The sequence below is a fragment of the Nostoc sp. genome (assembly GCF_036919895.1).
Taxonomy (GTDB): domain Bacteria; phylum Cyanobacteriota; class Cyanobacteriia; order Cyanobacteriales; family Nostocaceae; genus Nostoc.
The window spans coordinates 1-42,299 of sequence record NZ_JBALBW010000053.1 but is presented as its reverse complement, the minus strand read 5'-3'; the positions used below and the strand labels follow the sequence as shown (position 1 = coordinate 42,299).

Annotated in this window: 40 protein-coding genes and 2 pseudogenes; 27 read left to right on the top strand and 15 right to left on the bottom strand. The window is 42.5% G+C overall.

The features are described 5' to 3' along the window. Positions 1-188: 188 nt before the first annotated feature. Entirely contained in the window at positions 189-3,455 is a 3,267-nt protein-coding gene (carB, locus tag V7K55_RS09745) for a carbamoyl-phosphate synthase large subunit (RefSeq protein ID WP_334830599.1), read from the bottom strand. 532 nt (positions 3,456-3,987) lie between these two features. Then, positions 3,988-4,542, bottom strand: coding sequence for a Dps family protein (locus V7K55_RS09740; protein WP_292866553.1), 555 nt, complete (start codon positions 4,540-4,542; stop codon positions 3,988-3,990). A 443-nt stretch (positions 4,543-4,985) separates the two neighbouring features. Here V7K55_RS09740 and V7K55_RS09735 point away from each other — a divergent pair, with 443 nt between their 5' ends. The 4 genes from V7K55_RS09735 to V7K55_RS09720 all read left to right on the top strand — a co-directional run bounded on the left by V7K55_RS09735 (position 4,986) and on the right by V7K55_RS09720 (position 9,271). Beyond that, complete coding sequence (locus V7K55_RS09735) at positions 4,986-5,231, top strand: Asr1405/Asl0597 family protein (protein ID WP_334830597.1); 246 nt, start codon at positions 4,986-4,988, stop codon at positions 5,229-5,231. A 77-nt stretch (positions 5,232-5,308) separates the two neighbouring features. Beyond that, a complete protein-coding gene (locus V7K55_RS09730; RefSeq protein WP_334830595.1) occupies positions 5,309-5,977 on the top strand; it encodes a (2Fe-2S) ferredoxin domain-containing protein in 669 nt (222 codons plus the stop codon). Positions 5,978-6,268: 291 nt separating this feature from the next. Then, positions 6,269-6,691 carry a hypothetical protein gene (locus V7K55_RS09725; RefSeq protein ID WP_334830593.1) on the top strand — a complete coding sequence of 141 codons (423 nt, stop codon included), beginning with the start codon at positions 6,269-6,271 and terminating at the stop codon, positions 6,689-6,691. Between the two features lie 894 nt (positions 6,692-7,585). Beyond that, the gene (locus V7K55_RS09720) at positions 7,586-9,271 is read left to right on the top strand and encodes a calcium-binding protein (RefSeq protein WP_334830591.1); all 1,686 of its coding nucleotides are present in this window, start codon (positions 7,586-7,588) and stop codon (positions 9,269-9,271) included. A 206-nt stretch (positions 9,272-9,477) separates the two neighbouring features. Here the strand turns inward: V7K55_RS09720 and V7K55_RS09715 are convergent, their stop codons facing one another. Further along, positions 9,478-10,800, bottom strand: coding sequence for a Rid family detoxifying hydrolase (locus tag V7K55_RS09715; protein WP_334830589.1), 1,323 nt, complete (start codon positions 10,798-10,800; stop codon positions 9,478-9,480). A 204-nt stretch (positions 10,801-11,004) separates the two neighbouring features. Between V7K55_RS09715 and V7K55_RS09710 the strand changes: the two genes are divergently transcribed. Then, positions 11,005-11,313: a hypothetical protein gene (locus V7K55_RS09710; protein ID WP_334830587.1), complete on the top strand. Its 309-nt coding sequence runs from the start codon at positions 11,005-11,007 to the stop codon at positions 11,311-11,313. Positions 11,314-11,315: 2 nt separating this feature from the next. Further along, positions 11,316-11,759, top strand: a complete 444-nt coding sequence (locus tag V7K55_RS09705) for a type II toxin-antitoxin system VapC family toxin (protein ID WP_334830585.1) — start codon at positions 11,316-11,318, stop codon at positions 11,757-11,759. Positions 11,760-11,855: 96 nt separating this feature from the next. Here V7K55_RS09705 and V7K55_RS09700 read toward each other — a convergent pair whose 3' ends face one another. Then, entirely contained in the window at positions 11,856-12,287 is a 432-nt protein-coding gene (locus V7K55_RS09700; protein WP_334830583.1) for an NUDIX hydrolase, read from the bottom strand. Between the two features lie 192 nt (positions 12,288-12,479). Between V7K55_RS09700 and malQ the strand changes: the two genes are divergently transcribed. Beyond that, entirely contained in the window at positions 12,480-13,988 is a 1,509-nt protein-coding gene (gene malQ / locus V7K55_RS09695; protein WP_334830581.1) for a 4-alpha-glucanotransferase, read from the top strand. Between the two features lie 203 nt (positions 13,989-14,191). Here malQ and V7K55_RS09690 read toward each other — a convergent pair whose 3' ends face one another. Next, a complete protein-coding gene (locus V7K55_RS09690; protein WP_334830608.1) occupies positions 14,192-15,004 on the bottom strand; it encodes a helix-turn-helix domain-containing protein in 813 nt (270 codons plus the stop codon). Next, entirely contained in the window at positions 14,979-15,791 is an 813-nt protein-coding gene (locus V7K55_RS09685) for a pseudouridine synthase (RefSeq protein WP_334830579.1), read from the bottom strand. Before V7K55_RS09685 ends, V7K55_RS09690 begins: the two co-directional genes overlap by 26 nt. Before the next feature lie 134 nt (positions 15,792-15,925). Here V7K55_RS09685 and V7K55_RS09680 point away from each other — a divergent pair, with 134 nt between their 5' ends. Continuing rightward, the gene (locus V7K55_RS09680) at positions 15,926-16,642 is read left to right on the top strand and encodes an LmeA family phospholipid-binding protein (RefSeq protein WP_334830577.1); all 717 of its coding nucleotides are present in this window, start codon (positions 15,926-15,928) and stop codon (positions 16,640-16,642) included. 85 nt (positions 16,643-16,727) lie between these two features. Here V7K55_RS09680 and V7K55_RS09675 read toward each other — a convergent pair whose 3' ends face one another. Both V7K55_RS09675 and cbiT read right to left on the bottom strand, forming a co-directional pair. Further along, complete coding sequence (locus tag V7K55_RS09675; protein ID WP_334830606.1) at positions 16,728-17,609, bottom strand: phosphatidate cytidylyltransferase; 882 nt, start codon at positions 17,607-17,609, stop codon at positions 16,728-16,730. Between the two features lie 138 nt (positions 17,610-17,747). Beyond that, complete coding sequence (cbiT, locus tag V7K55_RS09670; protein WP_104898802.1) at positions 17,748-18,350, bottom strand: precorrin-6Y C5,15-methyltransferase subunit CbiT; 603 nt, start codon at positions 18,348-18,350, stop codon at positions 17,748-17,750. Positions 18,351-18,445: 95 nt separating this feature from the next. Here cbiT and V7K55_RS09665 point away from each other — a divergent pair, with 95 nt between their 5' ends. From V7K55_RS09665 to V7K55_RS09650, 4 genes and pseudogenes are all read left to right on the top strand, one after another. Next, a complete protein-coding gene (locus V7K55_RS09665) occupies positions 18,446-19,849 on the top strand; it encodes a serine/threonine protein kinase (protein WP_334830575.1) in 1,404 nt (467 codons plus the stop codon). 291 nt (positions 19,850-20,140) lie between these two features. Continuing rightward, positions 20,141-20,516: pseudogene (locus V7K55_RS09660) on the top strand (transposase); the annotation flags it as partial. 261 nt (positions 20,517-20,777) lie between these two features. After that, entirely contained in the window at positions 20,778-20,960 is a 183-nt protein-coding gene (locus tag V7K55_RS09655) for a hypothetical protein (RefSeq protein WP_334830573.1), read from the top strand. An 82-nt stretch (positions 20,961-21,042) separates the two neighbouring features. Beyond that, positions 21,043-21,588, top strand: a complete 546-nt coding sequence (locus V7K55_RS09650) for a shikimate kinase (protein WP_334830571.1) — start codon at positions 21,043-21,045, stop codon at positions 21,586-21,588. Positions 21,589-21,599: 11 nt separating this feature from the next. On the opposite strand, the gene V7K55_RS09645 is transcribed toward V7K55_RS09650, so the two are convergent. Next, complete coding sequence (locus tag V7K55_RS09645; protein WP_334830569.1) at positions 21,600-22,202, bottom strand: Uma2 family endonuclease; 603 nt, start codon at positions 22,200-22,202, stop codon at positions 21,600-21,602. Positions 22,203-22,377: 175 nt separating this feature from the next. On the opposite strand from V7K55_RS09645, the gene argB reads away from it, so the two are divergent. Then, positions 22,378-23,274 carry an acetylglutamate kinase gene (argB, locus tag V7K55_RS09640; RefSeq protein WP_334830603.1) on the top strand — a complete coding sequence of 299 codons (897 nt, stop codon included), beginning with the start codon at positions 22,378-22,380 and terminating at the stop codon, positions 23,272-23,274. 48 nt (positions 23,275-23,322) lie between these two features. On the opposite strand, the gene V7K55_RS09635 is transcribed toward argB, so the two are convergent. Continuing rightward, on the bottom strand, positions 23,323-23,745 hold the full coding sequence (locus tag V7K55_RS09635; RefSeq protein ID WP_334830567.1) for a hypothetical protein: 423 nt from the start codon (positions 23,743-23,745) through the stop codon (positions 23,323-23,325). Positions 23,746-23,915: 170 nt separating this feature from the next. Here V7K55_RS09635 and V7K55_RS09630 point away from each other — a divergent pair, with 170 nt between their 5' ends. The 3 genes from V7K55_RS09630 to tatA all read left to right on the top strand — a co-directional run bounded on the left by V7K55_RS09630 (position 23,916) and on the right by tatA (position 26,297). Beyond that, positions 23,916-24,458, top strand: coding sequence for a hypothetical protein (locus V7K55_RS09630; RefSeq protein WP_334830565.1), 543 nt, complete (start codon positions 23,916-23,918; stop codon positions 24,456-24,458). Between the two features lie 26 nt (positions 24,459-24,484). After that, positions 24,485-25,372: a DUF3153 domain-containing protein gene (locus V7K55_RS09625; RefSeq protein WP_334830563.1), complete on the top strand. Its 888-nt coding sequence runs from the start codon at positions 24,485-24,487 to the stop codon at positions 25,370-25,372. A 754-nt stretch (positions 25,373-26,126) separates the two neighbouring features. Then, on the top strand, positions 26,127-26,297 hold the full coding sequence (tatA, locus tag V7K55_RS09620) for a twin-arginine translocase TatA/TatE family subunit (protein ID WP_334830601.1): 171 nt from the start codon (positions 26,127-26,129) through the stop codon (positions 26,295-26,297). 60 nt (positions 26,298-26,357) lie between these two features. Here the strand turns inward: tatA and cphA are convergent, their stop codons facing one another. Beyond that, entirely contained in the window at positions 26,358-29,063 is a 2,706-nt protein-coding gene (cphA, locus tag V7K55_RS09615; RefSeq protein ID WP_334830561.1) for a cyanophycin synthetase, read from the bottom strand. A 406-nt stretch (positions 29,064-29,469) separates the two neighbouring features. Further along, on the bottom strand, positions 29,470-30,333 hold the full coding sequence (locus tag V7K55_RS09610) for a cyanophycinase (protein WP_334830559.1): 864 nt from the start codon (positions 30,331-30,333) through the stop codon (positions 29,470-29,472). 538 nt (positions 30,334-30,871) lie between these two features. Here V7K55_RS09610 and trmD point away from each other — a divergent pair. The 6 genes from trmD to argH all read left to right on the top strand — a co-directional run bounded on the left by trmD (position 30,872) and on the right by argH (position 36,575). Next, on the top strand, positions 30,872-31,570 hold the full coding sequence (gene trmD, locus V7K55_RS09605) for a tRNA (guanosine(37)-N1)-methyltransferase TrmD (RefSeq protein ID WP_334830557.1): 699 nt from the start codon (positions 30,872-30,874) through the stop codon (positions 31,568-31,570). A gap of 20 nt (positions 31,571-31,590) precedes the next feature. Next, entirely contained in the window at positions 31,591-32,076 is a 486-nt protein-coding gene (gene ispF / locus V7K55_RS09600) for a 2-C-methyl-D-erythritol 2,4-cyclodiphosphate synthase (RefSeq protein WP_334830555.1), read from the top strand. 63 nt (positions 32,077-32,139) lie between these two features. Next, positions 32,140-33,933, top strand: a complete 1,794-nt coding sequence (locus V7K55_RS09595; protein ID WP_334830553.1) for an ABC transporter substrate-binding protein — start codon at positions 32,140-32,142, stop codon at positions 33,931-33,933. 79 nt (positions 33,934-34,012) lie between these two features. After that, positions 34,013-34,801 carry a nickel pincer cofactor biosynthesis protein LarB gene (gene larB / locus V7K55_RS09590; protein ID WP_334830551.1) on the top strand — a complete coding sequence of 263 codons (789 nt, stop codon included), beginning with the start codon at positions 34,013-34,015 and terminating at the stop codon, positions 34,799-34,801. Positions 34,802-34,907: 106 nt separating this feature from the next. Further along, positions 34,908-35,114 (top strand): hypothetical protein, encoded by a 207-nt coding sequence (locus tag V7K55_RS09585; RefSeq protein ID WP_334830549.1) that lies wholly within the window; start codon positions 34,908-34,910, stop codon positions 35,112-35,114. Positions 35,115-35,189: 75 nt separating this feature from the next. Further along, positions 35,190-36,575 carry an argininosuccinate lyase gene (gene argH, locus V7K55_RS09580; RefSeq protein ID WP_334830547.1) on the top strand — a complete coding sequence of 462 codons (1,386 nt, stop codon included), beginning with the start codon at positions 35,190-35,192 and terminating at the stop codon, positions 36,573-36,575. Positions 36,576-36,719: 144 nt separating this feature from the next. On the opposite strand, the gene V7K55_RS09575 is transcribed toward argH, so the two are convergent. Then, positions 36,720-36,887, bottom strand: a complete 168-nt coding sequence (locus V7K55_RS09575) for a hypothetical protein (RefSeq protein ID WP_012412073.1) — start codon at positions 36,885-36,887, stop codon at positions 36,720-36,722. Positions 36,888-37,148: 261 nt separating this feature from the next. Beyond that, the gene (locus V7K55_RS09570; protein ID WP_334830545.1) at positions 37,149-37,574 is read right to left on the bottom strand and encodes a PEP-CTERM sorting domain-containing protein; all 426 of its coding nucleotides are present in this window, start codon (positions 37,572-37,574) and stop codon (positions 37,149-37,151) included. A 37-nt stretch (positions 37,575-37,611) separates the two neighbouring features. Here V7K55_RS09570 and V7K55_RS09565 point away from each other — a divergent pair, with 37 nt between their 5' ends. From V7K55_RS09565 to V7K55_RS09555, 3 genes are all read left to right on the top strand, one after another. Next, positions 37,612-37,734, top strand: a complete 123-nt coding sequence (locus tag V7K55_RS09565) for a hypothetical protein (RefSeq protein ID WP_334830543.1) — start codon at positions 37,612-37,614, stop codon at positions 37,732-37,734. Positions 37,735-38,064: 330 nt separating this feature from the next. Beyond that, the gene (locus tag V7K55_RS09560; protein ID WP_334830541.1) at positions 38,065-38,559 is read left to right on the top strand and encodes an NUDIX hydrolase; all 495 of its coding nucleotides are present in this window, start codon (positions 38,065-38,067) and stop codon (positions 38,557-38,559) included. 26 nt (positions 38,560-38,585) lie between these two features. After that, complete coding sequence (locus V7K55_RS09555; RefSeq protein WP_334830539.1) at positions 38,586-39,404, top strand: alpha/beta fold hydrolase; 819 nt, start codon at positions 38,586-38,588, stop codon at positions 39,402-39,404. A gap of 79 nt (positions 39,405-39,483) precedes the next feature. On the opposite strand, the gene V7K55_RS09550 is transcribed toward V7K55_RS09555, so the two are convergent. Continuing rightward, on the bottom strand, positions 39,484-40,299 hold the full coding sequence (locus tag V7K55_RS09550; RefSeq protein ID WP_334830537.1) for a pantothenate kinase: 816 nt from the start codon (positions 40,297-40,299) through the stop codon (positions 39,484-39,486). A 109-nt stretch (positions 40,300-40,408) separates the two neighbouring features. On the opposite strand from V7K55_RS09550, the gene V7K55_RS09545 reads away from it, so the two are divergent. Further along, entirely contained in the window at positions 40,409-42,133 is a 1,725-nt protein-coding gene (locus tag V7K55_RS09545) for a diflavin flavoprotein (RefSeq protein WP_334830535.1), read from the top strand. Further along, positions 42,117-42,299 (top strand): annotated as a pseudogene (locus tag V7K55_RS09540) (hypothetical protein); the annotation flags it as partial. The gene V7K55_RS09545 and the pseudogene V7K55_RS09540, both read left to right, overlap by 17 nt.

Genomic DNA, 42,299 nt, shown 5'->3' with positions numbered 1-42,299 from the left:
TTTGTTAAGATATCTCTAATGAGAACTATAGTCATTCTCTTATAACAATTGCTTAATTTTCTGGGGATTGGGGATTGGGGATTGGGGATTGGGGATTGGGGATTGGGTTATTAATTAGTTATTCTTTCTCTCCCTGCTCTCCCTACTCCCTGCTCTCCCTGCTCCCCCTGCTCCCTGCTCCCTACTCCCTACTCCCTCATAATCGGGCAGTACTCTTGAATGGTTTTTACTTCCAAGGTTGTATTTTGTAAAGAACGGATAGCGGCAACGGTAGCTTTTGCGCCGGCAATAGTGGTTATAATGGGGATTTTGTAAGCTAAGGCTGTGCGACGGATTAACCTAGCATCAGTCTGGGCTTCTTCCCCGGAAGGTGTGTTGATAATAAGTTGGATTTTTTTGTTTTTGATTGCATCTAGGACGTGGGGACGGCCTTCATGAAGTTTAAGCACTAATTCAATATTTAACCCCTGCTCTAGAAGAACTTGGCGTGTACCAAGGGTAGCCATCACTGTAAAGCCCAAATCGATAAATTCCTTCACCACAGCGCCGGCGGCAGCTTTATCGCGATCGCTCATTGATACAAATACAGTTCCAGTCAGTGGTAAACGCTCCCCAGCACCCAGTTCCGCTTTGGCAAAGGCTCGGCCAAAGTCGGTGTCTATCCCCATCACCTCACCAGTGGATCTCATTTCTGGGCCTAATATTGTATCAGTTCCTGGGAATTTATTAAAGGGTAATACTGCTTCTTTTACTGCAATATGTGTGGGAATAACTTCCTCGGTAAAATGTAGCTCCTCTAAGGTTTTACCCGACATAATTAAGGATGCTAATTTCGCTAACTGTACGCCCGTTGCTTTAGATACAAAGGGAACTGTACGGGAAGCGCGGGGGTTTGCTTCCAAAATGTAAACTTGGGGAGAATAAGTACTTGCACCGACAACGGCAAATTGAATATTCATCAATCCTACGACTGAAAGCGCTTGTGCTAACTCCACCGTCCAAGTGCGAATTTGATTGAGAACTGCTGGTGATAGGGAAATAGAAGGTAAAGAACAAGCAGAATCTCCTGAGTGAATCCCGGCTTGCTCAATGTGTTCCATAATACCACCAATTACGACTCGTCCAGTATGATCGGCGATCGCATCGACATCGACTTCAATGGCATTTTCCAAAAACTTATCAATCAAAATCGGATGTTCTGGTTCTATGAGTACTGCAAAGCTCATGTAGCGTTCCAACTCAGTATCGGAATAGACGATTTCCATCGCCCGCCCCCCTAATACATAGCTAGGACGCACCACTACCGGATAGCCAATGCGTTTGGCGACAATCAGCGCATCTTCGTAACTCCGCGCAATTCCATTGGGCGGTTGGGCAATATTCAACTGTTGGAGAATCTTTTCAAATCGTTCCCGGTTTTCCGCCATGTCGATGGAATCTGGCGATGTTCCCCAAATTTTAGTCAGCAGTCCTGATGTGTCATTGTTAAGAAACTCTTGTAAAGGAATAGCCAACTTTAGCGGAGTTTGTCCGCCGAACTGGATTATTACCCCAACTGGATTTTCAGTTTCGATGATGTTAAGGACATCTTCTTTTGTTAAAGGCTCAAAGTAAAGGCGATCGCTGGTATCGTAGTCTGTCGAAACTGTCTCTGGGTTGGAGTTGACCATAATCGTCTCATACCCTGCGTCTTTTAAGGCATAAGCGGCGTGACAACAACAATAATCAAACTCAATTCCCTGGCCAATGCGGTTAGGGCCACCACCCAAAATCAACACTTTGGGCTTAGTTGCGGGCATTACCTCTGTTTCTTCTTCGTAGGTAGAGTAATAGTAGGGGGTAAAGGCTTCAAACTCAGCAGCGCAGGTATCCACAGTTTTGTAAACTGGGATAATTCCTAGTGACTTGCGGTAAGCGCGAACTTCGTCTTCGGTGGTTTTGGTCGCATAAGCAATTTGGCGATCGCTATATCCATCCCGCTTAACATCATACATTTGCTCTTTTGTCAATTGCTGCAAAGGTGTCCGCTTTAGGAATTTCTCCACATCTAGGAGTTGCTGCAATTTGTCCAAGAACCATCGATCAATACCAGTAAGTTCGTAGATTTCCTCAATGGTCATGCCTTGCTGCAAAGCGTGACGGACAGCAAAAATGCGATCGGGGTTAGGTGTTCGCAGTTGGGCGCGGATTTGTTCGCCACTGGGTAATTTCTCGGCTTTGTCGCAACCCCAACCAGCGCGTCCGGTTTCGAGCGATCGCAGTGCCTTTTGGAAGGATTCGTTGAAAGTCCGTCCAATTGCCATTGCTTCCCCGACTGACTTCATTTGAGTTGTCAGCACTGGGTCGGAACCGGGGAACTTTTCAAAGGCAAAGCGGGGAATTTTCGTCACCACATAGTCAATTGTCGGCTCAAAGGACGCGGGAGTTTTCTTGGTGATGTCATTTTGAATTTCATTCAGGGTGTAGCCCACAGCTAGCTTTGCAGCAATTTTGGCGATGGGAAAACCTGTAGCTTTGGAAGACAAAGCCGAACTGCGGGAAACGCGGGGATTCATCTCAATTACGACGACATCGCCATTAACCGGATTAACAGCAAATTGAATATTAGAACCGCCAGTTTCCACACCTATCTCGCGGATGATTTTAATTGCCATATCCCGCAGCCTTTGATATTCTTTATCAGTAAGGGTTTGCGCGGGAGCGACGGTAATAGAGTCCCCGGTGTGAATGCCCATAGGGTCAAGATTTTCGATGGAGCAGATAATCACCACGTTATCTGCCAAGTCACGCATCACTTCAAGTTCATATTCTTTCCAGCCGAGTAAGGACTGGTCAATGAGAATTTGCGAAACAGGACTAGCATCTATACCTACCTGTGCCATTTCTTCAAATTCTTCTTGGTTGTAAGCAATACCGCCGCCACTTCCACCCATTGTGAAAGCTGGACGAATAATTAGGGGATAAGTACCAATTTGACGAGCAACAGCTTTGGCTTCTTCCAAAGATTCGGCTGTGTCGCTGGGACAGACGGCTATCCCAATCCTGGCCATTGCTTCACCAAAAAGTTTTCGATCTTCGGCTTTTTCGATGGCTGGGAGTTTAGCGCCGATTAACTCAACACCATACTTTTCCAATACGCCATTTTTGGCTAAAGCAACGGCGAGGTTGAGGGCGGTTTGTCCTCCCATCGTTGGTAGTAAAGCATCGGGGCGTTCTTTCTCAATGACTTTTTCGACCAATTCTGGAGTTAACGGCTCAATGTAAGTGCGATCGGCCGTTTCCGGGTCGGTCATAATCGTTGCAGGATTGGAGTTGACCAAAACCACTTCATAGCCTTCTTCTCGCAGCGCTTTGCAGGCTTGAGTGCCAGAGTAGTCAAACTCACAGGCTTGTCCAATCACAATTGGGCCAGAGCCTAACAATAGAATCTTCTGGAGGTCATCACGGCGGGGCATAGTCGTTGCCTTGGAGTATGAGAATACAAATCCTGATTATTTTAAGGGTCTTTACACCCTGTCGTGCTTTTTATTATTAAGTTTTCTAGGTTTGATGACAGAAAGGGGATTAGGGACTGAGGATTGGGGATTAGGTACTGGGGACTGTGGGAGAGTGTTTAAGTAAGCATTTCCCCAATTCCCAATAAATATTTTGTATTTCCAATTTTATTTAATTGTGATGCTCAAATTTTTAAAGCTTTTGCGAATATTTATTATTTAATTTGATGAAACTTTGCAACAAATTGTGATTTTTTGTGGGATATATCTGTCTGCTTATTCAGGATAAATAAATTTCTTAGATAAAAATATTTATTAACTAGCTAATTGCCAATTATTATCAACATTAAATATTATGAGAATATGTTTACTTAGATTAAAAATGGCAGAGAAATAAGGATACCATTCTCTGCCATTTTTTATAATATTTTAAGACTTCGTGCGGCCAACTTTTGCTTTTAGTCTAGGTAGACAAATCTAGATTAGGAGAGTTTTAGCTTTGAGCAGCTTGGACAAACCCTAAAGTTAAGCTGTCTTTAGCGAGGAAGTGAGACAAATGATAAGCGCGTTCTTCAGTTTTCAACAAAATCTTTTCGTACAGATAGCGTGTACCCCGATCGCCTAAACTCTCTGCCTGAGCAGCTTGACGACGAATTACGCCAATGATTGCTTGTTCGGCAGCTAGGTCATTCTCCACCATTTGGCGAGAGGAATATACGCCTTCAGATTCTTGCTCAAAACAGGTTAATTCTGCTAATTTGCTAAAGGTCGCTACTGGCACACCACCTAGTCCATCCAAACGTTCTCCAATTTCATGAACGTGGTCTTGTACTTGGTTGTAGCTTTCGTTAAAAAACTCATGCAGAGAGTAAAATTCTGAGCCTTCAACTACAAAATGATGTTTTTGGTACTGCAAGTACAGTGCTTGAAAACTAGCTAATATAACGTTGAACCCTTCTGTAACTGGAGCAGTAACGCTGTGATCCAGCAACACTGGATTGTCATATACATGACCAAAATTCCGTAACAAAGTTTGCGTTTCTGACATTGTGTTCCTCCCTTTTTAACAGTTATGGATTTTAACTGCTTATTCTCAACATATTAACATTTTAATAATAAGATCAAGCCAATCCGCTATCACAATATTTTGTATTCTTGCTTACTAAAATTCTCAAGTTTATTGTTTGCTGGATGGTGGCACGCTCATCAAGTTGTATCTACGTACCCAGAAACGTTGATATAAAAATTTAACTATCGATATAGCCTGAAAGGTGAGTGGGGAAGAAATAGGGCAACCGAGAGCAGAGGATCTTTTCCCATAGCCAATGCCCCATTCCCCATCTACATTTTATTTTTTTTCAAAAATTAATGAGAATTGTTTGCACTTAAGGTATGCTGGTTTTAAGAGGTTACACTCCTAAAACTTTCAAAAAACAGAGAGTTAAATCGCGGTAGTTACTGCAAGTTTGTTGCACTTTGAGGGCAATTCTCTTGAAATCGTTTAGTTCAGAAATAGAAAGCAACCACCTTGTAGAGGTAAATTGGGCAGATCGCTGGCAAGTCTATCAACGCCTAAAGGAGTTAGACATTCCCTGTAGTTGTACGGCTAACCAGCCATTGAAAGTTGAAATTGGCTCTCCGATGACAGTTGTTCAACTGTGGAGTGTGATCCGGCGATTAACAGCCTCCCGTCAAGAGCAAATTTTGACTCTTGAGTGCTGCTGGAAAAATCGCTAACAAGAGTTCTAATTTTTAGCTGCTGCTGAGAAAATCTTGCTTGATAGCTTGTACTTAGTTAAAAGGAGATCAGAAAAATGGGTGCATCTCACAGTATGGAAGGATCGGAATTTTGTCTTGAGGGCAGATTTATAAATTTTGTTATTAAAGATGGCTATAAGCTTAAAGGCTTAATACTGGGGACTCATGAGGGTGAGTCTTACATTAAACTAGCTAAACATTTACGGGCTGCTTTTGACTTGCGCTTACCACCAGGGACTTGGCTGGAAGTTGTTGGTTATAAAAAACATGATTTGAAAGATGGCACTGTCACGCTGAAAGCTGAACGGGTGATGGCGGCGCGTTCTGAGATGGGGAGAGTTGAAACGATCGCACCAGTCCAAGAACCCCCATCTATTGATCATGTCAAGGTAAAGCCAGCTAAGGCTAAAGCCACGATTTTGGTGTGTCAAAAGTCTGATTGTATGAAACGTGGTGGTAAAGCAGTTTGTCAGGCGTTGGAGGCAGCTTTAAGCGATCGCGGTTTAGAAGACCAAGTTACAATCAAAGGCACTGGTTGTATGAAGAACTGTAAAGCTGGGCCGAATTTAGTAATGCCAGATAAAACCCGCCATAGCCGAATTCAAGCTGCACAGGTTCCAGCCTTGATGAATCAGCATTTTGGCGACAAAAATTTGTCAGCACAGCCTGATAATTTAAGGGAAGTAGCGATATCTAATGGCAAACTTTGGGGAAGTACTTCATAAAATCTTGACATTTTAATGAGAAAGCTTAATAATATCTTCTCAAGTGTGTTCCGTTAATACTCGGCTTCAAAGTCTGATATAAGTTTGCAATAAAATCAAAAAACTGGCTTTAATTGAGGCCAGTTTTTTGAATGAATAGGATTTTTATGAAGCAATTTTTAACCCGGATGCTTCCATAATTTAGAAAAATTCCAGGGAAGGTGGTTGATTGGTGAGTACGTAGACGCAAAGAGACTTGTTGTTAGACATCGCTTACAGTTGAAGCGTCAATCAACAATGACTTAAAAACCAATGCCACATACCACTCAGTGGATATATATCGTTTTTTTGACATTTTTCATGATAGTCATGATTTTTCTATTCCGTCATGACTGGAATCGCCTTGCTAAACTCTACTGCACCAAAGAAGCGCCACCACAAAACTTTTCCCGGATGCAAAGCGGTTCTGTGGGTTTGGTTCACTATAAAGGGACTTTAAATATTGGTATAACTTCTGAAGGGATTTATCTAAGCATTTTCCCTTTGTTTCGCTTCGGACTTACGCCATTGTTGATTCCCTGGAGTGCCATTAGGAAGATTGAACCTGCTAACCAACTATTTATTCAGCGTTTTCGTTTGTATCTTAGTTCGCCAAAAGTCAAACTGATTTTAAGTAAAGATATTTTGGAATCAGGTAAAGAATTTTTAGCGACACAGGGATTTGAGTGGATTTAGACCTGACTTTTCATGGTATCTGGAAAACCTCACTTCTATTTCTCTCTTCTAAAAAATTATGGTGTACACACATCTTTGTACAAAACTGATAACGCAACTTTTAACCGCTTTGCTCAACTAAGAGCGGTGTCTACCTCTGTCTTCAACAAATTGGTTAACTCAAGGGTGAATTTTACGCCGCCTATTTGTTAAGAGTTGTTTGAGTTGTGGTAGTTGTAGTCTATATAAGCGCAGAATGAAATTATGTTATCAAGTTATCTGAAAGTATAACTTGCAGAACTCATGATATAAGCTAGTTTTAGCCACAAGCTAAGTGTGTCTCCTCAAAATGAAACGTTCCCTAAAAAGCTCATTTATGGGCAAGTGTAAAGAAATATTAGGTTGAAAGCTTGCTTTACCCGTAAAAGTTTTGAGTTTTAAAACATCATTCTTAGTGAAGTTAGTAAATCAATAAAGCATTCTCTGCAATATTTCTTGACAACATATCCGTGCTGGTATCTCGGCGGACACCCTTCGTCATAAGTTCCTGATATTTATACCATATAAAATTAAGTTTCAAGGGTGCATGAAGTTAAAAAAAGCCTCTAATTAGCATCTTGGCTCAATGGCTAATTCAGAAAATTCAAAAGTTGACTCATGAGAGCGTCTTAACTACAGGGCTAGCTTGAAAAGCTCAAATGTTAAAGGAATAGTTGTGAAAAAACTTAAATAGCCGCTACTAATAAGCCGATTCATAGAGTCATTTTTCATGAATAACTAGTGCTGCATCAGAGCGACATAAACTATGCCGATAGTGTCAACTTTCGGTGAGTCATTAGTGCATCATAACAGCACTAAATGCCAATTAAAAACTTAACAAATGTACAAAATATTGCTTAAAAGGAGTCAAAGTTTATGGCACTTATCACTGGTACAAATCAGAATGATTACCTTTACGGTACTGATAATAATGATGTTATCAAAGGGCTAGCGGGAGACGACAACCTTTATGGAGGTAAAGGCAATGACAACCTTTATGGAGATTTGGGTGATGACTATTTAAACGGGGAAGAGGGTAATAATAATCTATATGGAGGAGCAGGTAATGATTCCTTCTATGCTGCCAACTCCTCTGGAAACAACCTTTTAGATGGAGGTGATGGGAATGATGAGCTTTACGTTTATAGTTCGACTGGAAGTAACACTCTCAAGGGTGGAAGTGGAAACGATATCTTAGATATTCGCTATTCTTATGGAAAGAATATCTTAGATGGTGGTTCTGGGGATGATAAACTTTATGCTCGCTACTCTGTAGGAAACAATACCCTCCAGGGTGGAGATGGAAATGATTATCTTGGAGTTGATTTGTCTGCTGGTAATAATGTCCTGAATGGAGGTGATGGAAATGACACCCTGGATGTTAGTTATCAATGGAAAGGCAAGAATATAGTTTCAGGTGGAAACGGGGCAGACATTTTTGATGCCCGTGGAGTTCAGGGTACTAACACTCTTAATGGTGATAGTGGTGATGACTCTTTTTATATCAGTAGCCCAAGTGCAGACACTGTGGTGCATCCTTTAGTAACTCAAACAGTTGATGGAGGAACAGGTAATGATTACTTGTTAGTTGACTATAGTACTGCGATCGCTGGCATCACCTCAAGTTTCAACACTAGTACTAACGAAGGTTTAATTACTGCCGACACAAATCAAGTTAGTCACAAGAATATTGAACGGTTGGAAATCAAAGGTACGGGCTATAACGACAATATTGTAGGGGGCAATGGTAACAATAAACTCTATGGTGGTGCAGGTAATGATACCTTAACTCTTAACCATTACGCATCTGGTAATAACATCCTCAATGGTGGGGCGGGTGATGATTTTGTGTCTGTAGATTACAACTATGGCACTAACCTATTAGAAGGTGGCGATGGTAATGATTATCTATCTGCTGTTTTGAACTACTCCTACGCCTACGGCGGAAGTAACACCCTGAATGGTGGTGCAGGTAATGACATTTTGGATGTTAGAAATTCCTATGGTAATAACATCCTGAATGGTGGCGCAGGTAACGATACCTTATACGCAGACAATACGTCTGGTAGAAACATACTAGACGGTGGCGATGGTGATGATTATCTATCCGCTATTGGCTCTAACTTCTATGCTGAGAGCAGCATTCATATTCTAAATGGCGGTGCAGGTAACGATACCTTAAGTGCTGATGGTGGACGTGGTAAGAATACTCTCATCGGTGGCACAGGTAATGATGCCCTAACTGGTGGTTCAAATGAAGATACCTTTGTTTTCAATAATTATCATGAAGGGCTTGATAGTATTTACAACTTCGGTACTATTGACCACATTCAAATATCTGCTGTAGGTTTTGGTGGTGGTTTATCACCAGGTTCGCTCTCTGTTAGTCAGTTTATTCTCGGCACAACTGCAACAACAAGCGATCAACGATTTATTTACAATACAAGCACAGGGGCGCTTTACTTCGACCAAGATGGTAGCAATGGCGGATTTAGTCAGGTAAAATTCGCACAACTAGATGGTATATCTTCACTCAGCGCCAGCAATTTTATAGTAGTTTAATCATTGTATAAATTGCGAATTGGGCATGGCTAATTGATCAATTTTCATGCCCTGGGCAATTTTCTCTCAAATCTAACCCTCAACCCCTTCCCTACAAGGCTCAACTGTCAGCCTCAGAGGCTCAAAAATGCCCTGGCGACTATAAGTCGCGGCTACACAAACAAAACCCGCCTGCGCGGGTTGCAAAAATCTTTATACCATTTCAATTAACCGCTAATTACAGCGATCGCATCAATTTCTACCAACACATCTTTAGGTAAGCGCGATACCTGGACACAAGCCCGCGCTGGGGCTGTATCTTCGGGGAAATATTTAGCATAAATGGCATTCACCGCCGCGAAATCATTCATATCAGCTAAAAATACAGTGGTCTTCACCACATCTTGAAAAGTCGCACCGGCTGCGGTTAGGATGGCTTCAAGGTTAGCTAATACTTGCTCGGTTTGCTTTTTGACATCATCAGTGTAGACGACATCACCAAGGCGGGGATCGATGGCAATTTGTCCAGCGATGAATACAAATTGACCTGAAGCTGCGATCGCTTGATTATAAGGGCCGACTGGTGCGGGTGCGTTATCAGTATTAATTACTTTACGGGTCATAGATATTACTTTCTCTAACGATGTTTCTTGTTTACCGATTTCTGCTTCAGCTGCGATCGGTTTGTAGACTTCTCCATCTGGCATTATCGCACGGCTAAAGTCAGCATCTTCAATTAGCCATCCGTAAGTAGCAGCATCGGTCAAGTCTGCTCTGGTCAAATTGGTTTCTCTCAAATTTACGTTTTTCAAATCTGCTCCTTGGAGAACTACTCTCTCCAAATTTGCCTTTTGTAGACAAGATTGTCTAAGGTTTGCCTGTGCGAGATTGGCTCCAGCCAAATCAGAACCAGCCAGATTTAAGCCTGATAAATTAAAACTTTGTAAATTTACTGCTTGCAGTTTAGCACCCTGTAGATTTGCCTTTTGAAAATTTACGCTCTCTAAGTTAGCTCGACTTAAATCCACTCCGACTAGGGAAACTCCACTAAAATCTACACTACTGAGTGTTGAATTACTCAAATCTGCTCCAGCTAGGGACACTTCTCTCAGTTTTGCACTACTCAAATTTGCATGACTTAAATTTGCCTTGTCTAAGTTGGCATGACTCAAGTTTGCACCACTCAAATTTGCATGACTTAAATTTGCCTTGTCTAAGTTGGCATGACTCAAGTTTGCACCACCTAGTTCTGCACCACTTAAGTTAACACTGCTTAAGTTTGCACCACTAAAGTTTGCTGTACCACCATTCACTCTACTGAAATTTGCGGTTGTTAGACATGCCCTACTAAAATCAGTTCCGTAAATTGTTGCCTTTGTCAGGTCTGCCTTACTTAAATCTGCACCTTTAAAATTTGCACCAATCAGGTTGGCATTCGATAAGTCTATTTCAATCAGGTCTGTATTTCTGAGGTCTACTTTTTTCAGCACTGCTCCCTGAAAGTTCCGTTGTCCTGCGGCGTATTTTTCTAAAAGTTCCTCAGCATCCATAATGCACCTTTAAATACCACTGACACAGTATAATCACAAAAACTTTGTGTCACCGATATTCCTCTCTTTTCTTCCTTTGCGCCCTTTGCGCCTTGGCGGTTCGTCCCTCTTACCCCAACCTCGGACGTATCCCATAATGCCGTCAGATTAGCATTTCGCTCGCACTCGTATAATACTCTTACGACAAACTTCAAAACATCATTGATGAATATTAAAGAAATACTCCTCCAAGAAATTGAATCATCCCCAGAAGTTCTACTAGCCGAAACGCTAGATTTTTTGCGTTTTCTCAAAACAAAACCAAGAACCGAGGAAATATCTCTTGATCTGTCAACGGAAAAAAATGATGATACTTCCAATCATCAAACGAAACTGGAAATACAAGAAGCAACACCAATTCTTAGAGGCTCTAAAGCAGAAGACTTACTAAAATTTGCAGGAACTTGGCAAGGAGATGATTTTGAAGAGTGCTTGCAGCTAGTTTACGAAACCCGTTCTCCGGCTGAATTCTAGTAATGTACCTTTTAGATACCAACCATTGTAGCCGGATCATTTTCGGAGAAACAAACCTCATCCGTCGATTACAAGAACACATCGGCTTAGGAGTTGCAACTAGCGTGATTGTGCAAGGTGAACTCCTTTATATGGTGCAAAAGTCTTCTGAACAAGAAGCAAATCTTCGCTTTGTCAGAACTTTTCTGCAAACCATCGATCTTTATCCCATTAGTGGAGGGGTTGCAGATGTTTACGGTAGCCTCAAAGGAAAAATTGTCGAATATTTTGGCCCCAAAGACAAAGCAAAGCGGAGAAAGTTTACAGTTCAAGACTTGGGTTTTAGCGATAACGACTTGTGGATAGCATCAACTGCTCTGCACTATAACCTCACTATTGTCTCAGGGGATAGCGATTTTCAAAGGATACAACAGGTGCAAACCTTAGCTTTAGAATCTTGGCTTTGACATTCTCCCAACACCAACAAATTTCGGTATGCTAGGGAATTCCAGATATTCCTCTCTCCTCCCCTCTTCCCTCCGCGCCTCTGCGGTTCATCCCTCTTACCCCAACCTCGGACGTATCCCATAATGCCGATATCGCCAATAATCCCGCAAAATGCGATCGTGATCAAAACATAAATTACCAGGTACACACCAATACTCAAAAATGCCTACACCCTTGGCATCATCCCCAGCCTTTGGTTCCCCCCTAGCTGTCGCTAAAAACACGATGCTAATCGTATGCTGACGGGGATCGCGATTAGGATCGGAATACACCAGTAATTGTTCAATCAACTCCACCTGCAAACCCGTTTCTTCCTCAGCTTCCCGCCGCGCCGCCACTTCCACGGCTTCTCCATAATCTACAAAACCACCAGGAATAGCCCAACCTAAAGGAAGATTATGTCTTTCAATTAACACTATTGGCCGATGAGGTCGATCTACTAGTTCAATGATGATATCAACTGTTGGTGCAGGATTTCGGTAAGTCATAGTTATTATTCATTAGTCATTGGTCATTAGTCATTAGTCAAGGACAAATGACAAACAAAATGAGTTTACTTGATTTGCCGTGCAAATACTGTTCCGTGATAAATTCGATGCGATTGGCTTTGCCACTGCCCCTTGGGCAATCGCGTAGCGTGTCCATCAAATAATTGCTCCCTCTCATAATTCAGGTTACTTATGCCTTTTCCTAGATCCAGTGGTATTTTGCTGCATCCTACATCCTTTCCCAGTCGATTTGGCGTTGGAGATTTAGGCTTAGAAGCCTATCGCTTTATTGATTTTCTCAAAGAGAGCCATCAACAATATTGGCAAGTTTTACCCCTGGGCCCCACTGGATACGGTAATTCCCCATATATGTGCTACTCGGCAATGGCAGGAAATCCCCTGATGATTAGCCCAGAAAAACTGCGAGATGAGGGTTTGTTATCTGAAGAAGACTTTGCTAATTTACCAGGATTTCCGGTAGAAAAGGTAGACTTCGATCGGGTTGTGCCAATTAAGATTGGACTACTCAAAAAAGCCTGTGAAAACTTTAGAGCCAATGCTACGCCTATCCAGCAGAAAGAGTTTGAAGGTTTTTGCGACAGCAAAGCCTACTGGCTAGATAATTACGCCTTATTTATGGCGCTGAAAGATGCCCACAATGGTGCAAGCTGGCATACATGGGAGCCAGAATTTGTCAAGCGTAAACCCGAAGCATTAGCTCAAGTAGAGGATCGCCTCAATGGAGATATTTTCTATTACAAGTTCGTCCAATTTGAGTTTTTCCGGCAGTGGTCAGACCTGAAAAGCTACGCCAACATGCGCGGTATTGACATTATCGGCGATATTCCTATTTACGTATCTCATGATAGTGCTGACGTGTGGGCAAATCCCGACATCTTTTGCTTAGACGAAGAAACAGGAGTTGCGGCTCAAATGGCAGGAGTCCCACCAGATTACTTTAGTGCCACCGGTCAATTGTGGGGCAACCCGGTTTATAACTGGGAGGAATTGCAAAAACAAGACTTTAAATGGTGGGTACAGCGCTTTGAAGCAATGCTGGACTATGTAGATATAATTCGCATTGACCACTTCCGGGGCTTTGAGGCTTATTGGTCAGTACCCAAAGGTGAAGAAACTGCCATGAATGGGAAATGGGTGGAAGCGCCTGGAGATGCTTTTTTTGCAGTGATTAGGGAGAAGTTGGGCAAGCTACCCGTCTTGGCGGAAGATTTGGGAGTGATTACACCAGAAGTCGAAGCGCTGCGAGACAAGTATGAATTTCCGGGAATGAAGGTTTTGCAGTTTGCCTTTGGTTCCGATCCCGAAAATCCGTTTTTACCATTTAACTACCCACGAAATGCTGTAGTTTATACTGGCACTCACGATAATGACACAACTGTAGGCTGGTTCAATTCAGCCAGCGACAACGAAAAGCATAACTTATGGCTTTATTTAGGTTGTATTAGTCCTGAAGGTATCCAGTGGGATTTAATTCGCCTAGCTTTGAGTTCCATAGCTAATCAAGCGATTATTCCTTTGCAAGATATCTTGGGATTAGGAAACGAAGCGAGGATGAACTTTCCCAGTATCGCTGAGGGAAACTGGGAGTGGCGCTATCAATCAGGAGCGTTGAGAGAGGAATTAGGCGATCGCTTAAAAGTTCTGACCAGACTTAATAGACGCGCCCCGCAAGAAAATTGAGGAGTGGGGAAATGAGGCTAGAAGGGTAGTAGGAAAAGACAAGGCAGACAAGGCAGACAAGGTAGAGGGAGGAGTAAATGTCTCCTTTTCCTCCTTGTCTCGTTGTCCCCCTCATCCTCGTCATCTCCCCCAGTCTTTTTTTTCAATTTTGTTAGCGAGTCCGCGATCGTCATTTGGAATTTTGAATTGATTTCTCCCTCATCTCAAAACTTAGACTTGGCAGCAATCCTAACTTCTTCCTCTTTCCCTGGCTCTCCCATTTCCTTGGCTTTCTCTTGATTGACGCTCATCAACACACCACCAGCATTATCAGTTTTTACTGTCAGCTGCTCTTGAGCTTTCCAAATCCGGTGAGTTCCCTCTGGGAGAATCCCCTCAAACTCGGTTTTGCCATCGGCGATGACGCGAATCCAGGATGATGCTTTCAAAGTCACACCAATTTGTACAACCTGTTCTTGTTGTCCGCCGTCAAGGGGAGCGCTGACAGGTTGAACTTTTAGTGAATCTTTTGGTTGGGTTGGCTCTGGTTTAACAATGGACTTTTGTTTTGGGTATGGTTGGTTTTGGCTATTACTTGCTTGTAATACTGCGTTATTTAATAACTGAGATAAGCCATTTACAGAGCAGACAATTAGCAATATGTAAAGAAAGTAAAGATGAATTGGACGTAGTTGATTAATGGGTGAAGTATTCCCCATACCTTGAGGGTTAACTTGTGCGGAACTAATTGGAAAAGTGCCAGAGAATTCTACTCCATTCAAGCCCAGTGCATCAGCAAATTGCCTGATAAAACCCTGAATGTAGACTGGTTCTGGCAGATCGTTTAAATTACCTTCTTCGATCGCCTGCAATAATCGCTGAGGAATTCTGGTTAATATAACCACTTGCTCTAGAGATAAGCCTTGTTCTTGACGCAACGCCCAAAGTTGAGCGCCCAATTCTGCCAACTTTTCGGCCCGTTGTTGCTCTAACGAAATTGATGGCTGGTGATTATTTTTCTTTCTTAGCCATTTCATGCGTGCTGACACTCCTTAACTCCACTGAATCTTTAGTAGGTTGCGTTATCCGATCTTGCAAAAAGTGAATCTCATAATCGTTGAGGGAACGATATTTACCCTCTAACAACAAGGTTTCTTTTGGAGTTTGTAATTGAATGGGGCCGATAGCAGTTCGATGCAGCTTGATTACTGGGTATCCTAACTGTTGAGCTATGCGACGAATTTGGCGATTTCTTCCCTCCTGCAACACTATTTCTAAAAAGCTTTGCTCGGCACGACGTTCTATTAGATTTACCTTAGCAGCCCTGGTTTTTCTCCCCTCCAACACCACACCCTCACGCCACATTTGTAGTATTGCTTCTGGGGGATGTCCCTTGACCACAACATGGTATGTCTTGGAAATACTGTGGCGGGGATGGGTTAATCCAAATGTCAGATTTCCGTCATTTGTGAGGATTAATGCTCCCGTAGAGTCTGCATCTAAACGCCCAACTGGGTGAATCCCTGAACCCTCCCGTAATTCTTTCGGTAGTAGATCCAGGACTGTTTTTCTTCGGTGAGGGTCGTAGCAAGTCGAAACTACTCCCGCAGGTTTATGTAGCAATAGATATATTAAAGCCGGACGCTGCTTTTCGGATACAGTTTTACCATCAATTGCGATCGCATCTTTTTGGCGATCAACTTTTTGACCCAAATGCGCCAATACTCCATTGATTCGCACCCGTGAGTGCCTAATCATTTCTTCAGCTTCACGACGTGAGGCGATGCCCCATTGAGCGAGAATTTTTTGTACTCTTTCCTCCATCTGGAATTACTTATTTACTGTTAACAATTAAATGATATTTGCATTTTGTAGCGAGTAGGCATAAATGTTACATTTAAGACTTGTTTAATATTCTGTCCGGTTATTGAGCAAATACTCATAAACAGATTGGTTAGATGCCAGAGCAAAATTCCCAAACAAGAGATGCCAAGAAAAGCCGTATAATTACGCAGATACTTACCAAAGCCCTAAAGCTCTGGTTAAGAGCGCAAGTGAGCCAAATATCAGAATTAAAAGTGGAGATTGAAGCAAGCGATCGCCAACTTCTCTCTGGGCGCATCCCCTTGGTATCTATTTTTGCTTCTCATGCAGTTTATCAAGGTCTCCTAATTACACAAATTCAATTAACGGCAGAAAATATTCAGATAAACATTGGCTCCGTACTTAAGGGAAAGCCCCTGCGACTGTTAGAAACAGTATCAGTGGTTGGCGACTCGATCGTAGACGAGAAGGATCTGAATGCTTCTCTCTCATCTGATTTATTATCGACTGCTTTGAGCGATTTTCTGGTTAAGGTTTTACCAACACATTTCCCAAAGTCACAACCAATTAATTGGCAAGAAATTATTCTTGATAACAATCAAATTATACTGCGAGGTTTGAGAGTCACCAATAGCGAAACAACGCCTCTAGAGATTTCTCTGGGTGGCTTAAAGTTACTCAGTGGGCATGAGTTGCAACTGGCACAAGTAAAAATCAAGCCCAACCAGGGAGATATATTAGAGGGCGATCGCCAGTACAATCTGGATCTTGGCTCAGATGTCGATATCCAAGAACTAACACTAATCCCAGGTAAGCTAGTGTGTCGGGGGCGGATTAACGTTAATCCTTGATGATGAAAAATTAAAAATATCCTATCCTAAAGTGAGTTCGACAGGATGAATTGACTGTGATAGGTGGTTAAGATGCTACACGTTTCTATAGTAGCGGCAACAGTAGTGTCACAAAATAATAAACCAAAGGTGCTGTGAAAATATAACTATCAGTACGGTCTAAAATACCACCATGACCGGGGATTAACTGTCCAGAATCTTTAACTCCAGCATCCCGCTTAAGCATAGATTCGGTAAGATCCCCTAAAAGACTAGCAATACCAATCAGTAAACCCAACGCTAAACCAGTAAACAGGGATCTGGGCAAGTGTAAATAATAGGCTCCTGCTATAGCTACAGCAACACTTGAAGTAATGCCAAAGACAGCACCTTCTACAGTTTTTTTCGGGCTAATATCAGACAGACGGGTTTTCCCAAAGAATTTGCCAATGGTGTAAGCGCCAATATCGGCTGCCCAAATACACAAAAAAGTCAGCATTGTTGCTGTAAAACCTTGTGGTAAGGAAGCAGAATTTGCCTTTTCCCAGAAATCTGCCCAGGTTGCAGGCCAATAACCTCCAAAAGGGAGATTGCTAAAAACGGCACTATCAATTGCTCGTAATCGTACCCAGTAACTCGGCAAATAACCTACGTAAAATAGCCCCATTATAGAAGCAGAAACATCAGCGATCGTGGCAAATTTGGGTTGAAATAACAGGTAAAAACAAATAAATGTACCAGCTAAAGGCATCACAGCGTCAGCTAAACTACCATCAATGGTACAAATTACTAGCAAAACTAGGCTGACAGCCATAGTGGTTTTGGCGGCGGGAGCGATACCTCTGGCTCGCACCAAATTAAAATATTCCTGTTGACCCAAAAAGATGACAACCGCAAACATGATGGTAAAATACCAACCGCCCAAAAGGCTAACAGAAAGAGCAAGAGCGATCGCAACAATTCCACTAATAATCCGAGACCAAGGCATAGAAGTATTGGGTACTGGGTATTGGGTACTGGGCATTGGGTACTGGGCATTGGGTACTGGGTATTGAGTATTGGGTATTTGGAAAACTCCTAGTCCCTAGTCCCTAGTCCCCAGTCCCCAGTCCCTACTCCCCAGTTCCTAATCCAGTTTCTCACCACTGAGGATAAAAATGGGATCAACGGCGGTAAAGGTTTGAGAGAAGCCGCGCGTCTCTAAGCGGTTAACCGCAGACTGCACTACTTCAATATTCCTAGCCCTTAACAGAGAAAAGCTTTGAGAAATAGCATACAGACTTTCTAGATTAGCAGCTGTGGCTACAACCCGACCCGATGGTGGCAAATAATGCCATGCTGCTTGCAGAATTTCCTGAATGGGTCTTCCTCCCTCGATACAAATACGGTGAGGAGCAACCTTAAGGTTATGTAAACACTCTGGGGCGCTACCTTCAATTACTTCGACGTTTTTCACTTCAAAGCGATCGCAGTTACGCTTAATCAGATTAGCTACTTCTTCATCCCTTTCGATAGCGATAATCTGACCCTTTGGACACAATAGCCCCACCTCTACGGGAATTGTACCTGTCCCTGCACCAATGTCCCACAAAACAGAATCTGATGTTAACCGCAGTTGGGCAATTAACAGTAGTCGGACTTCTCGCTGGCTCAGGGGAATTCCTGGCAAATGCTCGAATAAGTCATCAGGAATACCAGGGGTAATATAAGGCCAAAGTTGGGAAGGCATAGAATTACGCAATTATACTAAAAATATCGATTTGCCAAAATTGGAAAGTCATAATCTCTAAAAACTTTTCAAACGTAGCATTATAAGAAACCATAATGATTGGCGAAATATTAGCCGAACGCTATGACGTTCAGCAGCTATTAGGAAAAAAAGCAGGGCGGCGAACACTTGTAGCTCGTGATTTGAATACTCAGGAATTAGTCGTCATCAAGTTACTCTCTTTTGGTGGTGACTTTGAATGGGACGATCTCAAGCTGTTTGAGCGAGAAGCTGAAACTCTCAAATCTTTGTCACATCCCTTAATACCTCGCTATTTAGACTATTTTGAGGTAAAATCAGCGACAATCAAAGGATTTGCCCTAGTACAAACTTATATCCCAGCAAAAACTTTAGAGCAATACTGCCAATCTGGGCGGACTTTTACCGAAGCAGAAGTCAAACAGATAGCCAAAGCACTTTTAGAAATTCTCATTTACCTACATGGGTTATATCCGCCTGTTATCCATCGCGATCTTAAGCCTAGCAATATTTTATTGGGAGAGCGTTCTGGTAACAGTGTTGGTCAAGTTTACCTAGTAGATTTTGGTTCGGTGCAAACTGTCCTCGCTACCGAAGGTGGAACTAGGACTGTGGTGGGGAGCTATGGCTATATGCCACAGGAGCAATTTGGCGGCCGCACTGTCCCCGCTTCCGATCTTTATAGCTTAGGTGCAACTTTAATTTATTTAGTGACTGGTACTCATCCAGCCGATTTACCCCAAAAGGATTTTCGGATTCAGTTTGAACAATTGGCTAATGTGAGTCCTGGATTGACTCGCTGGTTGAAGTCCATGACTGAACCCAGTTTAGAAAAGCGTTTCAATTCTGCTACCGAAGCAATCGCAGCTTTAGAAAAACCACAAACGACAAACTTACCTGCTTTGGTTGTGAGCAAACTAGACGGCAGTAAGATTCAACTAACCAAAAATTGGGATTCTCTAGAAATTATTATTCCACCGCCTGGTTTCAATTCATCAATATTATTTACAGGTGTATTTGCGATCGCCTGGAATTCATTTATCCTGGTTTGGACAATTGGCGCTCTTTCCGCCCCTTTTCCTGCCAATATCCCCTTTGCTTTGTTCTCACTTCCTTTTTGGGGTGCTGGCTGTCTAATGGTGTATAAATTTATCTTTAGTTTGTTTGGACGCATCTGTTTACGCCTAAATGCAGAACAAATTGCCCTAAGTAGGGAGTTGTTTAGTTGGAAATTTGAGCGTCCCCGGCCATCACCAAGGAAATGTGTTAATAAGTTGGTTTACATTCCCAAATACTTTACTAAAGACCCCGAAGGCAATAGAGTTGCTGTTTCAGCACAATTATATATTTGCTCAGGAGTACAAAAATATCAGATTAGTGGAAACGATATCGGCATTAAATCCGAAGTAGAACTTGAATGGTTAGCTGATGAATTAAGTCAGTGGTTAGGTTTGCCAATTACCAATCCAATGGGAAGTTAGTTGAACTAGCGATCGCTTTCTTTGCTCAACGTGTCCAGTTCTGTATCAACCATACTTGATATAGAGCCTATGTACTATTGTGGCTGATACTTGGTACATTGCCCTATTCATGCAGCAAATCGATCAAAAAAATAGCTCACAGTTGGAAAATTTATGCTTTTATGGATGATACTGTCTTCATAGACCGTACAATTGTACTAACCAAATTTAGATGAAACTTAACTGTAACCCTTACTACGAAACAAAATTTGGTGCTGCTTATTTGGGAAACAGCCTAGATTTAATGACATATTTGGACATGATCATGATTATAAATTTGGTTCAAAGATGATGTCTAGTCTACCAACTAATGCTGTATGGGTAATGGATAGAGGCTTTGCGGGATTAAAATTCATCCAAGAATTGGTACAAGAGAACAAATATTTTGTCTTGCGGATAAAAAATAATTGGAAACTAGAATTTAAGGAATCAACTGGGCTGGCTAAAGTTGGTGCATCTGATGATGCTCAAGCTTATAGAGTAATTAATTTTTGTGATTTAGAAACGAAAACCGAGTAACGCTAAAGTGACTAATTTACCCGCGTCGGGAGATGCTGCTGTTAGTGACGATGAACTTAGGGATATTTATCGATTACGTTGGGGAGTTGAACTCTTGTGGAACCATATCTTTAACTGGAAATTTTGCATAGTTTTTAATGATAACGATAATTATCCTCATAATGAGAATTGCTGGTATGAATCCGCTTTTATTTCTGAATTAATTTAGCTATCAAAGGCAAGAGGCAACGGAAACAAGGCTCTTTTTGTTGTACTGAGTTTTTTGAAAAATCAAATATTAGTTTAATATTGCTTGAGTTATTTTAAATACATTAACAGCAGTAGTTAATTGATCTTAAATAGAAGATGAATTTGTAGAAACTAAAAATAATTGAAAGTTAGAAAAGTTACAGGTAAATTTGATATCCATAAAGGAAAAACTTTAACCATTGTTGAAAATAAATTTATCGGAGGTTTCTTTTGTGGTTATATTCCTGCGGAAATTACTAATGTTATTGTTCAAACTTGCAGACAATCAAGTGCATTAGCGCAGCCCAACCCAGGTATTGCTTGAATACGCACGGATGAGTAGTTGAGTTTATAATTGGAAACTGTGACTCAAAACTCAGAACTAATTAATTGGAGCAAAGCAACTGGTGAGCAGCTTATTACAAGGAGTCAACCTGTACTTAATTGGCATGATGGGCGTTGGTAAGACTACAGTAGGGCGCTTACTCGCAAAGCATCTGGGTTATGGGTTTGTGGATACCGATGATGTCATTACTCAAGCAACAGGTAAATCTATCAATCAGTTATTTGCAGAAGTTGGTGAAGCAGAGTTTCGCCAGGTAGAAAGTGACGTGCTTTCACAAGTTTGTGCTTTTACAAAGTTGACGATCGCAACCGGTGGGGGAATTGTATTACGGCGAGAAAATTGGGGTTACTTGCACCACGGTTTGATAGTGTGGCTAGATGTGCCAGTTGAACTACTTTACAGCCGTTTAGCTGAGGATACCACCAGACCGCTCTTGCAAGATACTGACCTTAAGGGTAAATTGCGATCGCTCCTCGAACAACGAACACCACTTTACTCTCAAGCCGATTTGCACATCACCGTGCAAGAGGGAGAAACACCTGAAGACATTGCCAACAGAATAATCGAGGTAATTCCTAGCGTTCTCAGACCACAAGTCTCTCATTAGGAACACTCAAATTACCAAATTTTGGTCATCCGTAGGATAAACCCCGGTAATTCTGGATTACCACTAACTGCTTCGGGATTTTCCAAAATCTCAACTTCTCGATTAGGACGGTAAATGTAGACTTTTCGATTCTGCCGATCTATTAACCAGCCTAGTGATGTACCGTTATCGATGTACTCCTGCATTTTATCTTGTAATTTGATCAGGCGATCGCTTAAAGAGCGTAACTCAATCACAAAGCTAGGACAAATTGGCGCAAATGAGGCTTTTTGTGAATCTGTTAAAGCATTCCAGCGCTCCAGTTCAATCCAAGAAGCATCAGGGGAACGCATCGCTCCATTAGGTAGCGTAAACCCTGTACTGGAATCAAAGCCTATGCCAGTGCCATCTTGTTCAGTCCAATACCCAAACTGTGCAGCAATGTTAAAGTTACGGTTGCCCGTATCTGAAAAAGCTGGTGGCATAATGATGACTTCCCCATTGGCAGTACGCTCGATTCGTAAATCTCCATTGGCTTGACAAAATTCGTAGAACTGCTCATTTGTCATTTGCACAAGCGAGGGGAAATTTACCGTTAGGGGTGTGCTTTCAGTTTGAATTAGCAGCGTGGTCATTTTCATTCCCTAGCTTCAGCCGAATGATTTCAATTTTAGAGGCTTGAAGGAGCGATCGCTTGCTTATTCTGTCAGGCAAGTGGGAATAGTTAATTTGTAGAGTGAGAGATTGTTACAGGTTACAAAGTCTTCTACACTGACTGAAATAGCTTTTAACTCTCAACGGCGGCTCCTCATGACGGTCAACGATTCTGAATACATCAGGCAAACTGAAGCTACTCGTGTACGTGTATTAAGCGAAGCACTACCTTATATTCAACAATTCGCCGGTCGCACTGTTGTTGTTAAATATGGTGGCGCAGCGATGAAAGATAGCACACTCAAAGACAAAGTGATCCGCGACATTGTATTCTTATCCTGCGTGGGCTTGCGGCCAATTGTAGTCCACGGCGGTGGCCCAGAAATTAACAGTTGGTTAGATAAGCTGGGAATCGAACCACAATTTAAGAATGGTCTGCGAGTCACTGATGCTGCCACAATGGATGTGGTGGAAATGGTTTTAGTTGGTCGAGTTAACAAAGAAATTGTCGCCCTAATTAACCAAGCTGGTGGATTGGCTGTCGGACTTTGCGGTAAAGACGGTAATCTATTTACAGCCCGTCCCCAAGGTCAAGAAGGCATCGGTTTTGTGGGGGAGGTCAGCAATGTTAACATCAAGATTCTGGACACCCTTGCTAGCAATGGCTATATTCCAGTAGTGTCTAGCGTTGCCGCAGACGAAACAGGGCAAGCTTATAATATTAACGCTGATACCGTAGCTGGAGAAATCGCTGCTGCACTAGGAGCAGAAAAGTTAATTTTACTGACCGACACTAGTGGAATTTTAAAAGATTACAAAGACCAATCTACTTTGATTCCAAAAGTAGATATTCGCGAAGCCCGCGAGTTGATTACTAATGGTATAGTCAGCGGTGGGATGATTCCTAAAGTGAGTTGTTGTGTGCGATCGCTTGCTCAAGGAGTCCGTGCAGCACATATAATTGATGGTCGCATTCCTCACGCCCTGTTACTAGAAATCTTTACTGATGTTGGGATTGGAACGATGATTCTCGGTTCGCAGTTCACATCATAGAAGTTAAGAGTGAGGATTTTTCCGTTTTCCTGCTCCACACTCCCGACTCTACCAAGGATAGTTAATAATAACCCGCGAAGGTGGGGAGCAACTTGTCGTCAGACATCGCCTGCTGTTAAATGGTGTACGATGCCATGAATTATTGATAATCACCGGATTAACTAGAGTTGAGTCCCTAATTGCTGGATTAATCGGCGGGGAATTTCTCACATTCTGCCTGATCCGGGGATAGGAATAATTAGGGTAATTAGTGCGTTGTGGTATTAGTCCCGTTGTTGGGTCTACAGGCATAGGTGTAGGAATCGGACTACCATAGATAAAGGAACCGACAGCAGGTAATCGCCTAACTCCATAAGCACCATCAATCACGATCGCCCTCTGGGCAGAGGCTGGAGCAATGCTTACGCCCATGACTGCTAAAGTCATCCCTGCTAGGAGCCAATTCAGTTGCGAATACTTGATTTTCAACATAATTTTGCTCACCTAAATTTGATACCGGAATTTTCAATCAGAAAATAGTTGCAGCTACATAGTTAAAATTTTAGAAGTTTATCCAATTTCAGATTGTCAGTCTTTGAAAAGATTCCAAAAAGATTGCTGGTGTTGGCAAAATTAAAACAGTGCTAATTTTTGTATAAGACGTGAGTGCAGAAAGTTTAGAAATTGCTAAAACCTTCTACCAGACGGGGAAAATTGCCTTTGAAAATGGGCGATACCGTGAAGCCGTAGAAAATTTAGAAAAGGCCAGCGCCCTTTTAGCTCGTAATTCTCGCTTTGGGGGTGAAGTAGAAATTTCTTTGGTGACAGCTTATGAAGCGGCTGGACGCACGGATGATGCGATCGCTCTTTGCGAAAGACTCAAACGCCATCCATATCTTGAAACCAGCAAACAAGCGCGACAGATGCTTTACATCTTAAAAGCACCAAAGCTGAAAAGACCCAGTGAATGGATGATCCAAATCCCCGATTTGGGCAAACTACCTGATAATGAACTCAAAATTTCTGTACCTGCTAAACCGACTAAATCTTTTGTGCAGCAGAAGCCTAAACCTACGGAGCCAGAATTTGTTGACCTCAGTCAGGTCAATACCAGAGATAATCGCTTTATCTGGGTGGCGCTAATTGCCATTGGTTTAACCATCTCATACTTGGTTTGGTTGAATTTTTCAGGAACCCCTGGCTGATACCATGTTGACTTTTGGGAAAATTTATGGTTTCAACTTCTTCAATTTTCGGAAAGATTTTCTTGTGGTTCATCAGACCATTTAGTTTTGTATTCACGCTGAATGGTCGAAATCGGATAAAGCGCGTCTTTCCCAGGCGAAATCCTATTCTGTGGCTAGTGCTGTTAACATCACTGTTACTGACTGGGTGTGTTAAGTACGATGTGGGGCTGAACTTTGATAATTCAAATAGTGGCGAACTAGTACAGCATATTAAGTTGGGAGAACGGCTAACCAGTTTTAGTGGCGATTCTGTATCCGAATGGTTAAACAGTATAGAACGCCGCGCCCGTCAATTAGAAGGTAAAACGCAGCGAGTTTCCCAAGAAGAAATCATCGTTACAATTCCTTTTAGTAGTGGTACGGAATTGCAAGAGAAGTTCAACGAATTTTTTAACGCCCGCGCAAATCAAACTTCTGAGTCTGTGCAGAGCAAATCTGACTCAGAACTGCCGAAAATTGAATCAAACGTCCTTTTGGAACAGAATTATTTTTTACTTTTAGTCCGAAATCGATTGATTTATGATTTGGATTTGCGATCGCTGTCTCTAATTGCCAGCAAAGGTAATGTTCTGACTAATGCTGGTTCAATTCTCGACTTGGAATTTAGCTTGAAGACTCCCTGGGGAGCCAAAAATATTCAACTAACTGAAACAGCCATTGAACCAGAAAAAAATGGCAATCAACTGCTGTGGAAACTCCAGCCTGGTCAACTCAACCACATAGAAGCAGTTTTCTGGCTTCCCAGTCCTCTTGGTATTGGTGCGTTGTTAATTATCCTATTTGTCTGGGGAGGATTGTACTTGAGATACAATTTCATGCCAGATCCCAGAATTCAGTTTCCTCCCAAAGCAGCAGCTATCCAAGAGCAGTAGACTATTCATCTGTTTAATATTGCTAGTGAAGCCGATGGAGAATACATCGGCTTTTTTAGATTAACTTTGGGTCACAATAATTAATCGACATAAATCTGCTTACGCAGCAATTCTCATTATGAGAATAGTTATCAATAGATTGAGAGCGAAACTAACGGATGAAACATGGTAAACGTTGAGAATTCTGCTGAATGATGAATTTAAAATAGGGCTGGCTATTTAAAACAAATTTTCAGACACAACGCTATACCGTGTAATACACGGAATTGTGAATATTAATTCCTTCTAACCATTCATAAAGTGTTTTATGAGATTTAGGCTGACACACCAGAATGAAATTTAGTTTTTCTTGTAAGAGTAATTCACATAACGGTTGATGACAATAAAGATCATCCCCTAAGATACTAATACCTTGACAGGCATACTGTTTGGCATATTTCTGAATCCAACGTTTTGCTGCCGCGTTCTCACAATCTTGCTTCTGATATCCATTGATAGTATTTGTTTTTACCTATTCGTTTATCAGGAAAATCTTTTAAAATTGACCGAAAATAAAGCACTATTTCGTCGAAAATTCCTGGCTGATTCAAAAAATCCCCTACCCTTACGAATTAAAGAGATACAAAAACGATATCTAAAACTGGAAATTCTGCATAGTTTTTAATGATAACGATAATTATCCTCATAATGAGAATTGCTGGATTTGAGCTATCAATGTTTATATTTAATTACAGATGCGTTAGAGGAAATTTATATGTTTGGACTAGGATGGCCAGAAATCGCTGTAATTACCATAGTCGCTATTCTAATTTTTGGCCCGAAAAAAATTCCCGAGCTGGGTACTGCACTAGGCAAAACCCTACGAGGTTTTAAGGAGGAGATGAAAACCCCCAGTGATGAAACGAATCCAGAACAAGAAAAATAATAGTCAAGAGTCAAGGGTCAAAAACTTTTAAATGCTGAATTTTAGACTCTTGACTTTTCACTACAGTAGTGTTTTGACTACAGAAGAAGGTGCGATCCCATTTTGGGAATCGATCGCAGTTGTGCCAGTATTTTGTTGATGTATTTCTTCCTTAGCTAAACCACGCAGCTTAATTAACTTAATAGCCCTAGTAACGCTTTCTGGTAGAATAACCACCAGGCTGTTATCAGGAGCCATATCTAAGCCTTTATTGATCGCTTGGGTTTCATCCAAAATTGATTCATAGCGGCTATCAGGCTTCACCTGGGTGATGCCTTGAATAATCAACTGGGCGGCTGAACCCCGTAAACGTCCCCGTGTGTCATCATCTTCTTTGATGATGATGTAATCAAAGATTTGTGCTGCTAACTTGCCCAAAGTCACAAAGTCTTCGTCGCGGCGATCGCCCGGGCCACCAATTACGCCAATCCGTTGTCCTGTAGTCCAGTTCCGCACAAAGGAACCTACAGCTTCGTAACTGGCTGCGTTGTGGGCATAATCTACTAAAGCGTGGTAGTTGCCTAAATTAAATAAATTCATTCGTCCCGGCGTTTGACTAACTGAAGCCCGAAAGGTCTTCAAACCAGCCCGAATCTGCTCAATTGTGACATTTTGCACGAATGCTGCCAAACTTGCTGCTAAAGCGTTGGCAATCATAAACGGCGCACGTCCGCCCATTGTTAAAGGTATATTTTCTGCTCTTTCTATCCGGTGTGTCCAATCACCTTTAACAATTGACAAATAGCCACTTTCATATACTGCGGCGACTCCACCCTTTTGGATATGCTTTCGCACCAATTCTGAGTCGGGGTTCATGGTGAAGTAAGCAATATTAGCCTTGGTTTTTTCTGACATGGCAGCGACGCGGCGATCGTCGGCGTTAAGTACCGCATAGCCATCAGGGAATACGGCTTCCGCTACTACACTTTTGAGGTTAGCTAACTGGTCAATGGTCTCTATATCGCCTATTCCTAAGTGATCTGCGGCTACATTCAAAACCACTCCGACATTTGCGGCTTCAAAGCCCAATCCAGAGCGGAGAATACCACCGCGAGCCGTTTCTAGTACCGCTACTTCTACTGTGGGATCTTGGAGGATGACGTGGGCACTTTGGGGGCCTGTGTTGTCGCCAGCTTCCACTAAGTAATCACCGATATATGTTCCATCGGTAGTAGTATATCCAACTACTTTACCAGTCTGTTTATAAATATGTGCTAGTAGTCGGGTAGTAGTGGTTTTCCCGTTAGTACCAGTAATGCTGAGGATGGGAATTTGGTTAGATTGCTCGTTGGGAAACAGCATATCCATCACCGCACCGGCGACGTTGCGGGGAATACCCACGCTTGGAGCAACGTGCATCCGAAAGCCAGGAGCAGCGTTAACTTCGACAATCACACCATCAACTTCCCGCAGAGGACGGCCAATATCCGTGGTGACAATATCGAGTCCGGCGATATCCAAACCGATAATCTTGACTACCCGTTGTGCTAACCACAGATTTTCTGGGTGAATTTCATCAGTACGGTCTACGGCGCTACCACCTGTACTTAAGTTGGCTGTTGCCCTGAGATAACAAAGGGTTCCTTTGGGTGGCACACTGTTGAGGGTATAACCTTGCCTTTCTAAAAGTTGGTAGCTGGTGCGGTCTAGTTCAATCTTGGTCAGGACGTTATCATGTCCTTCACCACGATTTGGATCGAGGTTTGTTTCCTCAATCAGTTCGGAGATGGTGGATCTGCCATTGCCAATGACGTGAGCCGGGACACGTTCAGCTACTGCGACTACTTTGCCATTTACTACCAGCACCCTGTGGTCGCGCCCCAGGTAATATCTTTCGACGATAATTGACCGGGAAACCTGTCTAGCAGCTTCATATCCGGCTTCCGCTTCTTCCCAAGTTCTGATGTCAATGGTGATCCCGCGTCCATGATTGCCATCCACTGGCTTGAGGACAATGGGATAGCCGCCAACGTATTCAATAGCTTGTTCTAAATCGTCTAAGAAGTTGATTACCGTACCTCTGGGTACTGGCGCACCAGCAGCAGCGAGGATGCGTTTCGTGGCTTCTTTGTCGCAAGCTAGTTCTACGCCTAGAATGCTGGTGTTGTCAGTCATTGTGGCTTGCATCCGCTTCTGATTCACGCCGTAGCCTAGCTGAATCAAAAAGCGGGCTTCCAGAGACATCCAGGGAATACCTCTTTTTTCTGCTTCTTTGATAATTGCTTCAGTGGAAGGGCCTAATGAAGCATCACGGGTGAAGTCCTTCAGGTCTTGGATATCTTGCTCTAGCTCTGCCTTGGGATAACGGCCTCGATCGACGATACTCTGGCACAACCGCACTGCGGCTCGTCCAGCATACCGTCCCGCTTCCTCATTCTGGTACTCGATTACTACTTGATAAATTCCGGGTGTGGCAGTTTCGCGGGTGCGACCAAAGCCAACATGCATACCAGCTAATTCCTGGAGTTCTAGGGCTACGTGTTCTACGATGTGGCCGATCATAGTGCCTTCTTTGACTCGCATCAGAAAACCACCACGACAGCCAGGCGAACAATAATGACCCTCCAGACTCGGCAGCGCCTCAACTAGTCCTTCATAAAAGCCAGGGATTTCATTCGAGGGCGACTCGGCAAGGGTTTCTAAATCGAGGCGCATGACGATCAGCTTGTGGCGTCGAATGCTCCAATAGTTTGGGCCGCGTAAGGTCTGGATCTTGAGGATTCTCATGGGAATAGGTAGATGGAGATTCGGAACCAAAATTCTAGTTTCTTACTGAAATTGACCGCTAAACTGTTCGTTGCAAACAGTTTTTTCTTTTTACATAGTATTCTCATCATTTTTCTACAACAAGAAATAAATGTGCGGTCAACCGATTTTAGATTTATGATTTTGGATTAAAAGAGACAATTAGGGTACTTAGCTCTGGTAATTTTAGATTTACGATCGCCTAGCGTCAACAAGTCAGACGCTCCTACGTCACTAACGCTTCGCTATCGAAGGTTTTTTAGATTTGTTTCGCCCACTTTCTGGCAGCATCTGCCGAAAAGCTCTTCTTATTCTAAAATCCAAAATCCAAAATCCAAAATCTAAAATTTGTGGTCAACGTCAGTGTAACCTCAGATACTCCATCCCGTCAGCTGGATATCCGGTGTACGGCAGGCAATACAGTGCGCTGGTACAGGTGGAAGCGATCGCCGTAGCTGAGGACATGGAGACGTAAATTATGCATGGTTAATGGTTCATTAGCACCAACATAGGGTTCGTTAGTGTGGGTAGCTTCAGTGGGATCGACAATGGTGACACTGCCTTTACCCATAACTTGTAACCAACCATCCCGTTCAAACACTGCACAAGTATCTTCGTCAATGCCAATGCCTAAGCGATCGGGGTGAGCGGCGATCGCACTTATCAGCCGCCCCATCCGATTCCGGTTGTGAAAATGTTGGTCAACGATGACTTCAGGAATAAATCCTAAACCCGTTGCCATATCGACTAGGGAACGATTTGGCGACTCTCCACTCCCGCCACCAGCAATCATGTGATGCCCCATTACTGCTGCTCCGGCACTGGTGCCTGCTAACGTCAGTTGCCCTGCCCTCACCCTCTGCCGAATAATTTCCATTGCTGGAGTATCTGCCAATACGCCACAGAGACGCAGCTGATCTCCTCCTGTCAAAAACACCCCACTACAGGCTTCTAAGGATGCTTTGATTTGAGAGGCTTCACACTGTTCGCGTTCGCGGATGTCTAAAATTTCTACCTTTTGGGCACCCATTTCTTCAAAAATGCGAATGTACCGACCACCGATAATGGCGGGTTCGCGAGAGGCAGATGGAATAATTGTAATATAAGCCTTACTAGCACCAGCACGTCCAAAAAAAGTTCGTAGGATTTCGCGCCCATGAACTTTATCTTCTGCGCCTCCGATAACCAGAACGGCGGTTTTAGTTGCTTGGGGTGTCCTCATTTCTAGCGATTTAGCTTGTAATTGCGGCATTTTGTTTCTCCTGTCAACAACTTCAGGTGAATTTAACAAGGTTTAGAAGCCTGGTAATTTTTGCGTTTTACAACTTTCGAGAGGACACTTTTTGGAAGTTTTTAAACTGGGCAGCCACTCTCGAAATTCTCGCTTAACGCTCACGTTGCCTCAGTTTAAACGTGTTTGTTCCCATTCCTCAAAGCCAGGGCCTTGTTTTTCACCTGTCCACTTGCAGCAGGGCAAAATAGTCTTTTTGGGGCTAGATTCCCCTTCTGGGGCTGGAGGCGAGCAGTTAAGACTACGCTTGTTTCTGAGGCTGGCTCGATGCATCCTGGAAGTTGTTAACTTGATATGATTATTAATTTAAATGTACTTGTGACAACATTTAAACATAAATTAAGTAATTAGAAAAACTTTTGATCCCATCTAAAATCCAAGAGTCCTGGTAGTTTTAGATACTATTGATAAAGTTTAACTGGAGTTTGACTCGACCTTGGCTTGGCGGTGTTTGCTAGACATCCAAATTTAAGATTAGTGTCCTCGAATACGAATAACTGTGCGCTTTGATATAGTTACACTTTTTCCTGACTGTTTTAACTCTGTTCTCAATTCTGGGTTACTGGGTAAAGCCTTAGCCAAACAGATTGCCGAAGTGCATCTGGTTAATCCACGGGACTTTACCACTGATAAGCACCGCAAGGTGGATGATGAACCCTACGGTGGCGGTGTGGGGATGCTAATGAAACCAGAACCGATTTTTACGGCTGTAGAGTCGCTGCCAACTCTTCCCCGAAGAGAAGTAATTTTGATGAGTCCACAGGGTCAAACAATTAATCAACCTCTTTTAAAAGAATTGGTGACAAATTATGACCAGTTAGTAGTTATTTGCGGGCATTACGAAGGAGTGGATGAGAGGGTGCTGCATTTGGTAACTCGGGAAGTATCTTTGGGTGATTTTATTCTGACTGGCGGGGAAATTCCAGCAATGGCTTTGATTAATGGTGTAGTGCGACTAATACCAGGAACCGTGGGCAAAACTGCATCCCTGATAGCAGAAAGTTTTGAGGAAGGGTTATTGGATTATCCCCAATATACTCGTCCTGCCAATTTTCGCGGTTTGAAAGTGCCTGATGTCTTGCTCAGTGGGAATCATTCAGCGATCGCCAAGTGGCGTTACGAGCAACAAATTCAAAAAACCCGCGATCGCCGCCCCGATCTCTTAGAGGAATGGGAGCAGGGGAGCAGGGGAGAATAATAATTCCTAACTAATGACAAATGACTAAAATTCGTATTGGTAATGGCTACGATATTCATCAACTGGTGAGCGATCGCGCTTTGATTTTAGGTGGAATTAAAATTCCCCATGAACTGGGTCTATTAGGCCATAGTGATGCTGATGTGTTAACGCACGCGATTATGGATGCCATGCTTGGGGCATTATCTTTGGGGGATATTGGTCATTATTTTCCGCCGAGCGATCCTAAATGGGCGGGGGCAGATAGTTTAGTACTATTAACTCAAGTACATCAACTGATTCGAGATCAAGGTTGGGAAGTAGGAAATATTGATTCGGTAGTAGTGGCAGAACGTCCAAAATTAAAGCCGCATATTCACAATATGCGCGACAAATTAGCGGCGGTTTTAGAATTAGAACCAAATCAAATTGGCATCAAAGCTACTACTAACGAAAAATTAGGCCCTGTTGGACGTGAAGAAGGTATATGTGCTTATGCTGTTGTCTTGCTAGTGGCTTCAGAATGACTTTTGTTTTAGCCTCTGATAAAGATATTCAAAACTGATTAGGATGGAAATAAATCTGAGAATATGAAAATTTTTAGCAAAATATTATTGGCAATTAAACGTTTTTGGTTGCCAATAATTCTAACTTCAGCAACAGCACTTACACTTACCGCCTGTAACCCCTCTAACTTCAAAATTGCAGCCGCTCAAGTTCCGCAAGTTGTCACCGCAGTTTTGAGCGAACCCTCAACTTTTAACTATGCTCTAAATGAGTCAGCATATAGCGTTTTTGGATTTATCTATGACTCATTAATTAATGAAAATCCTATAACCACAAAATTAGAGCCTGGTTTAGCAGAATCTTGGGAAGTTTCTGATGATGGTCAACGGATTGTAATCACCCTCCGAGAAGGAATTAAGTGGTCAGATGGAAAGCCAATGACTACTGATGATATTGTCTTTACTTATAACGAAATCTACCTGAATCCTAAAATTCCCACTTCTACCAAAGATGCTCTAAAAATTGGTGATAAGGGCACTTTACCGAAGGTGAAAAAAATCGATGCTCGTCGGGTTGAATTTAGCATATTGGAACCTTTTGCTCCTTTTTTAAGATATGTAGCTGGCATACCAATTATGCCAGCCCACGCTCTACAGGAAGCAGTTCGCACAATTGGTTCTGATGGAAATTCTAAGTTTCTTTCAACATGGGGAACAGGCACTGACCCTAAACAAATTGTTGGCAATGGGCCTTATGTTATGGAAAGTTATGTTTCCAGTCAGCGAGTTATATTTAAGCGTAATCCATATTACTGGCGTAAAGATGCTCAAGGTAATCCTCAGCCTTATATTGAGCGTATTGTTTGGCAAATTATTGAATCTACTGAAAACCAGTTGATTAATTTTCGCTCTAAACAGTTGGATGATTTAGAAGTTCCTCCTGAAGGTTTTAGTTTGCTGAAGCGAGAGGAAAAAAGGGCAAAATTTAAAATTTATAACGGCGGGCCAGATACAAGTACGAGTTTTATTGCTTTTAATCTTAGTAAAGCTAAGAACTCTCAGGGTAAACCTTTCGTAGACCCAATTAAATCTAGCTGGTTTAATAAAAAGGAATTTAGGCAGGCTATCGCTTATGCACTTGACCGAGAAACGATGAAAACAAATGCTTATCGAGGATTGGGTGAACTACAAAATTCATTTGTTTACGTCAAGAGTCCCTACTTCCTTCCTCCAGAAAAAGGGTTAAAAGTATATAATTACGAACCAGAGAAATCGAAGAAATTACTGTTACAAGCTGGGTTCAAATATAATGCCCAAAATCAGCTTATAGATGCTGATAGCAACCGAGTCAGGTTTACAATTTTAACGAATTCGGAAAGAAAAGTTAGAGGAGATATGGCCTCTCAAATCAGACGGGATCTCGCTAATATTGGGATTCAAGTAGATTTGCAAATTCTCAGCTTCAATTCTTATTTAGAAAAACTTAAAGTTACGCAGAATTGGGATTGTTACCTGGGAGGATTTGCTGGAGGTGGTATTGAACCCCAGGGCGCTAGCAATATCTGGAGGATTGCTGGTGCATCCCACGCATTTAATTTGGGGCCACAACCGGGAGATCCACCTATAACTGGCTGGGAAGTTTCCGATTGGGAAAAGCAAATTGACAGCCTTTATATTAAAGGCGCACAGGTATTAGATGAAAATAAGCGCAAGGAAATTTATTACGAATATCAGCGCATCGCCTCAGAACAGTTGCCGTTTATTCATTTAGTGGAGAGGTTGAATCTGCAAGCAGTGCGCGATCGCTTCCAAGGAATTCAATATACTGCTCTTGGTGGGCCATTCTGGAATCTCTACGAACTAAAAGTAACTGATTAGGAATTGGGAATGGGGAATGGGGAATGGGGCATTGGTTATTCACAAATGACAAATGACAAATGACAAAGGATAAAAACCAATGACCGATGAAAAAACTTTGCGATCGCTACTCGTTGCGGTTGCTAATGGTAAAGTTACGCCAGATACGGCATTAGACTCGCTCAAAGACTTAACTTATGAATCTGTGGGTGAGTTTGCCAAAATTGACCACCATCGCCAGCTAAGAACTGGTTTCCCAGAGGTAATTTGGGGCCCTGGTAAAACTCCCGACCAAATTGCTCAAATTATGGAGGTGATGCGCCTCCGCAACCCGGTAGTGATGGCAACTCGCATCGAACCAGCAGTTTATACCGCACTGCAATCAAAAGTTAGCGGTTTGCGATATTACGAATCGGCGCGAATTTGTGCGATCGCTCCCCCTACCATCGAACCACAATTCCAGGGTGAAATTGCCATTCTTTCTGCTGGTACTGCCGATTTACCCGTTGCTGAAGAAGCTGCTGTCACTGCTGAACTTTCTGGTTTTCGGGTACAGCGCCTCTGGGATGTTGGTGTTGCGGGGATTCACCGTTTGCTGAGTAATCGCCACCTGATTGAGTCAGCATCGGTGTTAATTGTCGTGGCGGGGATGGAAGGTGCTTTACCCAGCGTTGTTGCGGGTTTAGCAAGTTGTCCGGTGATTGCTGTACCCACCAGCATCGGTTATGGCGCAAGTTTTGGCGGATTAGCACCTTTGTTGACAATGCTCAACTCTTGTGCTGCGGGAGTAGGCGTAGTAAATATCGATAATGGTTTTGGCGCAGCAGTACTGGCGGGGCAAATTTTGCGAACTGCCGAGAAATTGCGGTTGGCATCGGCTGAATCTTGAGTTAAGACATTAAAGTTATACCCAAGATTTCAGGATATTATCAGTAATTCTTCTGAAAAATAAATTGATCCTGAAATTTGCCACCCCAACCTCTTAATCACCAAATATGAGCCATTACAGCGATTTTATATCTCAGTTATATTGGCACTTGCCTGTAAATTTGACGGCATTAGCACAAACAATTACCGATCCAAACGTTATGGGTCAAATGCAAAAAGCTTGGAGCCACTTTATACAGACAGGTCAAGTGTGGGCATTGTTGATTGGTGTAATCATTGGCTATATGGTTCGGAATTTAACTAGCTACGGTTAAAGTAATTTTAGATTTTGGATTTTAGATTGATGATTAATCTAAAATCCAAAATTAATGCCCACTCCCTTGATATTTATGACTAAAGAACAAACTTGGAGCCAGAGGTTTGAATCAGCGTTGCATCCAGCGATCGCTCGTTTTAATGCCAGTATAGGTTTTGATATTGAATTAATAGAATACGATCTGACTGGTTCTCAAGCCCATGCCAAAATGCTAGCTCACACGGGCATTATCTCCTCAGAGGAAGGTGAGCAACTGGTTGCAGGTTTAGAAGAAATTCGCCAAGAGTACCACCAGGGTAAATTTCAGCCTGGTGTCGATGCTGAAGATGTACATTTTGCAGTTGAAAAACGACTGACAGAAATTGTCGGCGATGTGGGTAAAAAATTGCATACAGCGCGATCGCGTAATGACCAAGTTGGTACTGATACTAGACTCTACCTCCGCGACCAAATCCAGCAAATCAAAAACGAATTGCGAGAATTCCAAGGTGTTTTATTAGATATAGCGGAAAAACACGTTGAAACCCTAATTCCTGGCTATACACACCTACAACGCGCCCAACCAGTGAGTTTAGCTCATCACCTCTTGGCATACTTTCAAATGGCCCAACGCGACTGGGAACGCTTAGGAGATGTTTCTCGCCGCGTCAATATCTCACCTTTGGGATGTGGTGCTTTAGCGGGAACTACTTTCCCCATAGATCGCCACTACACAGCCAAACTATTAGATTTTGACGATATTTATGCTAACAGCCTCGATGGAGTGAGCGATCGCGATTTTGCGATCGAATTCTTGTGTGCTGCTAGCTTGATTATGGTTCACCTCAGCCGCCTTGCAGAAGAAGTCATTCTTTGGTCATCGGAAGAATTCCGCTTTGTCACCCTCAAAGATAGCTGTGCCACAGGTTCCAGTATCATGCCCCAAAAGAAAAACCCCGATGTACCAGAATTGGTACGGGGGAAAACGGGGCGTGTATTTGGTCATCTCCAGGCGATGTTAGTAATTATGAAAGGGCTACCCTTGGCATATAACAAAGACCTGCAAGAAGACAAAGAAGGTCTATTTGATAGCGTTAAGACAGTCAAAGCCTCTCTAGAAGCAATGACAATTTTGCTCAGGGAGGGTTTAGAATTTCGTACCCAGCGTTTAGCAGAAGCCGTAACCGAAGATTTTTCTAACGCTACCGATGTAGCAGATTATCTTGCAGCCCGGGGCGTTCCTTTCCGAGAAGCTTACAACCTTGTGGGTAAGGTGGTAAAAACTAGTATTGCCGCAGGTAAACTCTTAAAAGATTTGAAATTGGAAGAGTGGCAACAACTACATCCGGCATTTACAGCAGATATTTATGAGGCGATATCCCCTCGTCAAGTAGTCGCAGCCCGCAACAGTTACGGTGGTACTGGCTTTGTACAGGTTAGCAAAGCACTCATCGCCGCCCGCGCTCAAATAGATCGATAGGGGGAATGGGGAATGGGGCATGGAGAGAATGAGAATAACCCAATGCCCAATTCCCAATTCCCAATTCCCAAAAATAAATAAAGGCGTACAAATGTACGCCCTAAAAGATAAATAATCTAAATAAAAAGGATTTAAGCAATCAGCTTAGTCAGTATCAGCTGCTGTTGCTGCGCCTTCTTCTTCTTCACTCTTCGGTGGTCTTTGTTGGAACCTTCTCTGCATTCTTCCTGTCGTAGTTCGTTTACGAAACTTTCTAGCATACGCCTGGTTACGTAGCGCCTTTTCTTTTTTCGGGTTACGGCGCTTGGCCATGTTCACCTCTATTAATAAACAACAAAAAAGTAGTAACTAGGCATCACGTAGGCAATATTAGCTACCAATTTTATTGATATACTTGTAGCCTAGTGCAGCAATCAATACACTTTAAACAGTGTACTAGTCTACCGCATTTTACCTTACTGTGTCAATAAAAATTTTCAAACAACCTCTAAGAGGACTTTTTAAACACCCTTTCAGTTAATTTTGGATAGCTTAAAGAGTAGCGAGGGCAAATAAGCTAGGGATAGAGGTGTGTTAAGGGGTGATTATGGTTGCAGAAAAACTAATAGGTAACTCACTATCTTCCGTCCCCAAATTTTCAGAACCTGGTGTCAGTGGTGGCGCAGAAAAAACTTCTAAATAACTTGGTGTTGGTAAGAAACTAGCGAAAAGCGGACTTGAATAGTTTCCCCCGGATGTAGAATACCCAAAACCATCACGCGTTAACTGCTGAGTATTAAGACTAATTAAATTGTCAACATCAAAAGGTTCGTTTCCTGGGATTGGAGTCTCTACAGGTTGCAGACCAGTAATTGTTTCACCATTTCGTGTACCAGTAATTTCCAAAATCTGATAAAAACCCAAATCGTTAGGAGTGTTATCAGTGGTAAAAGTACCAATTGCCTCTATACCAGTACCAGAATAATTCCACTTCCAAGTTAAAGCAGAGGCCGCTTCCATTGTACCGAAAACCAATCCACATGTGATGGTGAGGACTATGGCAGATAGTAGAGCTAGATTTTTCATAGAGGTTGTTTGGGCGATCGCAGTTTTTGTAAAGGATTTTCGGATATTAAACTTAATTATCAAGAATTTGGTGGCAATCTTAAGTGCGGCTTAATTACCTCTTCAGAATTCAGAATTTAGACTTACTTATTCAGATTAATTTTTGAAAGTTTCCTGAAAAAATATTAATGATAGCTAGTTGTAGCAAGGCTAATGTTATATTTATAAACTGAAAAGTTTTTTATTTAACAAATATCATGTATATATGAATACAGTGCTTCTATTGAAACTTGATGTTAAGATTAATAATATTCTACGTAAATCGTCAGAATAAAATCTCAAACCACAAACATTTTTGTATAAAACAAAACTCAACGAAAATTTTATGAGTTGAGTTGATGTAAGTGGTAGAGAAATATAGAATACAACATATAAATTTTGAAGATTGAACGTTATTGCTTTTTTTCCGGCAGCAGTGCAGTCCACACGTAGCTTATGGCGTATTGGACAAACAGTATTGGGTATTATATTTCGTCATCCCATTACTGGCACTAGTATCATCCCAATTTTACCCGATGGTCGAATAGTACTGATCCGACGGCGTGATGATGGTCTTTGGGCATTGCCTGGAGGCATAGTGGATTGGGGAGAAGATATTCCCAACACAGTCCGCCGGGAATTGCTGGAGGAAACCGGGCTAGAATTGCTGAAAATAAACCGTTTGGTAGGAGTTTACTCCGCACCAGACCGCGATCCCAGAATCCACTCAATTTGTATTGTGGTTGAAGCCGAGGTACATGGGACAATGGAAATTCAGGATACTTTAGAAGTCATGGAAATCCAAGCTTTCTTTCCCAATTTGTTACCTTCAGGACAGATGTCTCATGACCATACTCGGCAGTTGCAAGACTACTTGAATGGCTTGACAACATTGGCATAATAATATTTTGTCAAATCTAAATTAAAATGGATACACTATTCCGTAACTCCCGGATAAAGCTCTCTCAAGGGCTAATATTTTGGCGTGAAGTCGGTGAAAAAACTCCTATAATTTTTTTACATGGTGCTTGGAATGAGAGCAGTCAATGGTTGTCTGTGATGGAGTCCCTTGCACAAGATTTTCATTGCTTCGCACCTGATTTGTTAGGGTTTGGTGAGTCGGAGAATCCAAATATCCATCATTCGATAGATTTACAAGTGGAGTGTTTGGCAGAATTTTTACAAGCTGTCAAGCTAGAAAAAGTATATTTAGTAGGGCATTCTCTTGGGGGTTGGATTGCTGCTAGCTATGCTTTAAAGTATCCAGAGAGAGTTGCTGGTTTGGTGCTGTTTGCACCAGAGGGTGTAGAGATAGCTGGACTTGAAGAGTATTGCCGAAAGATGCGGCGACTATTGAATTATCCACCACTAATAGTTAAATTGTTGCGATCGCTAATTCCCTTAACTAAAATGCTGGGTTGGCATGAAAAAATTGCCCAAGACTTGCAGTTACGTCAGGAATTGTTGCGTTACCCCATAGCTTGCAAGTTACTTTTCAAACGCCGACAAGTAGAAATTGATGCAGAATTAGTGCAAAAGCGGCTTTACATGATAGATGTGCCGGTTTTTATTCTACAAGGTGGCCAAGATGCACCAGATGCTTTAGCCAAGAGCCGGGTTTATACTCAACTGATGCCAAAAGTTGAATTGAAAATGATTTCCCATGCCGGAAACGACTTACCAGAATCTTGTGCTGGGGTTGTAGCGATTGAGATTCAGGAGTTTATTAAAGGGAATTGGGCATAGCTTATTTAGGGGTAAACTTCTCTTTTAATTTTATGCTATCTGAGCTTTGGCTTGTCTCTTGTCCGTAAAATTCGGATTCCTATTTTTTATTCTTCATTACTATCTCCCGCATTCCCCAAAAAATTAAATTTGGTTCCACAATTAAATGTGCTGCAATTTCAGGATACAAGGCTTGTATATGGTTTAATACTAAAGTGCGATCGCCCCCTTTAATCGCAATCTTCCCATTAGGAAATAATTGCAACCACGCGTCAATAAAATCTTTAATTCCAGCTATTAATGTGTAAATAACTCCACTTTGAATAGCTTCTTTAGTATTAAGAGCAAAACGCGGTGGTAGAGATACAAAATATCGCATTTCTACTAATGGTAATTGTCCTGTTTGTTGATCGAGAGTTGCAAATTGTAAGCCTAATCCCGGCAAAATTGCCCCTCCAACTAAACACTCATTAGCATCCGCAGCTGTAAAAGTTAGCGCTGTCCCAGCATCAATTACCAACATAGGAAAACCCCACATTTTCCCCGCACCCCACAAAGCTAAAGCGCGGTCAATTCCTAGTGTGGGATAAACACCTTTTAGTGGTACTTGGTCTAATGTAATAACATGAATATTTGGGTAAGTTTGCCAAATAGCAGTTTGACTGGGAACTACGGAGGCGACGAAAAGACGGCAAAGGGGCAGAGTGTTTGTGAAAAATTCACCTTGCGGAAAAATTTTCTCTAGTAAATCATTCAGGGTTTGACATTCAGCCAACTGTTGTACAACAGACTCACGGAGATAATCGGTATCCCAAGCCGAGTAAAGCATCTCGCCAACAAACAACGCCCAATGCAACCGAGAATTACCAATTTCCAACGCTAGCCAAATTTCCTCTTTGTGCCTCTGTGGTTTCACACTTTTAACTTTTTTAAGTCAGCCATAGATTTTTTAATAAAAATTAACATTCATCCCGTGTCACAATAAACCTAGAGGAACAAATACTCATTGTGTCAAGGAGGCAGTTATGGTAGCGCTCACCGAAAAAACTGAAAAACGGCTCACCATACAGACTGTAGAAATCGGTCAAGAGACGACGGCTATTCGCTCTTTGGACTGGGATCGCGATCGCTTCGATATTGAGTTTGGGTTGCAAAACGGTACTACTTATAACTCGTTTCTGATCCGTGGAGAGCAGACAGCCTTAGTTGATACCTCTCACGAAAAGTTTCGTCAACTATATTTTGATACGCTCACCGGACTAATCAAGCCAACAGATATTGATTATTTAATTATCAGCCATACCGAGCCAGACCATAGCGGTTTAGTTAAAGATTTGCTGCAAATAGCTCCAGAAATTACCGTTGTCGGTTCTAAAGTGGCGATTCAGTTTCTTGAGGCTTTCGTACATCAGCCATTCAAACGGCGGATTGTGAAAAATGGCGATCGCTTAGATTTGGGCAATGGTCATGAATTTGAATTTGTGATTGCCCCAAATTTACATTGGCCAGATACTATTTTCAGTTTCGACCACAAAACCAAAACTCTCTATACCTGCGATGCTTTTGGGTTGCACTATTGCTCAGATAGCACCTTTGATGAAGACTTAGCAGCGATCGAAGAAGACTTTCACTATTACTACGATTGCTTAATGGGGCCAAATGCCCGCTCAGTTTTGTCTGCCCTGAAGCGGATGGGAGAATTGAAAACCATCGATATGATTGCCACAGGACACGGCCCATTATTATCTCACAACGTTGAGGAACTAGTTGGACGTTACCGCACCTGGAGTCAAACCCAAACTAAACCAGAAACGGTGATTGGAATATTTTACGTTTCTGAATACGGATATAGCGATCGCCTCGCCCAAGCAATTGCCAACGGTATCGGTAAAACCGGTGTCGCCGTGGAAGTTGTCGATTTGGGATCGGAAGTCGATTTACAAGAACTGAGGGAACTAGTAAGCCGATGTGCTGGACTAATCGTTGGTCTACCTCCGGCTTCTGGGGCTGCGAGCATCCAATCTGGACTCAGCACAGTTTTAGGATCTGCCAAAGGAAAGCAAGCTATCGGCGTATTTGAAAGTGGCGGTGGCGATGATGAGCCGATAGATCCTTTGCTGAGTAAATTCCGTAATTTAGGTTTGACAACAGTTTTTCCAGCGATTCGGATTAAAGAAGCGCCTACAGAAAATACCTACAAGCTGTGTGAAGAAGCGGGTACAGACTTAGCTCAATGGGTAACACGCGATCGCAGCATCAAAGCGATGAAATCCCTTGGTGCTGACTTAGATAAAGCCCTTGGTAGACTCAGTGGTGGACTATATATCATCACTGCTAAAAAAGGCGATGTATCCAGTGCCATGCTAGCCTCGTGGGTGAATCAATCCAGCTTCAAACCCTTGGGATTTTCCATTGCAGTCGCCAAAGATCGGGCAATTGAATCACTCATGCAAGTAGGCGATCGCTTTGTTCTTAACATCTTAGAAGAAGGCAATTTCCAACCACTCATGAAGCACTTTCTGAAACGATTCGCCCCTGGTGCCGATCGCTTTCAAGGAGTGAGAACTCAGCCAGCCGAAAATGGTGCGCCTATCCTCAACGATGCCCTCGCATACATGGAGTGCGAAGTCGTCAGTAGAATGGATTGCGGCGATCATTGGGCAGTATATAGCACCGTCTACGCCGGACGAGTTTCTAAACCCGAAGCTTTAACTGCTGTGCATCACCGGAAAGTTGGAAATCACTATTAGGGATTGGGGACTGGGGACTGGGGACTGGGGACTGGGGACTGGGGACTGGGGACTGGGGACTGGGGACTGGAAACTGGGAACTGGGAACTGGGAACTGGGAACTGGGAACTGGGAACTGGGAACTGGGAACTGGGAACTGGGAACTGGGAACTGGGAACTGGGAACT

Excerpts from the sequence above, each read along its gene's own strand:
- V7K55_RS09635 (WP_334830567.1), bottom strand. The coding sequence starts at position 23,745 with ATGTTGAAAATCAAGTATTCGCAACTGAATTGGCTCCTAGCAGGGATG.
- V7K55_RS09740 (WP_292866553.1), bottom strand. The coding sequence starts at position 4,542 with ATGTCAGAAACGCAAACTTTGTTACGGAATTTTGGTCATGTATATGAC.
- ispF (WP_334830555.1), top strand. The coding sequence starts at position 31,591 with ATGACTAAAATTCGTATTGGTAATGGCTACGATATTCATCAACTGGTG.
- V7K55_RS09645 (WP_334830569.1), bottom strand. The coding sequence starts at position 22,202 with ATGACCACGCTGCTAATTCAAACTGAAAGCACACCCCTAACGGTAAAT.
- V7K55_RS09610 (WP_334830559.1), bottom strand. The coding sequence starts at position 30,333 with ATGCCGCAATTACAAGCTAAATCGCTAGAAATGAGGACACCCCAAGCA.
- V7K55_RS09595 (WP_334830553.1), top strand. The coding sequence starts at position 32,140 with ATGAAAATTTTTAGCAAAATATTATTGGCAATTAAACGTTTTTGGTTG.
- V7K55_RS09705 (WP_334830585.1), top strand. The coding sequence starts at position 11,316 with ATGTACCTTTTAGATACCAACCATTGTAGCCGGATCATTTTCGGAGAA.
- V7K55_RS09570 (WP_334830545.1), bottom strand. The coding sequence starts at position 37,574 with ATGGAAGCGGCCTCTGCTTTAACTTGGAAGTGGAATTATTCTGGTACT.
- V7K55_RS09685 (WP_334830579.1), bottom strand. The coding sequence starts at position 15,791 with ATGGAGGAAAGAGTACAAAAAATTCTCGCTCAATGGGGCATCGCCTCA.
- argB (WP_334830603.1), top strand. The coding sequence starts at position 22,378 with ATGACGGTCAACGATTCTGAATACATCAGGCAAACTGAAGCTACTCGT.
- V7K55_RS09700 (WP_334830583.1), bottom strand. The coding sequence starts at position 12,287 with ATGACTTACCGAAATCCTGCACCAACAGTTGATATCATCATTGAACTA.
- larB (WP_334830551.1), top strand. The coding sequence starts at position 34,013 with ATGACCGATGAAAAAACTTTGCGATCGCTACTCGTTGCGGTTGCTAAT.
- V7K55_RS09715 (WP_334830589.1), bottom strand. The coding sequence starts at position 10,800 with ATGGATGCTGAGGAACTTTTAGAAAAATACGCCGCAGGACAACGGAAC.
- V7K55_RS09675 (WP_334830606.1), bottom strand. The coding sequence starts at position 17,609 with ATGCCTTGGTCTCGGATTATTAGTGGAATTGTTGCGATCGCTCTTGCT.
- V7K55_RS09690 (WP_334830608.1), bottom strand. The coding sequence starts at position 15,004 with ATGAAATGGCTAAGAAAGAAAAATAATCACCAGCCATCAATTTCGTTA.
- V7K55_RS09625 (WP_334830563.1), top strand. The coding sequence starts at position 24,485 with ATGGTTTCAACTTCTTCAATTTTCGGAAAGATTTTCTTGTGGTTCATC.
- V7K55_RS09575 (WP_012412073.1), bottom strand. The coding sequence starts at position 36,887 with ATGGCCAAGCGCCGTAACCCGAAAAAAGAAAAGGCGCTACGTAACCAG.
- V7K55_RS09725 (WP_334830593.1), top strand. The coding sequence starts at position 6,269 with ATGCCACATACCACTCAGTGGATATATATCGTTTTTTTGACATTTTTC.
- V7K55_RS09565 (WP_334830543.1), top strand. The coding sequence starts at position 37,612 with ATGGCAGATAGTAGAGCTAGATTTTTCATAGAGGTTGTTTGGGCGATC.
- argH (WP_334830547.1), top strand. The coding sequence starts at position 35,190 with ATGACTAAAGAACAAACTTGGAGCCAGAGGTTTGAATCAGCGTTGCAT.
- tatA (WP_334830601.1), top strand. The coding sequence starts at position 26,127 with ATGTTTGGACTAGGATGGCCAGAAATCGCTGTAATTACCATAGTCGCT.
- V7K55_RS09720 (WP_334830591.1), top strand. The coding sequence starts at position 7,586 with ATGGCACTTATCACTGGTACAAATCAGAATGATTACCTTTACGGTACT.
- cphA (WP_334830561.1), bottom strand. The coding sequence starts at position 29,063 with ATGAGAATCCTCAAGATCCAGACCTTACGCGGCCCAAACTATTGGAGC.
- V7K55_RS09680 (WP_334830577.1), top strand. The coding sequence starts at position 15,926 with ATGCCAGAGCAAAATTCCCAAACAAGAGATGCCAAGAAAAGCCGTATA.
- V7K55_RS09585 (WP_334830549.1), top strand. The coding sequence starts at position 34,908 with ATGAGCCATTACAGCGATTTTATATCTCAGTTATATTGGCACTTGCCT.
- cbiT (WP_104898802.1), bottom strand. The coding sequence starts at position 18,350 with ATGCCTTCCCAACTTTGGCCTTATATTACCCCTGGTATTCCTGATGAC.
- malQ (WP_334830581.1), top strand. The coding sequence starts at position 12,480 with ATGCCTTTTCCTAGATCCAGTGGTATTTTGCTGCATCCTACATCCTTT.
- V7K55_RS09665 (WP_334830575.1), top strand. The coding sequence starts at position 18,446 with ATGATTGGCGAAATATTAGCCGAACGCTATGACGTTCAGCAGCTATTA.
- V7K55_RS09545 (WP_334830535.1), top strand. The coding sequence starts at position 40,409 with ATGGTAGCGCTCACCGAAAAAACTGAAAAACGGCTCACCATACAGACT.
- carB (WP_334830599.1), bottom strand. The coding sequence starts at position 3,455 with ATGCCCCGCCGTGATGACCTCCAGAAGATTCTATTGTTAGGCTCTGGC.
- V7K55_RS09730 (WP_334830595.1), top strand. The coding sequence starts at position 5,309 with ATGGGTGCATCTCACAGTATGGAAGGATCGGAATTTTGTCTTGAGGGC.
- V7K55_RS09555 (WP_334830539.1), top strand. The coding sequence starts at position 38,586 with ATGGATACACTATTCCGTAACTCCCGGATAAAGCTCTCTCAAGGGCTA.
- V7K55_RS09710 (WP_334830587.1), top strand. The coding sequence starts at position 11,005 with ATGAATATTAAAGAAATACTCCTCCAAGAAATTGAATCATCCCCAGAA.